The organism is Paraburkholderia phenoliruptrix (genome assembly GCF_019511605.1).
Lineage (GTDB): Bacteria > Pseudomonadota > Gammaproteobacteria > Burkholderiales > Burkholderiaceae > Paraburkholderia > Paraburkholderia phenoliruptrix_A.
The window spans coordinates 57,106-112,342 of record NZ_JAEUAV010000019.1; the positions used below are offsets into that span (position 1 = coordinate 57,106).

General features: G+C 64.2%; 55 protein-coding genes and 1 riboswitch (2 of these 56 running past the window's edge). Of the genes, 33 read left to right on the top strand and 22 right to left on the bottom strand.

The features are described 5' to 3' along the window. The 4 genes from fliS to JNB89_RS21830 all read left to right on the top strand — a co-directional run. On the top strand, window positions 1-427 hold the 3' portion of the coding sequence (gene fliS / locus JNB89_RS21815; RefSeq protein WP_013340818.1) for a flagellar export chaperone FliS. The gene continues 8 nt to the left of window position 1, outside the view; the window shows 427 of its 435 coding nt (coding positions 9-435); its start codon lies beyond the left edge, outside the window; the stop codon is at window positions 425-427. Further along, a complete protein-coding gene (locus tag JNB89_RS21820; protein ID WP_013340817.1) occupies window positions 424-750 on the top strand; it encodes a flagellar protein FliT in 327 nt (108 codons plus the stop codon). The genes fliS and JNB89_RS21820 overlap by 4 nt, the downstream gene beginning before the upstream one ends. A 79-nt stretch (window positions 751-829) precedes the next feature. Further along, window positions 830-2,266, top strand: a complete 1,437-nt coding sequence (locus JNB89_RS21825; protein WP_220363559.1) for a flagellar hook-length control protein FliK — start codon at window positions 830-832, stop codon at window positions 2,264-2,266. After that, entirely contained in the window at window positions 2,266-2,637 is a 372-nt protein-coding gene (locus tag JNB89_RS21830; protein WP_220363560.1) for an EscU/YscU/HrcU family type III secretion system export apparatus switch protein, read from the top strand. The genes JNB89_RS21825 and JNB89_RS21830 overlap by 1 nt, the downstream gene beginning before the upstream one ends. Window positions 2,638-2,689: 52 nt before the next feature. Here JNB89_RS21830 and JNB89_RS21835 read toward each other — a convergent pair whose 3' ends face one another. Beyond that, entirely contained in the window at window positions 2,690-4,108 is a 1,419-nt protein-coding gene (locus tag JNB89_RS21835) for a coniferyl aldehyde dehydrogenase (RefSeq protein WP_220363561.1), read from the bottom strand. A gap of 70 nt (window positions 4,109-4,178) precedes the next feature. Next, entirely contained in the window at window positions 4,179-5,888 is a 1,710-nt protein-coding gene (locus tag JNB89_RS21840) for an isovaleryl-CoA dehydrogenase (RefSeq protein ID WP_220363562.1), read from the bottom strand. Between the two features lie 383 nt (window positions 5,889-6,271). On the opposite strand from JNB89_RS21840, the gene JNB89_RS21845 reads away from it, so the two are divergent. Beyond that, the gene (locus tag JNB89_RS21845) at window positions 6,272-7,897 is read left to right on the top strand and encodes a GMC family oxidoreductase (protein WP_220363563.1); all 1,626 of its coding nucleotides are present in this window, start codon (window positions 6,272-6,274) and stop codon (window positions 7,895-7,897) included. 70 nt (window positions 7,898-7,967) lie between these two features. On the opposite strand, the gene JNB89_RS21850 is transcribed toward JNB89_RS21845, so the two are convergent. After that, complete coding sequence (locus JNB89_RS21850) at window positions 7,968-8,918, bottom strand: LysR family transcriptional regulator (RefSeq protein ID WP_135892641.1); 951 nt, start codon at window positions 8,916-8,918, stop codon at window positions 7,968-7,970. Between the two features lie 183 nt (window positions 8,919-9,101). Between JNB89_RS21850 and JNB89_RS21855 the strand changes: the two genes are divergently transcribed. From JNB89_RS21855 to JNB89_RS21900, 10 genes are all read left to right on the top strand, one after another. Then, the gene (locus tag JNB89_RS21855; RefSeq protein ID WP_220363564.1) at window positions 9,102-9,920 is read left to right on the top strand and encodes a glycosyltransferase family 2 protein; all 819 of its coding nucleotides are present in this window, start codon (window positions 9,102-9,104) and stop codon (window positions 9,918-9,920) included. 86 nt (window positions 9,921-10,006) lie between these two features. Next, window positions 10,007-10,144: riboswitch (S-adenosyl-L-homocysteine riboswitch) on the top strand. A 32-nt stretch (window positions 10,145-10,176) separates the two neighbouring features. Continuing rightward, window positions 10,177-11,598: an adenosylhomocysteinase gene (gene ahcY, locus JNB89_RS21860; protein ID WP_013340809.1), complete on the top strand. Its 1,422-nt coding sequence runs from the start codon at window positions 10,177-10,179 to the stop codon at window positions 11,596-11,598. A 162-nt stretch (window positions 11,599-11,760) separates the two neighbouring features. Next, complete coding sequence (locus JNB89_RS21865) at window positions 11,761-12,114, top strand: phage holin family protein (RefSeq protein WP_013340808.1); 354 nt, start codon at window positions 11,761-11,763, stop codon at window positions 12,112-12,114. 11 nt (window positions 12,115-12,125) lie between these two features. After that, window positions 12,126-12,956: a methylenetetrahydrofolate reductase [NAD(P)H] gene (gene metF, locus JNB89_RS21870; protein ID WP_013340807.1), complete on the top strand. Its 831-nt coding sequence runs from the start codon at window positions 12,126-12,128 to the stop codon at window positions 12,954-12,956. A 309-nt stretch (window positions 12,957-13,265) separates the two neighbouring features. Next, complete coding sequence (locus JNB89_RS21875; protein ID WP_220363565.1) at window positions 13,266-14,894, top strand: ABC transporter substrate-binding protein; 1,629 nt, start codon at window positions 13,266-13,268, stop codon at window positions 14,892-14,894. Between the two features lie 150 nt (window positions 14,895-15,044). Further along, the gene (locus JNB89_RS21880; RefSeq protein WP_135892644.1) at window positions 15,045-16,055 is read left to right on the top strand and encodes an ABC transporter permease subunit; all 1,011 of its coding nucleotides are present in this window, start codon (window positions 15,045-15,047) and stop codon (window positions 16,053-16,055) included. Between the two features lie 8 nt (window positions 16,056-16,063). Then, the gene (locus tag JNB89_RS21885) at window positions 16,064-16,981 is read left to right on the top strand and encodes an ABC transporter permease subunit (RefSeq protein ID WP_013340804.1); all 918 of its coding nucleotides are present in this window, start codon (window positions 16,064-16,066) and stop codon (window positions 16,979-16,981) included. Next, window positions 16,982-17,989 (top strand): ABC transporter ATP-binding protein, encoded by a 1,008-nt coding sequence (locus JNB89_RS21890; protein WP_220363566.1) that lies wholly within the window; start codon window positions 16,982-16,984, stop codon window positions 17,987-17,989. Continuing rightward, on the top strand, window positions 17,986-19,005 hold the full coding sequence (locus JNB89_RS21895) for a peptide ABC transporter ATP-binding protein (protein WP_013340802.1): 1,020 nt from the start codon (window positions 17,986-17,988) through the stop codon (window positions 19,003-19,005). Before JNB89_RS21890 ends, JNB89_RS21895 begins: the two co-directional genes overlap by 4 nt. Next, entirely contained in the window at window positions 18,998-20,161 is a 1,164-nt protein-coding gene (locus tag JNB89_RS21900) for a TraB/GumN family protein (protein ID WP_220363567.1), read from the top strand. Before JNB89_RS21895 ends, JNB89_RS21900 begins: the two co-directional genes overlap by 8 nt. Window positions 20,162-20,272: 111 nt before the next feature. Here the strand turns inward: JNB89_RS21900 and JNB89_RS21905 are convergent, their stop codons facing one another. The 6 genes from JNB89_RS21905 to pxpB form a co-directional block, all read right to left on the bottom strand. Beyond that, window positions 20,273-22,081: a tetratricopeptide repeat protein gene (locus tag JNB89_RS21905; protein WP_220363568.1), complete on the bottom strand. Its 1,809-nt coding sequence runs from the start codon at window positions 22,079-22,081 to the stop codon at window positions 20,273-20,275. 214 nt (window positions 22,082-22,295) lie between these two features. Beyond that, entirely contained in the window at window positions 22,296-23,252 is a 957-nt protein-coding gene (locus JNB89_RS21910; RefSeq protein ID WP_013340799.1) for a DUF979 domain-containing protein, read from the bottom strand. Then, complete coding sequence (locus JNB89_RS21915) at window positions 23,249-23,998, bottom strand: DUF969 domain-containing protein (protein WP_220363569.1); 750 nt, start codon at window positions 23,996-23,998, stop codon at window positions 23,249-23,251. The genes JNB89_RS21910 and JNB89_RS21915 overlap by 4 nt, the downstream gene beginning before the upstream one ends. Before the next feature lie 310 nt (window positions 23,999-24,308). Continuing rightward, window positions 24,309-25,061 carry a 5-oxoprolinase subunit PxpA gene (gene pxpA / locus JNB89_RS21920; RefSeq protein WP_013340797.1) on the bottom strand — a complete coding sequence of 251 codons (753 nt, stop codon included), beginning with the start codon at window positions 25,059-25,061 and terminating at the stop codon, window positions 24,309-24,311. A 27-nt stretch (window positions 25,062-25,088) separates the two neighbouring features. After that, window positions 25,089-26,141 (bottom strand): biotin-dependent carboxyltransferase family protein, encoded by a 1,053-nt coding sequence (locus tag JNB89_RS21925; protein ID WP_220363570.1) that lies wholly within the window; start codon window positions 26,139-26,141, stop codon window positions 25,089-25,091. Next, window positions 26,138-26,791, bottom strand: a complete 654-nt coding sequence (gene pxpB, locus JNB89_RS21930; RefSeq protein ID WP_220363571.1) for a 5-oxoprolinase subunit PxpB — start codon at window positions 26,789-26,791, stop codon at window positions 26,138-26,140. Before pxpB ends, JNB89_RS21925 begins: the two co-directional genes overlap by 4 nt. Window positions 26,792-26,992: 201 nt before the next feature. Between pxpB and JNB89_RS21935 the strand changes: the two genes are divergently transcribed. After that, window positions 26,993-27,505, top strand: a complete 513-nt coding sequence (locus tag JNB89_RS21935; RefSeq protein ID WP_013340794.1) for a winged helix DNA-binding protein — start codon at window positions 26,993-26,995, stop codon at window positions 27,503-27,505. A gap of 131 nt (window positions 27,506-27,636) precedes the next feature. Here the strand turns inward: JNB89_RS21935 and JNB89_RS21940 are convergent, their stop codons facing one another. Then, window positions 27,637-28,179 (bottom strand): 5-formyltetrahydrofolate cyclo-ligase, encoded by a 543-nt coding sequence (locus JNB89_RS21940; RefSeq protein WP_262928133.1) that lies wholly within the window; start codon window positions 28,177-28,179, stop codon window positions 27,637-27,639. Between the two features lie 77 nt (window positions 28,180-28,256). Here JNB89_RS21940 and JNB89_RS21945 point away from each other — a divergent pair, with 77 nt between their 5' ends. The 4 genes from JNB89_RS21945 to JNB89_RS21960 all read left to right on the top strand — a co-directional run bounded on the left by JNB89_RS21945 (window position 28,257) and on the right by JNB89_RS21960 (window position 33,199). After that, on the top strand, window positions 28,257-30,224 hold the full coding sequence (locus JNB89_RS21945; RefSeq protein WP_135892653.1) for a lytic transglycosylase domain-containing protein: 1,968 nt from the start codon (window positions 28,257-28,259) through the stop codon (window positions 30,222-30,224). A gap of 78 nt (window positions 30,225-30,302) precedes the next feature. Next, the gene (locus JNB89_RS21950) at window positions 30,303-31,256 is read left to right on the top strand and encodes a complex I NDUFA9 subunit family protein (RefSeq protein WP_220363572.1); all 954 of its coding nucleotides are present in this window, start codon (window positions 30,303-30,305) and stop codon (window positions 31,254-31,256) included. A gap of 39 nt (window positions 31,257-31,295) precedes the next feature. Beyond that, a complete protein-coding gene (locus JNB89_RS21955; RefSeq protein ID WP_220363573.1) occupies window positions 31,296-31,949 on the top strand; it encodes a glutathione S-transferase family protein in 654 nt (217 codons plus the stop codon). Beyond that, window positions 31,946-33,199, top strand: coding sequence for a multifunctional CCA addition/repair protein (locus JNB89_RS21960; protein WP_220363574.1), 1,254 nt, complete (start codon window positions 31,946-31,948; stop codon window positions 33,197-33,199). The genes JNB89_RS21955 and JNB89_RS21960 overlap by 4 nt, the downstream gene beginning before the upstream one ends. 31 nt (window positions 33,200-33,230) lie before the next feature. Here the strand turns inward: JNB89_RS21960 and JNB89_RS21965 are convergent, their stop codons facing one another. Next, entirely contained in the window at window positions 33,231-33,425 is a 195-nt protein-coding gene (locus tag JNB89_RS21965; protein ID WP_006052570.1) for a DUF2905 domain-containing protein, read from the bottom strand. Between the two features lie 16 nt (window positions 33,426-33,441). Further along, on the bottom strand, window positions 33,442-34,632 hold the full coding sequence (locus JNB89_RS21970; RefSeq protein WP_220363575.1) for a class I SAM-dependent methyltransferase: 1,191 nt from the start codon (window positions 34,630-34,632) through the stop codon (window positions 33,442-33,444). A gap of 13 nt (window positions 34,633-34,645) precedes the next feature. On the opposite strand from JNB89_RS21970, the gene JNB89_RS21975 reads away from it, so the two are divergent. From JNB89_RS21975 to glmS, 5 genes are all read left to right on the top strand, one after another. Continuing rightward, window positions 34,646-35,464 (top strand): SDR family oxidoreductase, encoded by an 819-nt coding sequence (locus JNB89_RS21975; RefSeq protein WP_220363576.1) that lies wholly within the window; start codon window positions 34,646-34,648, stop codon window positions 35,462-35,464. A 53-nt stretch (window positions 35,465-35,517) separates the two neighbouring features. Then, window positions 35,518-35,913, top strand: a complete 396-nt coding sequence (locus JNB89_RS21980; protein WP_013340786.1) for a dihydroneopterin aldolase — start codon at window positions 35,518-35,520, stop codon at window positions 35,911-35,913. Between the two features lie 2 nt (window positions 35,914-35,915). Further along, window positions 35,916-36,890, top strand: coding sequence for a tRNA 2-thiocytidine(32) synthetase TtcA (ttcA, locus tag JNB89_RS21985; protein WP_220363577.1), 975 nt, complete (start codon window positions 35,916-35,918; stop codon window positions 36,888-36,890). A 128-nt stretch (window positions 36,891-37,018) separates the two neighbouring features. Next, entirely contained in the window at window positions 37,019-38,380 is a 1,362-nt protein-coding gene (gene glmU / locus JNB89_RS21990; RefSeq protein WP_135892658.1) for a bifunctional UDP-N-acetylglucosamine diphosphorylase/glucosamine-1-phosphate N-acetyltransferase GlmU, read from the top strand. Window positions 38,381-38,443: 63 nt separating this feature from the next. After that, window positions 38,444-40,261: a glutamine--fructose-6-phosphate transaminase (isomerizing) gene (gene glmS, locus JNB89_RS21995; protein ID WP_013340783.1), complete on the top strand. Its 1,818-nt coding sequence runs from the start codon at window positions 38,444-38,446 to the stop codon at window positions 40,259-40,261. Window positions 40,262-40,519: 258 nt separating this feature from the next. Here glmS and JNB89_RS31440 read toward each other — a convergent pair whose 3' ends face one another. The 4 genes from JNB89_RS31440 to JNB89_RS22015 all read right to left on the bottom strand — a co-directional run bounded on the left by JNB89_RS31440 (window position 40,520) and on the right by JNB89_RS22015 (window position 42,413). Next, window positions 40,520-40,675 (bottom strand): HNH endonuclease, encoded by a 156-nt coding sequence (locus JNB89_RS31440; protein ID WP_431026597.1) that lies wholly within the window; start codon window positions 40,673-40,675, stop codon window positions 40,520-40,522. A gap of 194 nt (window positions 40,676-40,869) precedes the next feature. Beyond that, on the bottom strand, window positions 40,870-41,043 hold the full coding sequence (locus tag JNB89_RS31130) for a hypothetical protein (RefSeq protein WP_223216826.1): 174 nt from the start codon (window positions 41,041-41,043) through the stop codon (window positions 40,870-40,872). Between the two features lie 66 nt (window positions 41,044-41,109). After that, window positions 41,110-41,601, bottom strand: coding sequence for a DUF2846 domain-containing protein (locus JNB89_RS22010; protein WP_220363579.1), 492 nt, complete (start codon window positions 41,599-41,601; stop codon window positions 41,110-41,112). 596 nt (window positions 41,602-42,197) lie between these two features. Beyond that, window positions 42,198-42,413, bottom strand: a complete 216-nt coding sequence (locus JNB89_RS22015) for a DUF6723 family protein (protein WP_220363580.1) — start codon at window positions 42,411-42,413, stop codon at window positions 42,198-42,200. 323 nt (window positions 42,414-42,736) lie between these two features. On the opposite strand from JNB89_RS22015, the gene JNB89_RS22020 reads away from it, so the two are divergent. The 6 genes from JNB89_RS22020 to JNB89_RS22040 all read left to right on the top strand — a co-directional run bounded on the left by JNB89_RS22020 (window position 42,737) and on the right by JNB89_RS22040 (window position 47,121). Further along, window positions 42,737-43,399: a transglycosylase SLT domain-containing protein gene (locus tag JNB89_RS22020; protein WP_220363581.1), complete on the top strand. Its 663-nt coding sequence runs from the start codon at window positions 42,737-42,739 to the stop codon at window positions 43,397-43,399. A 336-nt stretch (window positions 43,400-43,735) separates the two neighbouring features. Beyond that, window positions 43,736-44,524, top strand: coding sequence for a DUF2242 domain-containing protein (locus JNB89_RS22025; protein WP_220363582.1), 789 nt, complete (start codon window positions 43,736-43,738; stop codon window positions 44,522-44,524). 335 nt (window positions 44,525-44,859) lie between these two features. After that, a complete protein-coding gene (locus JNB89_RS22030; RefSeq protein ID WP_220363583.1) occupies window positions 44,860-45,309 on the top strand; it encodes a hypothetical protein in 450 nt (149 codons plus the stop codon). After that, window positions 45,306-45,560: a hypothetical protein gene (locus JNB89_RS31135; protein ID WP_220374478.1), complete on the top strand. Its 255-nt coding sequence runs from the start codon at window positions 45,306-45,308 to the stop codon at window positions 45,558-45,560. Before JNB89_RS22030 ends, JNB89_RS31135 begins: the two co-directional genes overlap by 4 nt. A 375-nt stretch (window positions 45,561-45,935) precedes the next feature. Continuing rightward, window positions 45,936-46,688, top strand: coding sequence for an IclR family transcriptional regulator domain-containing protein (locus JNB89_RS22035; protein ID WP_220363584.1), 753 nt, complete (start codon window positions 45,936-45,938; stop codon window positions 46,686-46,688). Between the two features lie 220 nt (window positions 46,689-46,908). After that, complete coding sequence (locus tag JNB89_RS22040) at window positions 46,909-47,121, top strand: hypothetical protein (RefSeq protein WP_135892664.1); 213 nt, start codon at window positions 46,909-46,911, stop codon at window positions 47,119-47,121. 245 nt (window positions 47,122-47,366) lie between these two features. On the opposite strand, the gene JNB89_RS22045 is transcribed toward JNB89_RS22040, so the two are convergent. Both JNB89_RS22045 and JNB89_RS22050 read right to left on the bottom strand, forming a co-directional pair. Next, window positions 47,367-47,645 carry a hypothetical protein gene (locus JNB89_RS22045; protein WP_135892665.1) on the bottom strand — a complete coding sequence of 93 codons (279 nt, stop codon included), beginning with the start codon at window positions 47,643-47,645 and terminating at the stop codon, window positions 47,367-47,369. A gap of 274 nt (window positions 47,646-47,919) precedes the next feature. Next, the gene (locus tag JNB89_RS22050) at window positions 47,920-48,789 is read right to left on the bottom strand and encodes a Mut7-C RNAse domain-containing protein (RefSeq protein WP_220363585.1); all 870 of its coding nucleotides are present in this window, start codon (window positions 48,787-48,789) and stop codon (window positions 47,920-47,922) included. A 177-nt stretch (window positions 48,790-48,966) separates the two neighbouring features. Here JNB89_RS22050 and JNB89_RS22055 point away from each other — a divergent pair, with 177 nt between their 5' ends. Then, window positions 48,967-49,836: an NAD(P)-dependent oxidoreductase gene (locus tag JNB89_RS22055; RefSeq protein ID WP_013340773.1), complete on the top strand. Its 870-nt coding sequence runs from the start codon at window positions 48,967-48,969 to the stop codon at window positions 49,834-49,836. A 146-nt stretch (window positions 49,837-49,982) separates the two neighbouring features. Continuing rightward, complete coding sequence (locus tag JNB89_RS22060) at window positions 49,983-50,618, top strand: LysE family translocator (RefSeq protein ID WP_135892667.1); 636 nt, start codon at window positions 49,983-49,985, stop codon at window positions 50,616-50,618. Window positions 50,619-50,911: 293 nt separating this feature from the next. Here the strand turns inward: JNB89_RS22060 and JNB89_RS22065 are convergent, their stop codons facing one another. The 4 genes from JNB89_RS22065 to argC all read right to left on the bottom strand — a co-directional run. Next, window positions 50,912-51,736, bottom strand: coding sequence for an OmpW/AlkL family protein (locus JNB89_RS22065; RefSeq protein WP_013340771.1), 825 nt, complete (start codon window positions 51,734-51,736; stop codon window positions 50,912-50,914). A 177-nt stretch (window positions 51,737-51,913) separates the two neighbouring features. Further along, a complete protein-coding gene (locus JNB89_RS22070; protein ID WP_220363586.1) occupies window positions 51,914-53,164 on the bottom strand; it encodes a DUF2957 domain-containing protein in 1,251 nt (416 codons plus the stop codon). A gap of 101 nt (window positions 53,165-53,265) precedes the next feature. Next, a complete protein-coding gene (locus JNB89_RS22075) occupies window positions 53,266-54,687 on the bottom strand; it encodes a DUF2957 domain-containing protein (protein ID WP_220363587.1) in 1,422 nt (473 codons plus the stop codon). A gap of 489 nt (window positions 54,688-55,176) precedes the next feature. Next, window positions 55,177-55,237, bottom strand: partial view of an N-acetyl-gamma-glutamyl-phosphate reductase gene (gene argC / locus JNB89_RS22080; RefSeq protein WP_220363588.1) — the end only. It continues 887 nt past the right edge of the window; 61 of the gene's 948 nt are visible here — the last part of the coding sequence; its start codon lies off the right edge, out of view — the gene reads right to left on this strand; the stop codon is at window positions 55,177-55,179.

A 55,237-nucleotide genomic window follows, 5' to 3' on the forward strand; every position in this document is an offset into this window, starting at 1 on the left:
CCCAGGACACTCTGGAGCCAATGCGTACGCACGCGTGGGCGTCGAGACAGGGGTGATGGGCGCGAGTCCGCATCGTCTGATCGTGATGCTGTATCAGGGGGCCCGGCAAGCCATCGCGCAAGCGCGCATGCACGTGCAGCAGGGCAATGTATCCGGTCGTGGAGAGGCGATCGGCAAGGCAATTCAGATCGTCGAAAGCGGGCTGCAACAGTCGCTCAACCTGGAGGTTGGCGGCGAGATTGCGCAGCGGCTGAACGCGCTATATAGCTATATGTCGCGCCGGCTGCTGGAAGCCAATATAAAAGCGAGTGAGGCAATGCTGGTCGAGGTCGACGGTCTTCTGGCGACGCTTGAAGAAGCATGGATCGGGATTGCCCCGGAGATCGCGCGGATGGCGGCCCAGCCGGCCGCGGAAAGCATGAGATGACATCGAACGCAGAATATTTTGCCCGCTACGAGGCCATCGCAGCGCTGTCGTGCCGCATGCTGACGGCAGCCCGACGTGCGTTGTGGAACGACCTGGTTCACCTGCAGGAAGAATACCGGCAACTGGTGGACGCGCTGAAAGAGGCGGAGACGGGCGTCAAGCTCGACGAGACGGAGCGCCTGCGCAAGTACGCGCTGATCCGGCAGATCCTCGCCGACGACGCCGCGATCCGCGATCTGGCCAATCCGAGCCTTGCCAAGCTGTCGGCCTTGTTCGGCGGGCGGCCGTCGCGAGTGCTCAAGGAGCTGTACGGGGCGCGCTGAGGGTAGCCGCGAGGCAGTCCCACGGCGTCCAACTGAACGAATTTGAGCGCGCTGCCGCCAATGTGACCAAGGAATCGGCATGAACGGAATCGACACGGCTCTCGCATCGCTGCTTGCGACCCGCATCGACAGCCTGCTGAACATTGGCCCTGGCAGCGCCGCTACCACCCAGACCGGCGCGGCGGACGTCGCGGAGGCGCCGATCCCCGGTGCTCCCGTCGCGCCACCCGCACCGCCCCAGCCTTCCGCGCAGACGGCGCTGTCCGCCGTCGCGCTCACGCTGAACGCGATCGTGCGCTCGGGCGGCGAGGCGACGCCCGCGATTGTCGGCCAGACGCCGATCTGGCCTGCCGCGCCCGCGCTCGACGTCGAAGTCGGCGCATCGCCGCTGTTCGGCGCGCCGGCGACTTCCAGCACCACTCCGAACTCCGCCGCTTCGGCTGCCACAGCGAATGTCGCGGCGGCTCAGGTGCCCGTCGCGGCGCTCGCGGCTGCGCTTTCGCAGACGGTCAGCGACAGCGGTCTCTTCTACGAAGCGCATCTTTCGCAATGGCTGAGCGGCCAGCGCGCACCGGAAACGCTCGCCGGCGAGGCGCAGAACAAGCTCGTCGCGGCAGCCGCGCAATTGCCGCTGAACCTGGGCGGCACCGCTGGTGAGGCGTCGTCTGCTTCCGCCGCCGCAAGGCCCGGTATGGGCGCGGCGCAGAACGGTCCGGCCGGCGCTGGTACGGGAAACCCGAATGCCGCCAACGCTGCCAATGCTGCCAACGCGAATGCCGGTATGAGCGCCGCGCGCGCGATGCCGTTCATCGACACCGCGCACGCCGCGCGTTTTGTCGCAGGTGAGGTGCTGGCGAGCTCGCTATCCGACCTGAACGGTCAGCCCACTCACGCGGGTCTGCACAACGCGGCCTCGGCAGCCGCCGACGGCGGCACGGCGCAGACGGCGCAAGCCGCAGCGGTTCATCCGGCCACGGTGCCGCTCGTGCGCCAGCAGCTCGACCTGCTGGCAACGGGGCAGTTTCGCTGGACCGGCGAAGCCTGGCCCGGCGCGAAGCTCGACTGGACGATCGAACAGGAAGGCGACGAGTGGGACCGCGGCGGTGGTGGTGCGGCGAGCGAAGAAGATCAGCCGTGGCGCACGCGGCTCACGCTCTCGTTGCCGACGCTTGGCACCGTCGACGCCGAATTGACCCTGACCGGCATGCGCCTCGTCGCGCGCGTGCAGGCGAGCCCCGAGGGCGCGGCGCGTCTTGCGGTGCAGGGCGAGAGCTTCCGTCAGCGGCTCGCGGCCGCGGGCATCCAGTTGCATGGTTTGACGATTCGCGAAATTGGCGGCGGCGCGCCTGCCACCGGCGCGGCCGCGGGAGCCGCGACGGCTCAGGCGGCGGCGTCGGCGTATGCACGTTCGGCTTCGGCGGGCGCGAGTGCCGCAGCTGCTGCGTCGACGGCTGCCGGTGCGGCCTCGGCAAGGAATGCGCGCGCCCCGCTCGACGATTTCGACTGGGATATGTGATGAGCCGCAAACATCGCCGCAGCGCGGCTGCGCTCGTCTACGACGCCCAAGGCGGCGACGCCGCTCCACGCGTGATCGCCAAGGGTTACGGGATGCTGGCCGAGATGATCGTGCAGCGCGCGAAGGAAGCCGGCCTGTACGTGCATGAAGCGCCGGAAATGGTCTCGCTGCTGATGCAGGTGGACCTCGACGCGCGCATTCCGCCGCAGCTCTACCAGGCGGTCGCGGAATTGCTGGCCTGGCTGCATCGGCTGGAAAGCGGAGCGGAGCACGAGCCGCCGCACGCCGCGCCGGGCGGCGCGAAGGGCCGCGCCGACGATGTCACCGACGTCATCGCGGTCGACGTGGAGGGAGAAGCGGGCGGGCGCTGAGCGGGCGACGCGAGGCACGCCGGCCCCACCTTCCCGCACCGCAGCTCACCGCTCAGAACCGCATCATCAGCTTGAGCAGCGCGTCGACGCGCCTGCCGTACGGCGGCGCAATCCATCCGCGCGCGTTCAGACGCGCCTGCGTGAGCACCGGCTTCATCTTCGAGAACGTCACGAAGCCTTCGTAGCCGTGATACGCACCCATGCCGCTCGCGCCCACTCCGCCGAACGGCAGGCTTTCGCACGCGAGGTGCATCAGCGTTTCGTTGATTGCCATGCCGCCCGCGACGGTTTCATGCGTGGCGCGCTCGATGGTCGCGGCGTCGTCCGCATACAGGTAAAGCGCGAGCGGGCGCGGCCGCGCGTTGATGAACGCAATGGCTTCGTCGAGCGTGTCGTAGGCAACGATGGGCAGCAGCGGGCCGAAGATCTCTTCCTGCATCAGCGCACATTCGCCAGGAGCATGCGTCACGACGACAGGCGGAAAGCGCCGGCTGGCGGCGTCGGGCGCGCAGTCGGTCAACGGGTGCAGTTGCGCGCCCGCGGCTGCGGCTTCGTCTGCGAGACGCTCGAGCCGCTCGAAGTGCCGCGGGGAAATGATCGACGTGTAGTCCGGGTTCTGCGCGAAGCCGGGATACATCTTCGCCATTCGGACCCGCGCCCGGTCGATGAAAGCCTGCTCCTTGCCGCGCGGCACGAGCACATAGTCGGGCGCGACGCAGGTCTGCCCGGCGTTGAGCGTTTTCCCGGCGATGAGGTTGTCCACGGCATTCTCGAAACGCGCGTGCGCGCCGATGATGGCGGGCGATTTGCCGCCAAGTTCGAGGGTTACCGGCGTCAGGTTGGCGGCGGCCGCACGCATCACTTCATGGCCGATTTTCGTCGAGCCCGTAAACAACAGATGATCGAAGGGCTGCGCGCTGAACGCGGCGGCCAGCGCGGCGTCGCCGTTCACCACCGCGACGTGGTCGCGAGCGAAGGTCTCGCTAATCAGCTTCTCGAACAACGCGGAGGTGCGCGGCGTCAGTTCCGACATCTTGATAATGGCGCGGTTGCCGGCAGTGAGCGCGCTGATGAGCGGCCCGGCGGCGAGCAGCACCGGATAGTTCCACGGCACGATAATGCCCACCACGCCGAGCGGCTGCGGCACCACCTTCGCGCGCGCCGGCAGGAGCCACTTGTTGGTGCTGCGGCGCTGCGCTTTCATCCACCGTTTGCCGTGCCGCAGCGCTGCGTCGATTTCCTCCTTCACCAGCAGGAATTCGGCGAGCAGCACTTCCTGCCTCGCACGATTGCCGAAGTCGGCGTTCATCGCGTCGGCGAGGGCGTCGCGACTGTCGAGCAGCACTTTGCGCAGGGCTCTCAGGTGCGCTGCGCGCGTTTCCCACGACGGATACGGCGCGCGCCGATATGCATGGCGCTGCTCGCGAAGCAGCGCTTCGAGCGCGGCGACTTCCGGCAGATCTTTCTTCATTGTTCATCACTCCCTGATGAAAGAGGCGCGCTCCAGCTGCGCGCTTATAGATGTTGTCGGTGTGCGAATCTCAAGCCGGAAAAGCCCTTTCGATAATTGCCGCATGATCGAGGGTGGCGGGCAGCGTGCCGTACACGCGGCCGCTTTCGCCGCAGCCGTCAGCAAGACGCGTGGCGATGAACGCCTCGGCCACGGCGGCCGGCGCGTGCGCGACGAGCAGCGTGGCCTGCGCAATCAGCACGATTTGCTGCGCGATGCGCCGCGCCGAGGCCTCGCGATGTTCGGCTGGCCCGTTCAAGGTCGCGGCGAGCTTGCCGAGCGCGGCGCCCAACGCCGGATGCGCGGCGGCGTCGGCCTGCCATTGGGCGAATAGCGCCTGTGCCGCTTCGGGTTCGCGCTCCATCGCGCGCAGCACGTCGAGGCACATCACGTTGCCCGAGCCTTCCCAGATGGAATTGACCGGCGCCTCGCGGTAAAAGCGCGCCATCGGGCCGGTCTCGACATAGCCGTTGCCGCCCCACACTTCCATCGCCTCGCCGGTGAATTCGAGCGTGCGCTTGCAGACCCAGTATTTCGCGGCCGGCGTCACGATGCGCCGCCACGCGCGTTCAGCGAGCGTGGCCGTGGAACTGGCGGCGGAGCTTGCCGGCGCGGCCTCCGCAGACTGCTCGAACGCACGCGCGAGCCGCATGAACAGCACGGTGGCCGCTTCGGACTCCAGCGCGAGGTCGGCCAGCACGTTGCGCATCAACGGCTGGTCGGCGAGATGGCGGCCGAACGCGCTGCGATGGCGCGCATGATGGATTGCCTGCACGAGCGCTGCACGCATCAGCGCCGCGCTGCCGATCACGCAATCGAGCCGCGTGTAGTTCGCCATTTCGATGATGGTCGGCACACCACGCCCTTCGTCGCCGATCATGATGCCGAACGCGTCGAGGAACTCGACTTCGCTGCTCGCATTCGAGCGGTTGCCGAGCTTGTCTTTCAGACGCTGGATCTGCACCGCGTTCTTGCTGCCGTCCGGCGTGAAGCGCGGCACGAAGAAGCACGACAGGCCGACGTGATCGTGCGTGCGCGCGAGCACCAGATGTGCGTCGCATTGCGGCGCAGAGAAAAACCATTTGTGGCCGATGAGTTCATAAGCGCCGCCGCGCCCGCCGGCGGCAATTGCGCGCGCCTGGGTCTGGTTGCTGCGCACGTCCGAGCCGCCCTGTTTTTCGGTCATGCCCATGCCGATCATCGCGGAATGCTTTTGCGCGAGGGGCAGGTCGCGCGGATCGTGCTCGCGCGCATACAGCTTGTCGCGCAGCGTGTCGAAGAGTTGTGGTTCGCGCTGCAACACCGGGATGCTCGCGAACGTCATGGTCAACGGACACAGCGAGCCCGATTCGATCTGCGCGTGCAGAAAGTAGCCCGCGCAGCGCGCGGCCATTGCGCCGGGTTGCGGGCCGGAGAACGGCAGCGCGTGCAGCCCCTCGCGACGCAGCAGCGCGAGCAGCTCGTGCCACGCGGGGTGAAACTCGAGCGCGTCGATCCTCTCGCCACGCGGGCTATGCGTGACCAGTTCGGGCGTGTGACGATTGGCAAGCTCGGCGAGTGCGAGCGTGTCCGGCGTGGTGAGCGCCGCGCCGTGGCGCAGCAAGGCGTCGCGATGCCATGCGGCGCCGTCGCGCTCCAGCGCATTCGCGAGCGCGACGTCGGTCGAAAAAAGGTTGTAGTCCGCGAGCGGCGGCACCTGATTGGTGACTTCGTGAGTCTGGCCAAAGCTATGGCGTTGCATCTGCTGTCTCCGTTCGCCGCGGCTTGCGGCAGGCTCGTCGGCGCGCGTTTCCTGCGCGGCATGGTGCGCCCTCGATGCGCTTTGCGCGCGCGGCGGCCGGCAGGGTTCGCGCTGCGCTGATTGATCGCTGTTCGATCGTCGCGTCTCTGCTGCGTGCTGCCGGACCGCCGTGCGTGAGCCGCTGTTTGAATGCCGCAAGCAGCCCTCGGGCGGGCGCCTGCGGGTCTTTCATCATAGGGGCGCGGGGGCGCTTGCGTTTAGAGTATTAGCTCTGACGCGAAGCTGCCGCGGCACCGGAAGCCTCCCTACAATGCCGGGGAACACACGTAGACAAGTGTGCACGAGACAGGGCATGCGAACAACGCGGCCCATCAGGAGGAGCGATGGAATACGACTACGTCATCGTCGGCGCCGGGTCGGGCGGCTGTGCGCTCGCGGGCCGTCTCGCGGACAACTGTCCGGACGCGACAATCGCGCTGATCGAAGCGGGCCCGCACACGAAGCGCAATCTCTTCGTGAACATGCCGGTGGGCGTCGCCGCGGTGGTGCCGTACCGGCTCAAAACCAACTATGGCTATCTGACGACGCCGCAGCCGGGTCTGGCGGGCCGCCAGGGTTATCAGCCGCGCGGGCGCGGCGTGGGCGGCTCGAGTGCAATCAACGCGATGATCTACACGCGCGGCCATCCGCTCGATTACGACGAATGGGCCCAACTCGGCTGTGAAGGCTGGTCATGGCAGGAGGTGCTGCCGTACTTTCGCCGCGCCGAGGGCAACGAGCGCGGCGCGAGCGCGTGGCACGGCGACGGCGGCCCGCTCACCGTGTCGGACCTGCGCTACCGCAATCCGTTTTCGAAGCGGTTCGTGCAGGCCGCGCTGGAAGCGGGCTACCAGCCGAACGACGACTTCAACGGCGAACAGCAGGAGGGCATCGGCTTTTATCAGGTCACGCAGCGCGACGGCCGGCGTTGCAGCGTGGCGCGCGCATACATCTACGACCGCGAGCGCGCCAATCTCCACATCATCGCGGACGCCACCGTGCTGCGCGTGGTCTTCAGCGACAAGCGCGCGAGCGGCGTGGAAGTGGTGCGCGGCGGCCGCCGCGAAACGCTGAGCGCGCGCGCCGAGGTGGTGCTGGCGGCCGGTGCGTTCAATTCGCCGCAATTGCTGATGTGCTCGGGCATCGGGCCGGCCGCGCATCTGCAGGCGCATGGCATACAAGTCGTGCACGACGCGCCCGAAGTTGGCCAGAATCTGATCGATCACGTCGATTTCACGATCAACAAGCGGGTCTCGTCAATCGAGCCAACCGGCTTCTCGGTGCGCGGCATTGCGCGCATGGTGCCGCAGTTTGTCACGTTCATGCGCGATGGCCGTGGCATGCTGTCGAGCAATGTTGCGGAGGCGGGCGGCTTTCTGAAGAGCAGACCCACGCTCGATCGGCCCGACCTGCAACTGCACTTCTGCGCGGCTCTGGTTGACGACCATAACCGGCACATGCATTGGGGCCACGGCTATTCGCTGCATGCGTGCGTGCTGCGGCCGTTCAGCCGCGGCACGGTGACGCTCGCGAACGCCGATGCGCGTACGGCACCGGTGATCGACCCGCGGTTTTTCAGCGATTCGCGCGATCTCGATCTGCTGGTGGAAGGCGTGCGGATGGCGCGGCGCATTCTCGACGCGCCGTCGCTCGCGCTGCACGGCGGCCGCGAACTGTACACGCGGCCCGGCCAGACCGACGAGCAATTGCGCCAGACCATCGCCGAGCATGCGGATACGATCTACCACCCGGTCGCCACCTGCCGGATGGGCGGCGACGCGCGTTCGGTGGTCGATCCGCAGTTGCGCGTGCGAGGCGTCGCGGGGCTGCGGATCGTCGATGCATCGGTGATGCCGACGCTGATCGGCGGCAATACGAATGCGCCGACGGTGATGATCGGCGAACGCGCGGCCGAACTGATCACCGCGAGCCGCAAGGAGCCGCGAGCGGTGGACGCAGTGACGCTGTAAGGCGCGGCGGCGCTGCCGACGGCTCCGACAGCCAACGCCGCATGAGCGCCCGGCCGCGCCTTCCGCGCCGTTATTCCGGCCGCACCGCCTGAAGCGGCGCGGCGATGCCTGTCAGGCCCAGCATCAGATCGTCACCGGCGCGGCCGGGCAGCGTTTCGCGGGCGACCTCCAGCCAGGCGCGCGCGGCGTGCGACAGATAGCCGTCGCGACGCCAGCCGATTGCCATTTCCCACGGAATCTCCGGTTCCACGACCGGCCGGCAGGTGAACTGGGCGGCATCGAGGCGGCGGCAATAAGGCGCGGGCAACAGCGCAATGCCGACGCCCGCGAGCACCAGCGCCGCCATGAAATCCCAATGTCCGCTGCGCCCGACGATAGTCGGCGTGAAGCCGGCCGCGCGGCACGCGCCCAGCACCACGTCGTTGAGCGCGAGGCTCTCGCCGTAGAACACGAACGGCTCATTCGCGAGTTGCGCGAGCGGCACTTCGCGCAATTCGTCCCAGCGCGAGCCGGTGCGCGCCACGAGCCACAGCAACTGGCGCGTGATGGGCAGCACCTCGATATTGTCAGGGTCCACTGGCTGCAGCACGCCGCCGAGTTCCAGTTCACCGTTGATGAGCGCGGTCTCGATGGCGCGCGAGCCTTGCTCGAACAGCTTCAGTTCGATTTTCGGATAGCGCTGCCGGAACGCGGCGATGGCCGGCGTGAACAGCGACCCGCCCATCGGCGGAATGCCGATGGTGAGTTCGCCGCGCCCGAGCGTGCCCAGATCGTTGAGTTCGGCCTGCAACTGCGCGTGCGCGGCGAGCACCTCCTGGCCGCGCTGATAGACAATGCGGCCGGCGTCCGTGAGCACCATTTGCCGCCCGTCGCGCAGCAGCAGCGGCGAGCCGATTTCGTCTTCGAGCGACTTCACCATCTTGCTGATGGTGGGTTGGGTGACGAACATCTGCTCGGCGGCGACAGTGAAACTCTGCTGACGAACGACTTCGACGAAATAGCGCAGCGCACGCAGTTCCACGGTCGGCTCCAGATTCCATATTGGAATGAATCCGACGATTGTAAGTCATGCCTTTTATGGCGGCGAGGCCGCAGCGCCGGGTTTTCGACATGACTCAAGCTGACGCGCTTTATCGGGATGAGCGGCGCGCCGCGCGCGCTACCATCGGCGCTTTGCGCTCTCGCCGCCCACCGCATTCCGCCCATGACGCCTGATTCCGGCATCTGCATCGTAATTCCCTGCTACAACGGCGCGGCAACTCTTGCCCGCGCGCTGCAAAGCTGCAGCCGGCAGCCGGAGGCGGCGCAAATCATCGTGGTGGACGACGCTTCGACCGATGCGTCCGCACAGCTCGTCGTGCACTACGCGCGCCTGGACCCGCGCGTTCAGTTGCTGCGCATGCCGGAGAACGGCGGTGCGGCGCGGGCGCGCAATTGGGGCGCGCTGCACGCGTCGCACGATCTGCTCGCCTTTCTGGATGCCGACGACGAATACCTGCCCGGCGCGCTCGGCGCGGCCCGCGCATTTTTCGCGCATGACCCCGCGCAGGTGTCGGTGCGGTTCGACGTCGACTATGCCGGGTTTCCGGCCGAGATCTGCGCGCACCCCGATTTTGCCCAGCACGCGGCCACGCTGAGCAACACGGTGCCAAGCAGCCTGGTCGTGCGACGGGCGGCCTTCGCCGCGCTCGGCGGCTTTCCGATGGATCAGGCATTTCGCCGTCTGGGCGGCGAGGACGGCGCGTTTTCGTGGGCGCTGCGCGAGGTGTTCGGCAATCCGCGTCTGCACGACGCCAAGCGCGTGCGCATGCATTACCACCCGGGCATTCACGCGGAGCGCTATTTCCGGATCGCGTTCGGCTGGCTCACGCCCGATCCCGCGGACGTCGCCGACGCTTTCTGCTTTTCACAGCGCTTTCTCGACCGGGCGCGAGCGGGAATCGGCCAGGTGCGCCGCGCGTGCGTGGCGGCGGAGGCGGCCGCGCAGGCGGCGGGCGGCGCTCCGGCGGCATGCGCGGGGTAGATGAGCGCGGGGTGCCACGAGAATCCGCGCGTCGCATGTGAATCCGCGCGCCCCACCGCCATCCCGATTTGCTACAATCGCCGTTCGTCTTCGAGGAGCGTTGCGACGGGTACCGCGAATTCCGCATATTCGCCGGCTGCCCGCCAGGCTCGAAGGCTTCAATCGGAGGGTCCGGATGCGCTGTCGCGCTGTCCCCCAACCGCATCGAACCGCGCTCACGTCAAATTTCTAGTCACTACTTAGAAAGGAGGGCGTGATGAACGCCGCAGTTATCGATTCCAAAAATTCCCAGGACTACCTCGTTGCCGACATGTCGCTTGCCGACTGGGGCCGCAAGGAACTCACGATTGCCGAGACCGAAATGCCCGGTCTCATGCAAACGCGCGACGAATACAAGGCGCAGCAGCCGCTGAAGGGCGCGCGCATTGCCGGCTCGCTGCACATGACGATCCAGACCGGCGTGCTCATCGAAACGCTGACGGCGCTGGGCGCGGACGTGCGCTGGGCCTCGTGCAACATCTTCTCGACGCAGGACCACGCGGCCGCCGCCATCGCCAAGGCCGGCACGCCGGTGTTCGCGTTCAAGGGCGAGTCGCTCGACGAATACTGGGAGTTCTCGCACCGCATCTTCGAATGGCCGAACGGCGAGTTCGCCAACATGATTCTCGACGACGGCGGCGACGCGACGCTGCTGCTCATTCTCGGCTCGAAAGCGGAGAAAGACCGCTCGGTGATCGCCAAGCCGACCAACGAAGAAGAAGTCGCGCTGTACAAGTCGATCGAGCGTCATCTGGACGCCGATCCGACGTGGTATTCCACGCGTCTTTCGCACATCAAGGGTGTCACCGAAGAGACGACGACCGGCGTGCACCGTCTGTATCAGATGGAAAAGGAAGGGCGCCTGCCGTTCCCGGCCATCAACGTGAACGACTCGGTCACCAAGTCGAAGTTCGACAACCTGTATGGCTGCCGCGAGTCGCTGGTGGACGGCATCAAGCGTGCAACCGACGTGATGATCGCGGGCAAGATCGCGGTCGTGGCAGGTTACGGCGACGTGGGCAAGGGCTGCGCGCAGTCGCTGCGCGGCCTCGGCGCGACCGTGTGGGTCACGGAAATCGACCCGATCTGCGCATTGCAGGCGGCAATGGAAGGCTACCGCGTCGTGACGATGGAATACGCGGCCGACAAGGCCGACATCTTCGTGACGGCGACCGGCAATTACCACGTGATCAACCACGATCACATGAAGGCGATGCGCCACAACGCGATCGTCTGCAACATTGGTCACTTCGATTCGGAAATCGACGTGGCGTCGACGCGCCAGTACCAGTGGGAAAACATCAAGCCGCAGGTCGACCACATCATTTTCCCGGACGGCAAGCGCGTGATCCTGCTGGCCGAAGGCCGCCTCGTGAACCTGGGTTGCGCGACCGGCCACCCGTCGTTCGTGATGTCGAACTCGTTCACCAATCAGACGCTCGCGCAGATCGAACTGTTCACGCAGGGCGACAAGTACGAAAACCGCGTGTACGTGCTGCCGAAGCACCTGGACGAGAAGGTGGCGCGCCTGCATCTGGCGCGCATCGGCGCACAGTTGACCGAACTGTCGGACGCGCAGGCGAGCTACATCGGCGTCGAGAAGAACGGTCCGTTCAAGCCGAACCATTACCGCTACTAAGCACGTGCGCTGCCGTACGCCTGCCGCGCGCGAGCGCGCGGGCGGCCGGAAAGCATGACAGTATGAAGACGGGGCGGCGCGCATGCGCCGCTTTGTTCGCCATGCCTGCTTTCCATCGTTAAACCATCGTTAAGCGGACATTCTGCCTGCAAGGAGCTTTACATGACCGTGCTGCTGACCTGGCTGATCAATGCGCTGGCGCTCCTGATCATTACCTACCTCGTTCCGTCGATCCATATCCGCAGTTTCGGCACCGCGCTGATCGTCGCGGTGGTGCTCGGCCTGATCAATACGATCCTGCGGCCGGTGCTGATCCTGTTGACGCTGCCCGTCACGATTCTCACGCTCGGGCTCTTCATTCTGGTGGTCAACGCGCTGTGCTTCTGGCTGTGCGCGTCGCTGCTGAAGGGGTTCGAGGTATCGGGGTTCTGGTCGGCGTTCTTCGGCTCGATTCTGTACAGCATCGTTTCCTGGCTGCTGTCCGCGCTCATTTTCGGCAACCGCAGTCTCGGTTGACATACTGAATCATGAACCCGATCGAACTTTCATTCGAATTCTTCCCGCCGAAGACGCAGGAAGGCGTCGACAAGCTGCGCGCGACGCGTGCGCAGCTTGCACAGCTCAAGCCCAAGTTCGTGTCCGTCACGTTCGGCGCCGGCGGCTCGACGCAACAGGGCACGCTCGATACCGTCGTCGATATGGCGAAGGAAGGGCTCGAGGCGGCGCCGCATCTGTCGTGCATCGGCTCGTCCAAGGAGAGCTTGCGCGCGATCCTCAACCAGTACCGCGCGCATGGCATCCGCCATATCGTCGCGCTGCGCGGCGACCTGCCGTCGGGCATGGGCGAGGTCGGCGAGCTGCGTTACGCGTCGGAGCTGGTGAGCTTTATCCGTGCGGAGTTTGGCGACTGGTTCTGGATCGAGGTGGCCGGCTATCCGGAATACCACCCGCAGTCGCGCTCGCCGCGTCACGATCTGGAAAACTTCGCCCGCAAGGTGAAGGCCGGCGCCAATTCGGCGATCACGCAGTACTTCTTCAATGCGGACGCGTACTTCCGTTTCGTCGACGACGCCAGAAAGCTCGGCGTCGACGTGCCGATCGTGCCGGGCATCATGCCGATCACGAACTTCTCGCAACTGATGCGCTTCTCGGAGATGTGCGGCGCGGAAGTGCCGCGCTGGATCGCGCGCCGGCTCGAGAGCTTCGGCGACGACCGCGAGTCGATCCGCGCCTTCGGGCTGGACGTGGTGACGGACCTGTGTCAACGGCTGATCGACGCGAAGGCGCCCGGTCTGCACTTCTACACGCTCAACGGCGCGGCGGCGACCAAGGCGATTTGTGAGCGGTTGAAGGGCTGAGCGGCCACCAGGCTCGCGCTTTCCTGATGTTTGTGCTGCCGGAGCGTCGCGCGGATCTATGCGCGGCGGCTCCGGCAGTTGTCTTTGTCCTACGCCCCGTGCGGAAGCCCCCAATCAGAAAAGCGAAGACCGATTCGCCTCGGCGGCTCGCGTGTCCTACCCTGAAAGACATCCGAAAGAGGCATCTCAATATGCGCCGAGGCGCGCTGGCTGCGGCGTCGCGGATAATTTCCTCTGCTTGTGAGGCCGGGGAAAGCTCAGTAATATCGCGCTACGCTGGCGTCAGCCAGCCCCGAACCTGGAGGAAACATGAAGCAAAACAATCTGTTGCGCGCCGCGCGTGTTACGACGCTCGTCGCAGCTGCAGCGGCATCGATGCTGGGCGCGAGCGTCGCGCGGGCTGAGATTCCGAACAAAACCCTGGTCTACTGCTCAGAAGGCAGCCCCGCGGGTTTCGATCCGGCCCAATACACCACGGGCACTGATTTCACGGCCAATACGTTCACCGTTTATAACCGCCTCGTCGAATTCGAACGCGGCGGCACCAAGGTCGAACCGGGCCTCGCAGAAAAGTGGGATGTCTCCGCAGACGGCAAGACGTACACGTTCCATCTGCGTCATGGCGTGAAGTTCCAGACCACGTCGTTCTTCAAGCCCACGCGCGAATTCAACGCCGACGACGTCGTGTTCACGTTCGAGCGCATGCTCGACACGAATCAGGCGTTCCGCAAGGCTTACCCCGTGCAGTTCCCGTACTTCACGGACATGGGCCTCGACAAGCTGATCACCAAGGTCGAGAAGGTCGACCCGTACACGGTCAAGTTCACGCTGAAGGAAGTCAACGCGCCGTTCATCCAGAACATGGCGATGGAATACGCGTCGATTCTCTCCGCCGAATACGGCGACCAGTTGCTGAAGGCCGGCAAGGCCGCCGACATCAACCAGTTCCCGGTCGGCACGGGTCCGTTCATCTTCCGCAGCTATACGAAAGACGCGACCATCCGCTTCGACGGCAATCCCGATTACTGGAAGCCCAATGCGGTCAAGATCTCGAAGCTGATCTTCTCGATCACGCCGGACGCCGGCGTGCGCGTGCAGAAGCTCAAGCGCGACGAATGCCAGGTGATGAGCTATCCGCGTCCGGCCGACATCGCGCCGCTCAAGTCGGAAGCCAACATCGCCATGCCGTCGCAGCCGGGCTTCAACCTCGGCTATCTCGCGTACAACGTGTCGCACAAGCCGGTCGACAAGGTCGAAGTGCGTCAGGCGCTGGACATGGCGATCAACAAGAAGGCGATCATCGACTCGGTGTACCAGGGCGCCGGCCAGGCCGCCACGAATCCGATGCCGCCGACCCAATGGTCGTATGACAAGAACCTGAAGAGCGCATCGTACGATCCGGAAAAGGCCAAGGCGCTGCTCGCGAAGGCTGGTTATCCGAACGGCTTTGACATCACGCTGTGGGCGATGCCGGTGCAACGCGCTTACAACCCGAACGCCCGCCTGATGGCGGAAATGATCCAGGCCGACTGGGCCAAGGTCGGCGTCAAGGCAAAAATCGTCACATACGAGTGGGGTGAGTACATCAAGCGCGCCCACGCCGGTGAAGACGACACGATGCTGATCGGCTGGACGGGCGACAATGGCGACCCGGACAACTGGCTCGGCACGCTGCTCGGCTGCGAAGCGGTGAACGGCAACAACTTCTCGAAGTGGTGCTACAAGCCGTTCGACGACCTGATCCAGAAGGGCCGCTCGACGTCCGATCAGGGCGCGCGCACCACGGCATACACGCAGGCGCAGCAGATTTTCGCGCAGCAACTGCCGTTCTCGCCGATCGCTCACTCGACGGTCTATCAGCCTGTCAGCAAGAAGGTGGTCGACATGCGCATCGAGCCGCTCGGCTATGCCCGCTTCGACGGCGTGAGCGTCAAGTAAGGCACCCGGCCAGATGTCGGGCAAGTCGTAAAATTCGCGCAGTACGCTTTTCGCACGGTTAGAAAACTGGTCGAAATGGTCCGGCGACCGGGGTCACGAGCCCTCGTCGCCGGTTGCGTTTTTTCTTCATCAAGACCATAGGGACGAACCATGTTCCGCTTTGTTTTGCGCCGCATAGGCATGGTGATACCGACGTTCATCGGCATCACGATCCTTGCATTCGCGCTGATTCACCTGATACCGGGCGATCCCATCGAAGTGATGATGGGCGAGCGCGGCGTCGATCCGGCCATGCACGCCGCGGCGATGCACCGGCTGGGGCTCGACGAACCGCTGCCGCTGCAATATGTGCATTACATCGGCCGCGCGCTGCACGGCGACCTCGGCACCTCCATCATCACCAACACCAGCGTCATGGGCGAATTCCTCGCCCGCTTTCCCGCCACCGTCGAACTGTCGATCTGCGCGATGCTGTTCGCGATGGTCGTCGGCCTGCCCGCAGGCGTATTCGCGGCGCTCAGGCGCGGCACCGCAGTGGATCACGGCGTGATGGGCACGGCGCTCACCGGTTATTCGATGCCGATCTTCTGGTGGGGCTTGATCCTCATCATGGTGTTCTCGGTAAAGCTCGGCTGGACGCCGGTGTCGGGCCGCATTGCGGTCGAATACGACATACCGCACGTAACCGGCTTCATGCTGATCGACGCGATGATGTCCACCGACGAAGGCGCGTTCAAATCGGCACTGAGCCATCTGATCCTGCCGGCAATCGTGCTCGGCACGATTCCGCTCGCGGTGGTCGCACGCATGACGCGCTCCTCGATGCTCGAAGTGCTGCGCGAGGACTACATCCGCACGGCTCGCGCGAAGGGTTTGTCGCCGGCCCGGGTGATCGTCGTGCACGCGTTGCGCAATGCGTTGATTCCGGTCGTGACCGTGATCGGCCTGCAGGTCGGCACGCTGCTCGCGGGCGCGGTGCTGACCGAGACGCTGTTCTCGTGGCCCGGCATCGGCAAGTGGCTGATCGACGCAATTGGCCGTCGCGACTATCCGGTCGTGCAGGGCGGCATCCTGATGATCGCCACGCTGGTGATTGTCGTGAATCTCGTCGTCGATCTGCTGTACGGCGTGCTCAACCCGCGCATCCGCCATACGAGGTAATCACGACCATGGCAGACATACAAAACACAGTCCCCACCGCAGTCACGCCGCCGAGTGGCCGCGCTATTGCCGCCCGCGAATTCTGGGCCAATTTCTCGCGCAATCGCGGCGCGGTCGGCGCCGGCATCGTCGTCCTGCTGTTGATCGTCGTGGCGATTTTCGCGCCGCTCATCGCGCCGCACAGCCCGATCGAACAGTACCGCGACTTCGTGAAGATTCCGCCCGCATGGCTCGAAGGCGGCAACTGGAAGTTCATTCTCGGCACCGACGAAGCGGGCCGCGACATCCTCTCGCGTCTGATGTACGGCGCGCGGCTGTCGTTCTGGATCGGCTTCGTTTCGGTGGTGCTCGCGCTGATTCCGGGCATCGTGCTCGGTCTGATCGCGGCGTTCTTCGAGAAATGGGCCGACACGCCGATCATGCGGATCATGGACGTGCTGCTCGCGTTGCCTTCGCTGTTGCTCGCAGTGGCGGTCGTGGCGATCATCGGTCCGGGCCTCGTCAATACGATGCTGGCGATTGCGATCGTCGCGCTGCCGGGCTATGTGCGCCTGACGCGCGCGTCGGCGCAAGGCGAGTTGCAGAAGGAATACGTGACGGCTTCGCGCGTGGCGGGCGCCGGCACCTTGCGACTGATGTTCTCGCAAGTGCTGCCCAACTGCACGGCGCCGCTGATCGTGCAGGCCACGCTCGGTTTTTCGTCGGCAATTCTCGATGCCGCCGCGCTCGGCTTTCTCGGCCTCGGCGTGCAGCCGCCTTCGGCCGAGTGGGGCGCGATGCTGGCTTCGGCTCGCGACTACATCGACAGTGCATGGTGGATCGTCACGATGCCTGGTTTGTCCATCCTGATCTCGGTGCTCGCAATCAACCTGCTCGGCGACGGGCTGCGCGACGCACTCGATCCGAAACTCAAACGGATGGCATAAATGAGCAACAACCTACTAACCATCCGCAACCTCGCGGTGAACTTCAACGGCTTGCCCGCTGTCGACCGTATCAATCTGGACGTTGCGCCCGGCGAAGTGCTGGGCGTCGTCGGCGAATCCGGCTCGGGCAAGAGCGTGACGATGATGGCGCTGATGGGCCTGATCGACGCGCCAGGCAAGGTCACCGCCGACGAGATTACGTTCAACGGCCGCGACCTGCTCAAGGCATCGGCGAAGGAGCGCCGCAAGATCATCGGCAAAGACATCGCGATGGTGTTCCAGGACGCCCTTACGAGTCTGAACCCGAGCTACACGGTGGGCTATCAGATCAAGGAAGTGCTCAAGCTGCACGAAGGTCTGCGCGGCGCCGCGCTCGACAGGCGCGCGCTCGAACTGCTCGACCAGGTCGGCATTCCGGACGCGAAGAACCGCATTGGCGCGTTTCCGCATCAAATGTCGGGTGGCATGAACCAGCGCGTGATGATCGCCATGGCGATTGCCTGCAATCCCAAGCTGCTGATCGCCGACGAGCCGACCACGGCGCTCGACGTGACGATCCAGGCGCAGATCATGGAACTGCTAATGCGCTTGCAGAAGGAGCGCGGCATGGCGCTCGTGCTGATCTCGCACGACCTCGCGGTGGTGTCCGAGGTCGCGCAGCGCGTCGCGGTCATGTACGCTGGCGAAGTGATCGAAACCAACAAGGTGCCGGACATTTTCGCCGCGCCTCATCATCCGTACACGGAAGCGCTGCTGGCGGCGATTCCCGAGCACAACGTGGGCGCCGTACGGCTCGCCGCGCTGCCGGGCATGGTGCCGGGGCGTGACGACCGTCCCCGGGGCTGTCTGTTTGCGCCGCGCTGCAAGTACATGGTCGATGACTGCAACAAGGGACGCCCCGCGCTCGCCCCCGTGCCGGGCCATGCCGAAGTGGCGCGCGTGCGCTGCATCAAACCCCTGAACGTCGCCGGCGACGCGAACGTTCACACCCATGGAGGCGCACGATGAACGCAGTACCCGAAACGCGGCGCCAGTCGGACCATGCGGGCGACCACGTGCTGGTCGCCGACAAGCTCGCGCGCTACTACACGGTCAAACGCGGCATGTTTGCCACTGGCACGGTCAAGGCGCTGAACGGCGTGTCGTTTGCGCTGGAACGCGGCAAGACGCTTGCTGTGGTCGGCGAGTCCGGCTGCGGCAAATCGACGCTCGCGCGTCAGCTCACCATGATCGAATCGCCCAGTGCTGGCCGTCTGTTGATCGACGGTGAAGACGTGGCCGGCGCCGATCACGCGAAGATAGCCGCGCTGCGGCGGCGCGTGCAGATGGTGTTTCAGAACCCGTTTGCGTCGCTCAATCCGCGCAAGACCGTCGAACAGACGCTCGGCGAACCGCTCGCCATCAACACGCAATTGAGCGCCACGGAACGCGCCGAACGCATCGCGCAGATGATGCGCACAGTGGGTCTGCGTCCGGAACACGCGAAGCGCTATCCGCATATGTTCTCGGGCGGCCAGCGTCAGCGTGTGGCGATTGCGCGCGCGATGATTCTGGATCCGCAGATTGTCGTTGCGGACGAGCCCGTGTCGGCGCTCGACGTGTCGATCCAGGCGCAGATTCTGAATCTGTTCATGGATCTGCAGCAGCAGTTCAAAACGAGCTACGTGTTCATCTCGCACAATCTGTCAGTAGTCGAGCATATTGCTGACGACGTGATGGTGATGTACTTCGGCGGCGTGGCGGAACTCGGCGACAAGAAGCGGATTTTCTCCAAGCCGCGGCATCCGTACACGCGTGCGCTGATGTCGGCGACGCCGTCCATCTTCGAAGCGGATCGCACCATCAAGATCAAGCTGCAAGGTGAAATGCCCTCACCGCTGAATCCGCCGTCGGGTTGCACGTTCCATCAGCGCTGCCCGTATGTGATCGACCGCTGCCGCAGCGAGGAGCCGAAGCTGCGCGAAGTGGATGGCCGTCAGGTGTCGTGTCACCGCGCCGAGGAGGTGGGGGACGTGGATGCCTGATGCGCTGGCGGCGCGTCGTCCTGCGCGCCGCTCGCGTGAAGGCGGCCACCGCGCTGCCTTCATGCGACGCTTGCGGGCGCGTGCACTGAACGGTGCCGCGCTCGTGGGCGTTCTTTGTTGCTGTGCCGTGCTGCCCGACACCGCCGCTGCGGCCGGCGCGTCGGCCAATACCGCCGCGGCATCCACCGACGCGAACGCCAAAGGCGCGCGCCCGACGGTGCCGTTGCCGCATTCGCCGCCACAGCCGCGCGCCGCGCTGCCCGGCTTCAATCCGCCACCCGCCACGCCGGGCACGACCGCGAGCGGTCCGGTGCGCCTGCAACCGGCGCGCATGCCGTTTTATGTCGCAACGCGCGGCAATACCACCGTTTACGTGCTCGGCACGCTGCATGTGGGCGATCCTGCCGACTATCCGGTGGCCCAGCCGTTTCGTCCGCCGATCATGGGCGCGCTGGCCGCCTCGCCCACGCTTGCGCTGGAACTCTCGCCCGACGAACTGCTGGTCTCGCAAGACGACGTCTCGAAGTACGGCGTATGCCGGCGCGACTGTCTTCCTGGCTTGTTGCCCGAGCCGCTGTGGCGCAAGCTCGCGTTGCGTCTGCGCGGCAACCCCGCGGCGCTGGATGAAATCAAGAAAATGCGGCCGTGGCTCGCCTCGCTGCTGGTGGAAACCTACGATTCGCTAAGCGCGGGTTTGCAGACCGAATACGGCACGGAAGCACAATTGCAGAATGTCTATCTGCGCACGCGAGGCAAGATTGTCGGCCTGGAAACGTTGCCGCAGCAGATGCGCGCGTTCACCGGCCTCACGCTCGCGCAGCAACGCGAAATGCTCGCGCAGGACCTCGTGCAGACGCCGGCGCAGAATGTCGAAGACGTACGCACGTTGCACCGCCTGTGGCGCGTGGGCGATGCGGATGCCATCGCCGCGTGGGAAGCCGCAAAAGGAGAAAAGCTGGCGCGCGACAAGCGGGTTTCAAATTCGATCGACGAAAGAATCATTTATGCGCGCAACCGGCGCTTCGTCTCGCGAATGCTGCAGATCGCCGCGCCCAACAAGCCCGTGTTCGTGGCGATTGGCGCGTTGCATCTTGGCGGACGCAAGGGCGTGCTGCAGTTGCTGCGCCAGCACGGCTTCGTGGTCGAGGCGGGATGACAGGAGGCGAGGGCAGCGGCACTGGCGCGAAGAAACAGAATCAGAATCGAATCAGACTGCAGCGGCGAATACTGGCTGGCCCAGCTCATCCTACTGCGCCAGCGCGCTTGCTCAAACTTGCTCCAGACCTCCCAACGCTTGTACTACCTCGCTCACCAGCCCTGACCACTCCCCCAACACCTGTTGCCTGAAGAGGCGCATTCCCGGGTACCACGGCGAGTCGCTGCGTGCTTGCAGCCAGCGCCAGTCGGAATTGGCCGGCAGCAGCAGCCACACCGGTTTGCCGAGCGCACCGGCCAGATGGGCGACGGCGGTATCGACGGCAATCACCAGGTCCAGGTTCATGACGAGCGCTGCGGTGTCATCGAAGTCGTGCAGTTCGCCGCTGAAGTCATGCTCGCGCAACGCCTGCGGCGCGTCGGCCAGTTGCGCATGTGCCGGGCCTTTTTGCAACGCATACCAACTGACGTTCGCAGCACCGGCAAGCGGATGCAGGTCGGCAAGCGCCATCGACCGGTAGCGGTCGTTGCCGAACGTGGGGCTGCCCGCCCACACGAGGCCGACCCTGCGCCTCGCGTTGCCGCCTGTGTGCAGCTTCTTTCGCCAGGCTTCGACCTTCGCGGTGTCCGCAAACAGATACGGCAGTTCCGCCGGAATGGTGGCGAGTTCCGTACCGACGCATGACGGCACGCTCATCATCGGCACCCAGAAGTCGTATTGCGCGGCCGGCTTGCCGGCGAACGCGCGGCGCACGCCGGGCACGCGCTGCGCAAGACGCAGCAACGGCTCGCGCACGCACACGTCCACGGTCGCGCCGCGTTCGTGCAGCACGCGTGCGTAGCGCAGAAACTGAAAGTGGTCGCCGAAGCCCTGTTCGCCGACTATCAGCAAGCGGCGGCCTTCGAGCGGCTCGCCATGCCATTCGGCTACGCCGGGCACCGCGAGCGCCTCGTAATCGCTCTTGCGCCAGCGCCGCGCAAACTCCGCCCAGCCCTGGCGGTAATCGCCCTGCTTGAGGAGCAGCCATGCCAGGTTCTGATGCGCGTCGGCGTAGTTCGGATCTTGCGCCAGTGCCTCGCGATAGAACCTCTCTTCTTCGGCTAGCCGTCCCTGTGCGCCGAGCGCGCCGCCCATGCACACCAGGTTGGTCGGATTCGGCTTGAGTTCAACCGCGCGCCGGTAGTGCGCCTCGGCGCCCGCATAGTCGCCGCGCTTGCCGATCGCGCTGCCGAGGTTGACGTGCGCCTCGGCATAGTCGGGCCGCAGCGCTAGCGCGCGCTCGAAGCTGGCGACCGCAGCCTCATGTTCGCCGCGAGCGTTATGCGCATTGCCCGCGTTGAAGTGCGCTTCGGCCGAAGCCGGGTCGAGTTGCAGCGCGTTGCGATAACAGGCGAGCGCTTCGGCGAAACGGCCGAGCTTGCCGAGCGCGGTGCCGAGGTTCAGATGCGCGTCGACGAGTGCGGGGTTCGACGCGATCGCGAGCCGATACTGCTCGACCGCTTCATTGAACGCGCCTTGCGCCTGCAAGGCCACGCCGAAATTGTTGCGCGCATCGGCGAAATTGGGCTGTAGCTGCAACGCCTGGTCGTAACAGATGGTGGCTTCGTCCAGACGCCCGAGCGCGGCCGCGGCAAGGCCGCGATTGCTCCAGCACGCCGCGTCCTGACGGTCGTGCTTGAGCGCCTGGCTCATGAGGATGGCGGCCGCTTCGTGCTGTCCGCGCTGATAATGCAGTACGCCGAAGTAATGCAAGGCGCGGGTGTTGGCGGGGTCCAGCGCGAGGATTTCACGGTAGATGGAGTCGGCCGTGTCGAAGCGGCCGGCCTCATGCGCGTGGAGCGCGGCCTCGACGAGCGACGCGACGTTGGGCGACGGTGGCGGCGCGGTGCGCCCGCCGGGACGCTGTGATTGACGTTCCATGGAGTCCTGCAGGAAGAATCACGGCGGCGCGCGTTGCACGCGCCCGCGCGTGTGAATGGGAGATCGTCCAGCATCTTATGGTCGGTCTCATGGGCCGACGTTCGGATGCATCCCATTTCCGTTGCAGGCTTTTCCGGTTCGAGGGACTTCGACGATGTGCCGCGGAAACGTCGCGCGGCACATCGGAAACTACTGATTTTCCTCGCGCGACGTCTTACCTGAACATCAGGAAATTGAGCAGGAAGATGTTCACCACCAGCAGCGTCAGCGCGGTCGGAATCTGCGCCTTGATCACCGCGTTCTTGTCGGGCAGTTCGAGCAGCGCCGCCGGCACCATGTTGAAGTTGGCGGCCATGGGCGTCATCAGTGTGCCGCAGTAGCCGGAAAACATGCCGATCGCCACCATCACCGCCGGGTTGCCGTGGAACACGCCGACCAGAATCGGTACGCCGACGCCGCCCGTCATCACCGGAAAGGCGGCGAAGCCGTTGCCCATTACCATCGTGAAGAGCGCCATGCCGATGCAGTACACGGCCACCGCGATGAAGCGGTAGTCGAGGCTGATGTACGCGGTCGTCACGTGCGCGACGGCCTTGCCGACGCCAGCGTCCGAAAAGACGAGGCCGAGCATGCCGAGCATCTGCGGCAGCACCGCGGCCCACGAGAGCGCGTCGACGAGGCGGCGCGCTTCTTTCATCGACTGGCCGACCGTGTCGCGAGTCATCACGCAGGCAATGCCAAGCGCGATCACACAGCCGATGCCGAAGCCGATCAGCGTGACGTTGGCTTTTTCGATCAGCGGCATGCCGCCAAACACGAGGTGGCTGGCCGACAACGTGACGATCACCGTGATCACCGGAATGGTCAGCGCGGGCACGAAGAGCTTGTTGCGAAGGCGCGCGGCGCTCGCCTTGCGTGCTTCGAGCGACAGCACTCTCGGCTTGCCCGCGGTGACGCCGCCAAAGCCGGCGATCAGCGCCATCACGATCACCGCGGCGCCGACCACGGCGGGCGGCAGCTTGTCGCCGATCAGGAAGATCAGCGCGTACAGAATCCAGAAACCGCCTGCCGTCAGGCGGCGCGGATGCTCCCTGTCGGTGACGATCATGCCGCCGATAATCAGCAGCACCACGCCCAGCAGCCAGAACAGATAGGTAATCGTGAGCGTCATGCTTTGTCTCCTGCGGCCGATTGTGCCGGCGATACGGCGGCGTTACCCGCGCTGGCGTTGCCGCGCAATTCGCGGTCGAGTTTGCGGTCGAGCAGATACAGACGGAAGCCGTGAATCAGGAACGCGCAGATCGCGGTCGGAATGCCCCACACCGCCACATGAATCGGCTCGACGATAATGCCGGCCTCCTTCAGGAAGGTGGTCATCAGCACAATCGCGCCGAACGCGACGAAAATGTCCTCGCCGAAGAACAGGCCCACGTTGTCCGTGGCGGCCGAGAAGGCGCGCAGCTTGAAGCGCACCGCGTCGCTGATCTTGCCGAAGCGCGTTTCGGTCGCGCCTTCGGCCATCGGGGCGATGAGCGGACGGACCATCTGCGGGTGTCCGCCGAGACCCGTCAGCCCGACCGCCGCAGTCAGCTCGCGCACGAGCAGATAAACGATCAGAAGACGCCCGGCCGTGGCGGCCTTGATGCCGCTGATCCACGTCTGCGCGCGCTCGCGCAGGCCGTGCCGTTCGAGCAGGCCGATCACCGCGAGCGGCAGGAGAATGATCAACGGAATGTTGCGCGTCTTGATGAAGCCGGTGCCGATCTCGGCGAGAATCTTTTCGGGCGGGAAGTGCGCGGCGAGACCGGTGCCGACGGCGGCAACCGCCACGATCAGCATCGGATTGAACCGCAATAAAAAGCCAACGATGATGATGGCCACGCCGATGAGCGGCCATAAACTGACTGTTGTCTGCATCTGGATCTCCAAACGGGTTTCATACCTCGCCGCTTGTGGCGGCTAACATGGGCCGGCGCGTGGCGATCCGCGCGCCGTCTTGTTTCCCGCGGCTCTTGGCGGCCGCGTTGCTACGCACTGCAACTTCACCTACTGGTTCATCTGCAACTGCTACGACTGCGACTGCTTTAAAGCGACTGCGTGAATGCGACTGCGTTGATGCGACCGCACGGACGGAAGGCACGCAAAGCCTCCCGCACCTGGCGAACGCCCCGCGTGGAGCGGGGCGTCGGGGCGTTTGAAGGCATGAGGGAGAAGACGCTCGCTCGCGTCAGACGCTCGCGGCGCCGGCCGCGTGCACGTCGATACCGGCTTGTTCGAGCGCGCTGCGAATGCGCCGCGCGAACGCAAGCGCGTGCGGGCCGTCGCCGTGCAGACAGATGGTCTGCGCGTGCAGCGGCACCCATTGACCGTCCACGGCGCGCACGCGCTGCTCTCGCACCATCGCGAGGGTGCGCTCCAGCACCTCGTCTTCATCCTCGAGCAGCGCGCCCGGTTCCTTGCGCGGCACGAGCGAGCCGTCGGCGCGATAGCCGCGATCGGCGAACACTTCTTCGATGGCGGTCAGGCCCGCCTCGCGCGCGGCCGTCACGAGCCCGCTGTTGGCCAGCGCGAACACCGCGACCGACGGATCGAAGTCATGCACGGCCGAAACGATCGCGTCCGCGATCTTCGGGTCGCGCGCGGCCTGGTTGTAGAGCGCGCCGTGCGGCTTGACGTGCGCGATGCGGCCGCCCTCGGCCTGCGCGATCGCCGACAGCGCGCCGAGCTGGTACAGCACGCCCGCGTAGATTTCGCTCGCGGGCAGATCCATCTCCTTGCGGCCGAAGTTCTCCGGGTCGTTAAAGCTCGGATGCGCACCGATCGACACGCCTTTCTGCACCGCCCAGCGCACGCAGTCGCGCATGGCCTTCGCGCCACCCGCATGCCAGCCGCAGGCAATATTCGCGGAGCTGACGAGGTCGAGCAGCGCCTCGTCGGAGCCGCAGCCTTCGCCGAGATCGGCGTTCAAATCGATTTCCATGATGTTCCTCTACTCGGTTCTTGCCAGTCACAACGTCGCAACGGCCATCTGGCGTGCGCAACGTTCTTCATGCATGGCGATGGCGGCGTCGATCTGCCGCAAATAGGTGCGCTCTTCGAGCAACGCCTGGCGCGCCTCGTAAGTGGTGGTCGGGATAAAGCGCACTGCCGCGTTCAGCCGCACCTGTGCGAGCTTCCACAGGTCGGCCTGAATGACCGCGCCGATCTTCGGATAACCGCCGGTGGTCTGCGCGTCGCTCATCAGCACGATCGGCTGGCCGTTCGGCGGCACCTGGATCGTGCCCGGCAGCACTGCGTGCGACAGCAGGTCGGCCTTCTGTTTGCGTTTCAGTTCGCTGCCGGCAAGCCGGTAGCCCATGCGGTTGCTGTTCGGCGTGACGAGCCACTCGTCGGACCAGAACGACTCGTGCGCTTCTTCGGTGAAGCTGTCGTATTCCGGGCCGCGCAGCACGCGAATCGGCACCGCCCAGGGCACGCCGCTCGGATGACGGCCGCGCCGCAGCGGCTCGTCGACGAGCACGAACTTGCACCACGCGGGCGCCTTCACGCCGAATTCCGGCGCCTCGGGCGAAAAGCCGACCTGACCGCGCTGCGGCGGCGCGCCGAGCGGCACACGGTCTCCGTCGCGCAGCGCCCGGCCGCCGAGGCCGCCGAAGCGGCCGGCGAGGTCGGTGCTGCGCGAGCCCAGCATCGGCAACACGTCGATGCCGCCCGCGATGCACACGTAGCCGCGCATGCCGCGCCTGGCCGCATTCAGCACCAGTTCCTGGCCGGCCTTCACCGGCAGGCTCCACCACGAATAGACCGGCTTGCCGTCGAGCGTCGCGCCGAATTCGGTTCCGGTGATGGCGACCCGCGTCGCGCGCAGAAACCGCAGCACGGTCGGGCCGAAGGTGATTTCGAGCCCCGCCGCGTCAGGACGGTTGCCGACGAGCCGGTTGCCGATTTCCAGCGACAGCCGGTCCAGCGCCCCGCCCATCGCGACGCCGAGATGCCGGTAGCCGTGGCGGCCGAGGTCCTGGATGGTGGTCAGAAGACCTGCGCGAATCACGTCGATCATGCGTGTATCCCCGCGATGGTGAAGCGCACCCGGTCGCCGGGCTGCAACAGGGTGGGCGGGCGGCGCGCGGGATCGAAAAGCGGCAGCTCCGTGCGGCCGATCAACTGCCAGCCGCCGGGCGAAGTGGCCGGATAGATGCCGGTCTGCTCGCCGCCAATGCCGACCGAACCGGCCGGCACTTCGAGCCGCGGCGACGCGCGGCGCGGCGTATGCAGCGTCTCGTCGAGCCCGCCCAGGTAGGCGAAGCCCGGCTGGAAGCCGAGAAAAAACACCACGTACTGACCTGCCGAATGCCGCTCGACCACTTCGCGCACGCTCAAGCCCGTGTGGTTCGCCACCGCGGTAAGGTCGGGGCCGAACTCGCCGCCATACTGAACCGGAATCTCGACCTCGCGGCCCGCCGCCGGCGCCGCGGCCGCCGCGTCCCACGCGTGCTGCAGGCGGCTCGACAGCGCGTCGCGGTCGGCTTCGAGCGGGTCGAACACGAGCGTCAGATTGTTCATGCCCGGCACCACTTCCAGCACGTGCGGCCAGTCACGCGCGAGTTCAGCGGCCGCCCACACGCGGCGCTGGCAATCGAGCGTTGCGGGTGGCGGCGCCTCGCAGACCAGCGCGGCGTCGCCGAGCGGAAAGATTTTGGGTTGGCTCATGGCTTGAAGGCCCGAAGAAGTCGAAGAGTTCGGCACTGCAACCGTCGGCAAAAGCATGGGAAGACCGTCGGGCACTGTCTGGAGCATACATTGTCAATAAAATATCAACAATTTCTCAATAAGAGTTTTCGCCAGGCTCGCGGCCCGAGGCCGCTCGTCGTACACTCCGGACACTCTCCATCCTGTTTCCTGAGAATTCACATGTCGCGGCATCCCACCAAGATCGTCTCGTCGGAACACCTCGTGTCCGATACGAGCGCGGAACTGTCCGAGCTCGAATACGCGCTCATCATGGCCGGCAACGCATTCAACCGCTGGATGGTGCGCTGCATGTCGGCGGCTGGAGAGAAGGACATGACCGCCATCGAGGTCTCGCTGCTGCATCACGTGAGTCATCGCGAACGCCGCAAGAAGCTGGCCGACATCTGCTTCGTGCTCAACATCGAAGACACGCACGTCGCGACCTATGCGCTGAAGAAGCTTGTAGCTAGAGGGTATGTAAAAAGCGAAAAGACCGGCAAGGAAGTGTTCTTTTCCGCGACCGAGGCCGGCCGCGCGCTGTGCCTGAAGTACCGCGAGGTCCGCGAGAGCTGCCTGATTTCGACGCTCAAGGAAAGCGGCCTCACCAACGAACAGATCGGCGAGGCCGCGCAGCTCATGCGCAATGCGTCGGGCATGTACGACACGGCCGCGCGCGCGGCGGCGTCGCTATAACGAGGGGATCAGGCGGCGGCGCCCGGCCGTGCGTTGTGGTGCGTTGTGGTGCAATGTGACGCGTTGTGGCGGGCATCGGGTGCCTTGCGCGACTCGGGAGAATGCGATCGCGCGGTGTGGTTCACCTGCGCTTAGCCAGCCGCCCGCGCGTGCAGCCCCGCCTCGGTGACGATCATGTCGAGCGGAATGTCATGCGCCTCACGCTCGAGCGCCGGCGTGCGGCACGCCTCATACGCGACCCCCACGGTGATCGGCCGCGCCGCGCCCGGCCAGCCGGCGAGCGTGCGGTCGTAGTACCCGCCGCCGTAGCCGAGCCGGTAACCGTCGGCGTCGAAACCCACGCAGGGCACGAGCAGCAGTTCGGGAATCACCAGACGTTCGGTTGCGGGCTCCGCAATCTTGTGATGGCCGATCTTCATCGGCGTATCCGGCGACCATGCGTGAAACTCGAGCGGCAAGCCGCGTTCCCTGATGATCGGCAGACTGGCTTCGCGCCGCGAGCCGCCCGCGAGCCACACAGAGATCGCTGTGCGCGCATCGAACTCGCCTGCGAGCGGCCAGTAGAACCCCACGCTCGTCACGTTGAAATGCTTCAACGCGTCGAGCACGCGACGCCCGAGCGCGGCGTTGTTCGCCGGCTCGGAAGCCGCTTGTAGCCTTGCTTCCAATAGCATTCTACGCAGCGCCTTTTTCGATTCCGTCGCAGGGTTGCATGCTATGCTTGGGTTCAATTCGCGCTCCAGAAACAACGATGTCAAAAAGTCTTTACCGAGTATATCGCGCGGCCGGTATGGCGCTTGCCGCAGCCGCGCTCGTTGCATGCAGCACCGCGTCAGCCGTCAAGCCACTTCCCATTTCGCAGCTCACCAACGACGATCAGATTTTCGTCCAGTTGCGCGAAGCCGCCCGCAATAACGACGCAGCACGTGCGGCGCAGCTTGCAAGCATGATTCCGGGCTACCCGGCGCCCTCGTATCTGGAGTACTTCCAGATCAAGCCACAGCTATTCGATTCGTCCGGCCACGCGCGCGTCGACGCGCCCGACGCGCCGGTGCTCGCGTTCCTGCAGAAATACGACGGTCAGGCCATTGCCGACCGCATGCGCAACGACTACCTCACCGTGCTCGGCGCGCGCCACGACTGGCGCAACTTCGATCAGCAATACGCGCGTTTCGTGCTGAACGACGACACGCAGGTGAAATGCTACGCGCTGGAATCGCGTGCGTCGCGCGGCGAAAACGTGGCGGATGCAGCGCGCGCGCTGCTCGTGGATCCGAAGTGGTACGGCGACGGCTGCGTCGATCTGATTACTGTGCTCGGCGTGAACAGGCAGTTCAGCAGCGACGACATCTGGCAGCAGATCCGTCTCGCTTACGAACAGAACTATACGAACACCGGCAGCAAGCTTGTCGATGCGCTCGGCAATCAGGCGCCTGATCCTGTGCTGTTCAGCCAGGCCGCGAATACGCCGCCGCTGCTGCTCGCGCGCGGTGTCGGCGCCGACCCGCAAGCGCATCAACTGGCGTTGCTCGCGATCACGCGCATGGCGCGCAACGACCCCGCGATGGCCGCGGCCACGTTCGCGTCGGTCGCGCCTTCGCTGAATTCGCCGGAGCGCGCCATCGGCTGGGGCACGATTGCCTATCAGGCGGCTGCGAAGCAAATGCCGAGTGCAGTGGACTGGTACAGACTGTCGGCGAACGCGCCGCTTTCCAACCCCGCCTACGAATGGCGCACGCGCACGGCGCTTCTTGCCGGCGACTGGAACATGGTGCGCTGGTCGATCGAGCAGATGCCGGCTGCGCTGCGTAGCCAGCCGTCGTGGGTGTACTGGCATGCCCGCGCGCTCAAGCAGGCGGGCGACACGACCACCGCCAACCAGGAGTTCGAGTCGATCTCGCAGGGCTTTAACTTCTACGGCCAACTCGCCGCAGAAGAATTGGGCCAGAAGATTGCGGTGCCGCCTAAAACCACGGTCACCGACTCCGAAATCCAGCAGGCCGGCGAGACGCCGGGCTTCGACCTCGCGCGGCGCTTCTATGCGCTGAATCTGCGGCTCGAAGGCAATCGCGAATGGAACTGGCCGCTGCGCAGCATGAGCGACCGTCAGTTGCTCGCGGCAGCCGAATACGCACGCCGTATCCAGCTGTACGACCGCACCGTCAACACGGCGGACCGCACGAAAACCGAACACGACTTTTCGCTGCGTTATCTGTCGCCGTTCCGCGACATCGTGGAGCGCGATGCGCAGTCCACCGGACTCGACGTGGAGTGGGCGTACGGACTGATTCGTCAGGAGTCGCGCTTCATCATCAACGCGCGCTCCGAAGTCGGCGCGGGCGGATTGATGCAACTGATGCCGGGCACCGCGCAACTGGTCGCGAAGAAGATCGGTCTCGGCCCGATTTCGCGCGAGCAGATGAACGACATCAACACCAACATCCTGCTCGGCACGAACTACCTGTCGATGATCTACAATCAGTTCGATGGTTCGGCCGTGCTCGCCACGGCGGGCTACAACGCCGGTCCGGGCCGGCCGCGTAACTGGCGGCAGTCGTTGCAGCGGCCGGTTGAAGGTGCGATCTTCGCCGAGTCGATTCCTTTCCAGGAAACGCGCGACTACGTTAAGAATGTGTTGTCCAACACGGTCTACTACGCGGCATTGTTCGAAGGCCGTCCGCAATCGCTGAAGGCGCGTCTGGGTTATATCGCACCGTAAGCGCCGTGCCGCCGCTGCCAGCCCTGGCAGCGGCGCTCCACGCCAGCCGTTGCCGCGGCTTCCACCAGGGAGTCGAAAATGCGACATAAAGCCATTGCGATCATTGGCGGTTCCGGGTTTATCGGAAGCCACCTCGTCAACGCCCTCGTCGAAATGGGCAAAGAGGTGCGCATCGCCACACGGCGGCGCTACAACGCGCGCCATCTCACGCTCCTGCCCATCGACGTGATCGAAACCGATGTGTTCGATCCGGTGCAGATCGCGCGCTTTGTCGAAGGTGCGGACTGCGTCATCAACCTGGTCGGCACGTTGCATGGCAAACGCCGCACGCCCTACGGTCCCGAATTTGCGCGTGCGCACGTCGAGCTGCCTACGCGTATTGTCGCGGCTTGCGAAGGCAAGGGGGTGCATCGGCTGATTCATCTGAGCGCGCTCGGCGCGGACTCTAATGGTCCCAGCATGTATTCGCGTTCGAAGGGCGATGGCGAAAAGGCGGTTCACGCGGCCAATCTTGCGTGGACGGTGTTCCGGCCTTCCGTGGTGTTCGGTCCCGAGGACCAGTTCCTCAACAAGTTCGCGTTTTTGCAGCGCATCTTTCCGGTCATTCCGCTCGCCATGCCGGACGCCAGGTTCCAACCCGTTTATGTCGGCGACGTGGCCAAGGCGATCGTCAACGTCCTCGATCTCGACGCGGCCAGTGGCAAGACGTATGAACTCGGCGGCCCGAGCGTCTATACGCTGGAAGAGCTGGTCAAATATTGCGGCGACGTGATCGGTAGGCACGCGAGCATCATCCGCCTGCCCCTCGCGCTCGCGCGCATGCAGGCCATGACCTTCGAAATGGCGCCGGGCGAACCGGTCATCACGCGCGACAATCTCGATTCAATGAAACACGACAACGTGCTGAGCCACCCGCTCGCGCCCGAGCTTGGGCTCGAGCCGGCCAGCATCGAAACGATCGCGCCTGTGTATCTGACAGGCGCTTCATCGCGCTCGCGCTTCGATGCGTTTCGCGCGAGCGCGGGCCGCTGACTTTCTGCCCACCCAACTCCACTCTTCAGACGAACCGGCATGAAGCTGCTTATTGGCGACAAGAACTACTCATCATGGTCGATGCGGCCCTGGGTGCTGCTCAAGCATTTCGGTATTGCATTCGACGAAGTGCTGATCCATCTGAACCAGCCCGGCACCAATGCGGCGGTGCTCGCACATGCGCCGGACAGTCCGGGCAAAATCCCGTGCCTGGTCGACGACGCGGGCTTCGCCGTGTGGGACTCGCTTGCCATCGCCGAAACGCTTGCCGAGCGCTTTCCCGAACACGCGTTCTGGCCGCGCGACGCGGCGGCGCGCGCGCGTGCGCGCAGCGTCAGCGCCGAGATGCATTCGGGATTCGGCGAATTGCGCTCGAACATGTGGATGAACATTCGCGCGTCGTTCCCCGGCAAGAATGCGACGCCAGGCGTGCTGGCCGATATCGCGCGTATCGAGACGATCTGGCGCGACTGCCTCGACAGTTCGGGCGGCCCTTTCCTGTTCGGCGAATTCGGCATTGCGGACGCGATGTATGCGCCGGTGGCCATGCGCTTCAACACCTGGCAGCCGGCGCTGTCGGACACGTCGCGCGCCTATGTGGAGCGGCTCACGGCGCAGCCGGCGGTAAAAGCGTGGATTGACGACGCGCTGCGCGAGACCCACGCCGTTGCGTATCTAGACGAATGCCCATGAATATCTATGCAGTAGGCGGAGCGATTCGCGACGAGTTGCTGGGCGTGCCGGTGCAGGACCGCGATTACGTGGTGGTCGGCGCGACGCCCGAGCAGATGGTCGCGCAGGGTTATCGTCCGGTGGGCAAAGACTTTCCAGTGTTCCTGCATCCGCAGACGCACGAGGAGTACGCGCTCGCGCGCACCGAACGCAAGACCGCGGCCGGCTACCACGGCTTCCAGTTTTTCTATGCGCCCGATGTGACGCTTGAAGAGGACCTCGCGCGCCGCGATCTCACCATCAACGCGATGGCGCGCGAAGTGCGTCCCGACGGCGAACTGACCGGGCCGGTGATCGACCCGTTCGGCGGTCAGCGCGACTTGCAGGCGAAGCTGTTCCGTCATGTCAGCGACGCGTTTCTTGAAGACCCGGTCCGCATCTTGCGGATCGCGCGTTTCGCGGCGCGCTTTGCCGATTTCGCGGTCGCGCCGGAAACGCTCGCGCTGATGCGCAAGATGGTCGCCGACGGCGAGGTGGATGCACTCGTCGCCGAACGCGTGTGGCAGGAGGTGTCGCGCGGTCTGATGGAAAAGAAGCCGTCGCGCATGTTCGCGGTACTGCGCGAATGCGGCGCGTTGGCGCGAATTCTGCCGGAGATCGACGCACTGTTCGGCGTGCCGCAGCGCGCCGACTATCACCCCGAGGTCGACACCGGCGTACACGTGATGATGGTCGTCGACCACGCCGCGCAGCAGGGCTACGCGCTGCCGGTGCGTTTTGCCGCACTCACGCACGATCTCGGCAAGGCGAGCACGCCGAAAGACGTGCTGCCGCGCCATATCGGTCACGAAGGCCGCAGCGTGGATCTGCTCAAGCCCTTGTGCGAGCGCCTGCGCGTGCCGAATGAGTGCCGCGATCTGGCTTTGCTGGTGGCGCGCGAGCACGGCAATATCCATCGCGTGATGGAAATGGGGGCGGCCGCGCTCGTGCGCCTGCTCGAGCGCGGCGACGCGATTCGCAAGCCTTCGCGCTTTGCCGAAGCGTTGCAGGCTTGCGAGGCGGACGCACGGGGTCGGCTAGGTTTCGAGGCGCGCGAGTACCCGCAGGCCGAACGCCTGAGAGTTGCGCTCGTCGCCGCGCGGGGCGTGGACGCCGGCGCGGTCGCAAAGCGCTTCGCCGATGCGCCGGCCGGTATCAAGGACGCTGTGCACAAGGAGCGTGTGCGGGCGGTGGCCGCGGCGCTGGAAGGTGCCGTGGGCGGTAACGCGTGAGTGGCGCCGCTCGCGAGCGACAAACTCCGCTTTACAGAAGCCGCGCGATGAACGACAGCAGCATCGACAGCAACAGTGTCGACATGAACGGGAAATGATATTCGCGCCCAAAGAGGCGCACGGTCACGTCGCCGGGCATGCGCCCAATGCCCAGTTTGCGAAGCCACGGCCAGCAAGCCGACAGCACGGCGAGCGCGACGAAGGTGGTGAGCAGCCAGCGGATCATCGCGCAAGTCCTCGCATTACAACGTATGCGACCGGTCGCCGCTGGAAAAGGCCTGCAGCGTGTCGTCAAGGCCGCGCGAGAACGCGATCACCTTGAAGAGCTCGCCCATTTCGGCCTCCGACAGCAGCTTTTGCACCGCATTTGCCGCGGGCAGAAAGCGGGCGGTGTCGGCGGGGTCTATTTCGGAGAGCGCATCCGTAATGCCCGCGTTCAGCAGAAAGCGCGCTTGCGACGTGAAGCCGAGCAGGTCCGCGCAGGTTTCTACACCCGCTTCGGCGATGCCGGTGAATTCCACATGCGCGGTGATGTCCTGCAAGCCCGGATAGAGAAACGGATCGCCGTGCGCGCGGTGCCGGTAGTGGCACATCAGCGTGCCCTCGGCGCGCTGCGCATGGTAGTACTCGTGACGCGGAAAGCCGTAGTCGATCAAAAACGCCGCGCCGCGTGCAAGCATCGTGCAGATGGTGCGCGTGAAGGCACACGCGGCGTCGTGCATTTCGGCGATGTAGTCGGCGCCGGCCGTGTCGATTTCAGAGAGCCGCGCCAGGTCGGCGGGCGCAGTCACCGGGCGGTCTTCGAATGCTAACCAGCCGTCGCGCCAGACCACACCGCGCTCGTGCCACGCGCCGTTGGCCGAAGCGAAAAGCCGCACCGGCATGGCGTCCAGTACTTCGTTGCCGATCACCACGCCTTCGAAGCGCTCGGGCAGCGCGTCGAGCCAGCGCACTTTAGCCGCGAGCTCAGGCGTGGCGGCTTCGATAGTCTCGCGCTGGCGCTCGCGCAACTCGCCTGACAGATCGACAATCGAGTAGCTGTCGAACTCCACGCCCAGCGCGGCCAGCGCCTTCAGCACGCCCGCGGCGAGCTTGCCGGTGCCGGCGCCGAACTCCATCACCTCGCGCGTGCCGCTTGCCTGCAACGCTTCGGCCACGGGACGCGCTAGCGTCGCTGCAAAAAGCGGCGACAGCTCGGGCGCGGTGACGAAGTCGCTGCCGTCGTCGCCGCGCAGGCCGAATTTGCGGGCGCCGCCGCTGTAGTAGCCGAGTCCCGGTGCATACAGCGCGCGCTCCATGTAGCGGTCAAACGGCATCCAGCCGCCGGCCTCTTGCAGTTCGGCGCGAATCCGCGCAACGAGTGCTTCGGACTGCGCCAGCGCGCTCGGGCCGGGAGCAGGTAAACTATCGGGTTGGTGAGCTTTCGGATTCATTCCCGCATTGTAAATGACCGCTTCTACGGACACCGCCGCCGCCCGCGCGCCTGAAACGCCGCGTGTCGTGCTGATTACCGGCGCCGCGCGCCGCATCGGACGCGCGCTCGCGCTCGGTTTTGCCGCGCGAGGCTGGGACGTGGCCGTGCATTACGGCGCCTCGCGGCGCGAAGCTGAAGAGGTGGTCGAGGAAATCGTCGCGCTGGGCCGCAAGGCCGTCGCCCTGCAAGCGGAGTTGAGCGACGAAGCGCAAGTCGCGGGTCTGTTGCCGGCCTGTAGCGCGGCGCTCGGCCGGCCGGTGTGCATCGTCAACAATGCGTCGCGCTTCGAGGAAGACACGGCCCGCAACGTCGGCTACGAGTTGCTGCTGAAGCTGACCGCGATGAACCTGGGCGCGCCGCTCGTGCTCGCGCGCATGTTGTACGACGCGACGCCGCAGGCCGCGCTCGCCGACGAAAGCCTGCGCAGCGTGGTGATCAACGTGCTGGACCAGAAGCTGTACAACATGAACCCCGACTACCTGTCGTACACGTTGTCGAAGGCGGCCTTGCAGACCGCGACGGTTGCGCTCGCACAGGCGTTGGCGCCGAAGGTGCGGGTGGTTGGGCTCGCACCCGGTCTCACCATGCAGTCCGGCGACCAGACGGCGGAGAGTTTCGCCGCCGCTCACCGCGTCACGCCCTTGGGCCGCGCGTCGCGGCCCGAGGATATTGTGGCCGCCGCGCTGTATCTCGCGGATGCAAGCGGCGTGACTGGAACGACGCTGGTGGTCGACGGCGGGCAGCACCTCGTGCCGCTGCCGCGCGACGTAATGTTTTTGACGGGCGCCTGAAACACCTGCGCCCCTTTGCGTGCCACGCACGCTTTTTTTCGACTGGAACGAACATGTTTGCCGCTCTTTCGCATCCCCGGCTCGCCGATTGCCGCCGGCTCTTTCTGCGCAATTACGAAGTGCACATCAACATCGGCGTGCACGATTTCGAAAAGCGCGGCGAACAGCGCGTCGTGATCAACGTCGAACTGTACGTGCCGCTCGCGCTTTCCACGCCGGTAGCGGACAAGCTCGAAGAGGTGGTCGACTACGACTTTATGCGTTCGACCATTTCGCGCCGCGTCGAGCAAGGCCACATTCACTTGCAGGAAACGCTCTGCGACGACCTCGTTAAGACCATGCTCGAGCATCCGCAAGTGCGGGCTGCGCGCGTTTCGACCGAAAAGCCCGATGTTTATCCCGACTGCGACGCGGTGGGCGTCGAAGTTTTCCGCATCAAGGAGGACTGAGCATGAACGCTCCCGAAATCATGGACGACGCCACGTCCGCCGCACGCCAGAAGTCGCCGCTCACGCGCCGTGAACAGAAGGAGGCGTACGAGAACAACAAGCTCTTCAAGCGGCTTGCGCGCCAGGTCGGCCAGGCGATTGGCGACTTCAACATGATCGAGAACGGCGACAAGGTGATGGTGTGCCTGTCGGGCGGCAAAGACAGCTACGCGATGCTCGACATTCTGATGCGGCTGCGCGAGCGCGCGCCGATCGACTTCGATATCGTCGCGGTGAACCTCGACCAGAAGCAGCCGGGCTTTCCCGAGCACGTGCTGCCCGAGTATCTGAAGCAGCTCGACATTCCGTTTCACATCGAGAATCAGGACACGTACAGCATCGTCAAGCGGCTGGTGCCCGAGGGTAAAACCACCTGCTCGCTGTGCTCGCGACTGCGCCGCGGCATTCTGTACCGTGTGGCGGGCGAACTCGGCGCGACGAAGATCGCACTCGGTCATCATCGAGACGACATTCTGCAAACGCTGCTGCTCAACCTGTTCTACGGCGGCAAGCTGAAGGGCATGCCGCCCAAGCTGCAATCGGACGACGGCAAGAACATCGTGATCCGCCCGCTCGCCTACGTGAAGGAAACGGATCTGGAAAAGTACGCGGAGTTGCGCGAATTCCCGATCATTCCGTGCAATCTGTGCGGCAGTCAGCCGAATTTGAAACGCGCGGAAATGAAGGCGCTGATCCGCGACTGGGAAAAGCGCTTTCCTGGCCGCATCGAGAACATGTTCAATGCGTTGTCCAACGTGGTGCCTTCGCATTTGATGGATCACAAGCTGTTTCCGTTTGCGGGCCTGCGCGCGACCGGCGAGGCCGATCCGCAAGGCGACATCGCATTCGACGAAGAACCGTGTTCCAGCGATGCGAACGAGGGCGCTTCCCTTGGCGCGGCGAGGCCGATCTCGATCGTGCAGTTCGACAATATTTGACCGGAAAACCCGCAAAAAGGGCGTTTCGGCACTTGCTTGCGCTCGCAATATGGCCGCTTTCGCGGCCATTTCCACAAGAGGGTGCGTGATAGAATCGTCGGCTCCAAACTCGTCTATTTGCCGACGCCATGAACATCGTGATTTTGGCGGCAGGCACCGGTAAGCGCATGCGTTCGGCGCTGCCCAAGGTGCTCCATCCTCTCGCTGGCCGGCCGCTCCTCGCTCATGTCATCGACACTGCCCGCACGCTGAAGCCCACGCGCCTCGTCGTGGTAATCGGGCATGGTGCCGAAGCGGTCCGCGAGGCGGTGAGCGCGCCCGACCTGCAATTCGCCGTGCAGGAGCAACAACTCGGCACCGGGCACGCGGTACAGCAGGCGCTGCCGCTTCTCGATCCCTCCGTGCCCACGCTCGTGCTATACGGCGACGTGCCGCTCACGCGCGCGAGCACGTTGCAGGCGCTCGTCGAGCGCGCGGGTGAGCGCGCCTATGGCGTGCTGACAGTCACGCTCGCGGACCCCACAGGCTACGGCCGCATCGTGCGCGATCCGCAGGGCAATGTCTCGCGCATCGTCGAACAGAAAGATGCGAGCGCCGACCAGCTCCTCATCGACGAGATCAATACCGGGATTGTGGTTGCGCCGACCGAGCGGCTCGCGGGCTGGCTCGCTGCGCTGAAGAACGACAACGCGCAAGGCGAGTTCTATCTGACCGACGCTGTGGAAATGGCAATCGAAGCAGGGCTCGAAGTCGTTACCACACAGCCGCAAGACGAGTGGGAAACGCTCGGTGTGAACAGCAAGCAGCAGCTCGCCGAACTCGAGCGGATTCATCAGCGCAATGTGGCCGATGCGCTGCTGGTGGCCGGCGTCACGCTTGCCGACCCGGCCCGCGTGGACGTGCGCGGCACGCTCGAGTGCGGACGGGACGTGTCGATCGACGTGAACTGCGTGTTCGAAGGCCGCGTTACGCTCGCCGATAACGTGAGCATCGGGCCGAACTGCGTGATTCGCAATGCGAGCATAGGTGCCGGCACGCGGGTCGATGCGTTCACGCATATCGAAGGCGCGGAAGTGGGCGCGAACGTCGTGCTCGGACCTTATGCGCGGCTGCGGCCTGGCGCGTCGTTGAAAGACGAATCGCACGTCGGCAATTTCGTCGAGGTGAAGAACGCGGTGCTGGGGCACGGCTCGAAGGCGAATCACCTCACCTATATCGGCGACTCCGATATCGGCGCACGTGTGAATATCGGCGCGGGCACCATCACCTGCAACTACGACGGCGCGAACAAGTTCCGCACGATCATTGAAGACGACGTGTTCGTCGGTTCCGACACCCAGCTGGTCGCCCCTGTGCGCGTGAAGCGCGGCGCGACGATCGCAGCGGGCACGACGATCTGGAAGGATGTCGAAGCCGACGCGCTCGTGCTGAACGACAAGACGCAAACCAGCAAGACGGGTTACGTGCGCCCCACCAAAAAGAAGAGTTGATGAAGAGGCGAGGGCGGCGCGACGCGTGCCCCGCGAGATTCCAGCACTGAATAGGAATAGACCATGTGCGGCATTGTTGGCGCGGCAGCGCAACGAAATATTGTCCCTGTCCTGATTGAAGGACTGCGGCGCCTCGAATATCGCGGCTACGACTCGTGCGGCGTTGCCGTGCTCGGCGACAGCGGTCCGGCGCGTGCGCGCAGCGTGGCGCGCGTTGCCGACCTCGACGAACAGGTGCGCGACAGCCACCTGGGCGGCATTACCGGAATCGCGCATACGCGCTGGGCCACGCACGGCGCGCCGGTGACCGACAACGCGCATCCTATCTTTTCGAAAGATGCGCTTGCGTTGGTACACAACGGCATCATCGAAAACTACGAGGTGCTGCGCGAAACGCTGCGTGGCAAGGGTTACACGTTTGTCTCGCAGACCGACACAGAGGTTATCGCGCATCTGATTCACAGCCTGTATCGCGGTGATCTATTCGCCGCTGTGCGCGAGGCCGTGGCCCAGCTGCACGGCGCTTACGCGATTGCCGTGCTGCATAAGGATCAGCCGCATACCGTGGTCGGCGCGCGGCAGGGCTCGCCGCTAGTGGTGGGACTCGGCGAGGGCGAGAACTTCCTTGCTTCGGACGCGCTCGCGCTCGCGGGCAGCACAGAGCGCTTCATCTTCCTCGAAGAAGGGGACGTGTGCGAGTTGACGCTCGACGGTGTGCGCATTGCCGACCGCGAGGGCAACGAAGTGCGACGCGAAGTGCGCCAGGTCGCGGCCTACGGCGGCGCGGTCGAGCTCGGCCCGTATCGTCACTTCATGCAGAAAGAAATTTTCGAGCAGCCGCGCGCGATCTCCGACACGATTCCGCAATCGGATTCGTTCGATGCATCGTTGTTCGGCGAAGGCGCCGACAAGGTGTTCGCGGACATCGACAATCTGCTGATTCTTGCTTGCGGCACGAGCTACTACTCGGGGCTCACCGCGAAGTACTGGCTCGAATCGATTGCGAAGATTCCTACGCAGGTGGAAATTGCCAGCGAGTATCGCTACCGCGAGTCGGTGCCCAATCCGAAGTCGCTGGTCGTGGTGATCTCGCAGTCTGGCGAAACCGCGGACACGCTCGCTGCACTCAAGCACGCGCAGGAGCTCGGGCATCGGCACACGCTTGCGGTGTGCAACGTCAGCACGAGCGCGATGGTGCGCCAGACCGAGCTGGCGTTTCTCACGCACGCGGGCCGCGAGATCGGGGTTGCATCCACGAAGGCGTTCACCACTCAACTGGTCGCGCTGTTCGTGCTGGCTGTCACGCTCGCGAAGCTGCGCGGGCGCGTGAGCCCTGAGCAGGAAGCCGAATACCTGCGGCAGCTGCGACATCTGCCGGCTGCGCTGAACAGCGTACTGGCGCTGGAGCCGCAGATCATCGCGTGGTCGGAGGAATTTTCGCGCAAGGAACATGCGCTTTTCCTCGGACGCGGCATGCACTATCCGATTGCACTTGAAGGCGCGTTGAAGCTGAAGGAGATCTCCTACATTCACGCGGAAGCTTATCCGGCAGGCGAGTTGAAGCACGGGCCGCTCGCGCTCGTGACGGAGGCGATGCCCGTTGTGACGGTGGCGCCGAACGATGCGCTGCTCGAGAAGCTCAAGTCGAACATTCAGGAAGTGCGCGCCCGTGGTGGACAACTGTATGTGTTCGCGGATGCGGATACCAGGATCGTCAACGACGACGGCATTCATGTGATTCGTATGCCGGAGCACTATGGGCTGCTTTCGCCGATTCTGCATGTGGTGCCGCTGCAGTTGCTGGCGTATCACACGGCTTGCGCGCGGGGAACGGATGTGGATAAGCCGCGGAATCTGGCGAAGTCGGTGACGGTGGAGTGAGGGGATGTGCCTGGCAATATGGATTTTGCAGCCTAAACACTCCTAATCCAGCGACACCAAATCGCCCGCTTCGAAGGGGAAGTCCCGAAAAAGTGTTTGGGAATGAATCCTTCGAGCGGGCGGACCAAGGCTTCAGCCTTGGTCCCTCCCTCCCACTTCCTCTCTCGTTTCCGCGTGTTCCGCCGCCGCACCTCTCCTGCCACAGCGCCTCAGTGGGCAGCCGTGCGCACTCGCTTGATGACGTCACTGGCATGGTTGTTACCGTAGCTGCTCGTGATGACAATTCGGACACGAGGCAATCGCGTTCTCTCCGGTATCTTCGCCTCTGTCTGCCAAATCCGTGCGATGGTGCACGTCAAGATCGGCGCCCCGTCTGCGCGCTGGAACGGCGTCGACTGCCCGCATCCTTCGCATCTTCCCTCAGCTTGCTGCAGAACATCCACAATGACGTTCGGACTTCGCCTGAATGCGCGGGTAAGCACGACGACTTACTCTGGTTGCCTTCGAACGTTACCAGTCAACCTGATGAGAACCTGAAGTAGGTAGCCCGACCTCGTAGCACTGGGCGCAGTATCCAGCTAGCTGGTTTTGACCCGAGCAACAGAATATCAATCAGTCGCCTCGCGCTTTGCTGCCAGTCGAGAGAACGAAGCGACATTCGACACGCCGACCAGTGCGCTCAGTAAATGGAGCCGTTCCAGCTCTGCCCGAATGTCTCCACTGTCGATCGCGCGTAACACAAGCGACTTGATTGCCGCCTTGATGTGCTTGCGGATACTCAAACAGCTCCTGCCGACACCATCATCGACGATGGAGTTACAGCAGACCCGAAACGGTTGGACGTTAGCTCATTCGGTCGTGCCGACTGTGTTTCTGCCGCCTTTCTTCACTGCTGCAGTAGTCGGGTTAGCGACATAATGCAGATCTTCCAGATTCTTCGCAGCTTCGTCAGCCGACTCCAGCGACGGGATGATGCGACCCACGAGCAGCCCAAACCCAACGCTTGTCTTCACGTATTTGGTTTCGCCGGCATCCAGCTTGAATGACACCGTTTTCTCGGTCTCCGTGGCTGTCGATACGACATATTGCCCGGCGGGCTCATCGACATAGAAAAAACCTCCCGCTTGTGATTTTCCGACCGGTGTTCCGTTCAGGTTGATGGTCGGCTGCAAAGCAGCGCCAAACATTGAGTTAGAACGATAGAAATAGATTCGGCCTTGGGCCTCTTTCAACGTCGGGATAGAGGACGCGACTTCCTTGTATTGAGGACCGCTCGCGCAGCCGGACGCGACGAGCGCCACGAAAGCGCTGCCTACTAATGCCTTGAGCAACTTAGTCATTGATTCTCTCGATTGTTATGGATTGTGCAGGGGCAAGAGGTGAAAAATTGGACTCGCCGGGTAGGAAGAACCCCACTACGGTGTTTTCCTTTGTCACCAGGTACGCCTCGTGAACCTGACGGCCTTCGATGGTGAACACTTCGCCCATCGGTCGGAGCACAACGCCCTGCGCTATTGTCCCGACGGGCTGCCACACGGAGCCGCCATGCACCTCTCGCGAATAGCCAGACGAGAGCTTGACGGTAATGGAGTTGGCGACCCGAAAGCGCTGCTGCGTCGCAGTGACCGGTAAGAGTTCTGTGTTCTGTACCGGTAGCGACGGTGCGCATGCAGATAGCATCAGCACTGCACACGCTGATGTGAGGACAGCTTTAATGACCACGCTGAACGTTTCCCTGTAGTGTCCGGCAATTCTTTGTCGGCAAAACTGGGAAAAACTTAAGCGAGGTTGTGCGTTGCGATCGCGCGAAGACCTTAGCGACTGTGGGCCGGCTCGCGAGGCCTAGGACTTGGCCGTCTTTTCGACGCCCCACGCCACCCGAAGCGTCGACTCACAACTCCGGCCGAGCGAGGTCACTGGCGACGATATGCTCGCCCTACACCTGCGCGGCAGCGATCGCTTCCATCTTGGTCGGATACGGCCCAAGCTCCGGCGCGCCGTCGAACGGGAACAGCACGCGGCCGTCCGTCGTGCGAACCACCTTCAATACGCCGAAAAAGCGCCGATAGCCGGCGAGCTTCGACATCGCGGAAATTTCGAAGTCGTCCTCGGACGCTGCGGGGACACTGGGGATGAATACTGTCTTGCTCATACAGGGGACGTCTCGTTCGATAAAGCTGCTTTTGTCGCGAACGGCTGTTCGTCGACCGTGCGACCGCCATTGTCTCAAATCCGCAGAAGCCACATTTTCGCCCCGCGCCTAGTGACAAGTACGACGAATACAATCAAGTTCGCAACTAACTGACGCAGAGTGCCGCTCAAAAAAGCCCTGCTCGCAATCTGCGTCCGGGCCCAAAGCGCGCGCCAGGCGGCCCCGCGAGCCGATCCCTCGGTCTGAATCCGCATTCAACCCAGGACGTGCCTATTTTTGAGGCAGCGTTATAATGCCGGGACTTTTTCCTCAGACCTTTCGCCATGAGCCGGTTACTCTGCCTGATTCTGCTTTCGCTCGGCCTCGCCCAATCCGCGGTGGCCGAGGAAAGTGGCGACCGCGTGTCCGCGTATCTCACGCAGAAATTCGGCATCGCGAAGGAAAAGGCGGAAAAGATCTCGGATGCCGTGCAATCCGCGGCATCGAAATATTCGTTGCCGCCTGCGTTGTTGCTGGCGATTATTTCGATCGAGTCGCGCTTCAAGGAGAAGGCCAAGGGCGCAAACGGCGCAACCGGGCTGATGCAGGTGGTGCCGAGCGCCCATCGCGGGCTTTTGAGGAACGTGAAAGATCTGACCGAGCCGACGGCCAACATCGAGGTCGGGTCCGCGATCCTGTACGGCTACATGCGCTCGGCCAACGGCGACATGAACGCCGCGCTCAAGAGCTACGGCGGGTCTCAAGCGTACGCGCAGAAAGTCAGCTTGCGTGCCGGCGACTTCGCGAACGTTGCGCCCCATCCCGGTCTGGCGAAACAGTCTAACGCGCAGGCGGATACTTGCGACGCCCGCGTGTCCGCCCGTTGCGCGGACACGTTCGGCAACCGGACCAGTGCACTCGCCGCTCCGTCCGCTCGCGAGACGGGCAGCAATGAAGCTGCGCCCGGCGCGCAGACGTCGGCCGCGCTTGCTGCGCCGTCGAACTAAACATCGGCGATCTGTTTTACCGGCGGGCGCCTGCCGACCCGCCATTCGAACAGCGGCAGTTCTTCAAATAGGCAGATTGAGCACACGCGCCCGTCGCGTGCCGGACCGCATTGCACACGGCGCTTTGCACACGGCAGCAGCCACGCCTACGACGCCGATTTCGCCCGCTCGCTTCGCACCAAGAGTTGCCATCTCGCCGCGCACCACACGCTGAAAGACGGCAAGACGCGCACCGTCAGCTTCGCTGCACGCTTTTTACGCACGCACGGCAACCGCTCTACAATGCATTTCCTGCGCGGTTCCTCGCGCACTTAAGCAGCGTTTTTTCGATTGACCATGTCTACCTCGCTTTTCAAGACCACCGTCGCTTCCTTCTGCGGCCTGATGCTGCTCGCCGCTTGCAGCAGCACGCCCACCCCCAAGTTCCAGCAGGAACTGTTTGAAACCGGTGCGAGCCCCTACGCACGCAATTTCAATTCGAGCGTGACCGACACCTGCGAAGCCGCGCGCCGCGCGTTGCTGAGTCAGGGCTATCTGACGACGATGACGCGCAACGATACCGTCGACGGCACGAAGAATTTCCAGCCGTCCGGCGATACACACGTGGTGGTGGAATTTCATGTGGTGTGCACGCCGGGTGAGGAGGCGAGCAGTACGAGCATCGTCTATGTGAACGCGGTGCAGAACGGCTTCGCGCTCAAGAAGAGCGATACGTCGGCGAGCGTGGGGCTGAGCGTGCTCGGTTCTCTGTCGTTGCCCATCCGCTCCAACAGCGACGCGATGGTGAAAATCTCCAGCGAGACGATTCCTTCGGGCAAGTTCTACGACCGTTTCTTCGGACTCGTCGATCATTATCTGCAGACGGTCGTACGGACACAGCCTGTTGTCAGCGACCGCGTCGAGACGCGTCTGTTGCCGATGCCAATCGAGGTGGCCACACCGCCGGCAGCGGCAGCGGCACCGGCACCGGCGTCCGTGCCGGTCACAGCTACGGTGTCTACGCCTATGGCCGCGTCTCCTTCCACGCCCACGCCCAGCTCATTGTCTAACGCGACAGAAACACCGGACCTGATCGGCGAAGCCGTCGCTGTCCATCCAGCCAGCGAAGCAGGCGCGGTTCGCTAACCTAGCGCGTCGATGGGTAGCGCCACGACGCAGCAGCGCGCTCCGCTTGCAAAAGCAGCGCGCAGCGACAGTTCTCCTATGTCGTTTACTTTCTTCATATATATACGTAGTAGTAGTTAACAAGGGAAAGCCCGCCCTGTGGATAACCGCGGATTCTTCCGTTACATCAAGGTAATGCGAAGCCAATAACCGTGCGGGACGGTTCTGTAGAAAAACTACCAGCACGGGATAAGTTTCGCCGATACCGGCGCCGGACCGGTTTTATCAAGAATCGGCGCACAGGCTGTTCGCCGCTCTATCCCAACGTTATGCAAAGGCCAGTGTGGATAAGTGACATGCAGCGCCCGTTTCCGGCGAGCATCGCTTTTGTCTGTCTTTTGCTCGTGAGCGAACAGACGGCTTCGCACGTCGAGCGCAAGGTGAGAGGCGGCGGTACAAAGATTGCGTCGTTCTTTTTGCAAGCGCAGCTGTTGCTATTTAGTCAAAACAGCTTTGGTAATGCCCGACCTGGGCATAGAGTTAAAGTGTTTTCTGAAGTGATTGGTGCAGTGCGGGGGTGTGGAATGAAGCGCAGAACAGCAAGACAGTTGGTCCGTCTTCTTTCGGATATCCGGCATGCAGCTCATTGCAGCACGCTGCGGGCAGCAGCCACTAACCGGGAGATGGCGCTTGCGTCGGCCGAGCGGCAGGAAAGAGAAAGTGCGACCGACAGTCACGAACGTGACGACACCCCGGACGCGACGCACGAAGCACCCGCAAACAAGCCGACGAGGAGCGGGTCATGAGAGGCGCGAGCGAACAGTCGTTGCGATTCCTCGTCGAGAAGTGGCTCGCGCCTGCGCCTTCCGCGGTCGTGCATGTGACAGAATTCAGCCGCACTCGGGTGGGCGGCCGGCGCTACGTTCGAGTCGAAACCTCTGCTGGCAACGGCTCACGCGGACTTTTCTTCTTCCGTCATGACGACGGTTGCTGGTGCGTATTTCCGCCGACTGGCGACACCCAGCACCACCTGTACACTCATCCCCGGGCCGCCTGAGCGCAGCCAGTGCGGCAGAGGCGGCGGGTGCCCAGTCCGCCCGCCTCGCGGGCCTCGTTCGTAAGAAGCGCGCCCGTTTCCATCACGGTGAGCCCGACCGTCACTCACCTTGCGCTTTCGCGCGCTATAACCGCGCAACGGCGGTCCGGCTTCGGGCACAATTGCGCGCAATGACCGGCGCCTTGCGCATTGGCTGCCTTTGCCGCACCGCTAGACGGAGGCAACGAACCTGACGACGCAACCGTGCGTGCGTGCGTGCGACAAATGCGCCGGCACGCCGAGCGCGTCGACTGCACCGACCGCGCTGGCTGCGCCGAGCGCGTCGATTGCGCGAGCGGCAAACATCTCATCAGCCGGCCACATCTCAGGCAACCGATGGACGACAAAGACTGGATCGCCGGCGCCGCGAAGGCTCTGGCGATCATCGAGGCATTCGACGAAGAACACGCGCGCATGACGCCCACTGCGGTGGCCGGCCGCGCGGGTCTGTCGCGCACGGCGGCGCGCCGCTATCTGCTGACGCTGCGCGAACTCGGCTACGTCGACACCGACGGCAAGCTGTTCTGGCTCGCGCCGCGGGTGCTGCGCCTCGGCCAGTCGTATCTGGACTCGGCGCGTTTGCCGCGCACCGTGCAGCCCTTCCTGCAGCGCATTACGGCCACGCTTCAGGAGACGGCGCTCGTGGCGATTCTCGACGAACACGACGTGGTGTACGTGGCCCGCAACGGCGTCAATCGCGCGATGGCGGTCGGCTTCGTGCTCGGCTCACGCGTGCCGGCGCCTTTGTCGTCGGCGGGGCTGGTGCTGCTCGCGTTCCAGGCGCCGGAGAACATCGAACAATGGCTGGCGTCGTATCCGATCAAGGTGTTCACCCCGCACACTTATGCCACCGTCGAACGGCTGCGCGAAGTGCTCGGCGAAATCCGCCGCAATGGCTATGTGGTCACCGACCAGCAACTCGAACTCGGCGTGCGCGGCGTCGCGGTGCCGTTGCGTGACCGGCACGGCACGGTGGTCGCCGCGATCAGCGTGAGCATGCCGATTGGCGAAGAGTCGGCAAACGCCGCGCTGCACCGCGTTCTGCCGACGCTGCTCGACACTGCCAGCTTGCTGCGCAATCTCGTTTGACGTCGGTTAGGTGATTTCCCGTATACGGGTTTTCTGAGTGAAAGCGTGTCGAAAGCAAGCTGTCTCCCGGAAAATACATATCCGGTTTTGCGCATGACAAACCGCCTACGCCAGGTAATACTCTCCCGCGGGGAGCGGTAAGGCTCCTGAGCCCTACCTGCTTCACCGTGCAGCTATTTCATTCACACTGACTCAGTCGTTGAGGTTTGGGGAACAACACATGAAAAAAGTTATCGTCTCGCTCGCAGCTGCATCTATCGCGCTGGTTTCGGTTCAGGCTTTCGCGCAGGCATCGGACGCAGCGGCTCCGGCTGCTGCAGCTAGCGCAGTGAAGAAGCACCACGTCAAGAAGCTGAAGACGCACGGCAAGCGCGCTCCAGTCGCGGCAGCTGCATCGGCAGCGGGCACGAACGACAAGGGCACGCAGAACTAAGCAGGCGCGACCTGCCGCGAGCACTGCTTGGCCGCTTGCGCGCGCCGCTCGTGCGGTGCGTGTCAGCCAGGTCGAATGCAGTTGCTGCAAGCAAAAAGGCCAGAGCTCGTGCTCTGGCCTTTTCGTTTTATGGTTCCGTTCGCCGCCGCAGTTGGCGGTAGTTGGCGGCAGGGCGGCAACATCTCGCCCAAGGCATGCCACCGCAAGCGCGCATACTGCGGGCTTGCAGCATCAGCCAACGACGCTCACTGCGCGAGACCGCGCGTGATCACTTCGTTCAGCAGCCCGGTCATGCCGTCCGGATGCTTGGCGGCGCGCTCTTTGAGTTGCGCCACCAGATCGCCGTTCAGCTTGCACGCAAACGGGACGAGACCCTGCGCCTGATCGAGCTTGCGCTGTTCGCGACGATCGATTTTCGGCGCCGCGGCCGCGGCTTTGCCGAAGCGCTCGGCGGTGCTTTGCTTCATTGCATTGTTGAGCTTGAGTGCCTTGTTCTTTTCAAGGTCGGTCTTTTTCATCGCCATACGTCAGGCCTCTGTCAGATAGGTAATCCCGCATTGTACGCAGGGTGCGTTGCGACGGGCGAGCGCGGCGGGAGCTGGGGCGGGGCGCACAGGAAGGGTGAGCCGTCGCCGGCGTTAGCGGTGGGTATCGGCGTGGGCAGAGCGATCGGTGACGTCAACGGCGTCATCGCCACCAGACGACGCCACCAGCCGTCAACCGTCAGCGTCAACCATCAGCCATCAGCCATCAGCCATCAGCCATCAGCCATCAGCGTCAACCATCAGCCATCAACCATCAGCCATCAACGCCTTTACGCCCAGCAGCCCTTTCAGCCGCTGCATCCTCTTCGGCGACACCAGCCCCATTGGCTCTATCTGCCCCATCTGCTCCACCAGCGCCTTCCCCGCACGCATCCGTAACCGCCGGTCTTGCCGCGACGCTGTCGATCAACGCGCGCATCCGTTGCCAATGCGTGCCTTCCCAGAATACGCGGCGGCACACGTCGCAGGTGACGAACTGCTTGTGCCGCTGCAGGACGCCGTCGGGCGCGCGGTCGCCGACTTCGTCGCGCCCAATGCGTCTGAGCGGCGCATTGCACATCAGACAAAGCCGGAACGGCTGGGCGCTGCCCGCCAGATCGAGCCGTTCGAACACTTCGCGCAACTGCTCGCGCGGCCTCAGCGCGCGCACGTAGCATCCATGGGTGATCGCGCGGCGTTTCAGCAGTTCGCGGTCGCGAGTGAGCACAATGCGATCTTGCGTGGCGGCGAGCGCCTCGATGTGCGCGTCGGGAAAGTGATTGTCGTAGAGCGTGTCGAAGCCCGCGAGCCGCAGCAGTGGGGCAAGCCCGCCAAGATGTGCGTCGGCGATGAAGCGCACGACGCGCAGCGGCCGTTCACGCACGCGCAGCAGCGGACGGATATCCAGCGCTTCAAATTTCGGATACACGGCGACGCGGTCGCCGTCCGCCACGGGGTGATTGAAACCGACCGACTCCCCGTTCACGAGGATCAACTCGACTTCGGTATGCGGTACGCCGAGCGCTTCGATCGCGTGCTTGGTGGTCGCGTCGCGCGCGCACGCGTAGGCGAACGCGCGCCGGCGTAGCGGCCGGGCGAGAAAATCGTTCAGCTCCTCGTAGAAGCGGAAAGTCGCGGTGACCATCGTCGCAGTATCGCACCGCTCGGCGTTGCTTGGGGGGCGAGGGGGAGGCGGGCCGCCGGCCATGCAGCCCGCACGCTGATCCGGAAGTCACCGTCACGCACCCCGCGGTTGCGTCGTTCTCTGCGCCTGTCGCATGACTGTGCTTTACTTCCACATCTTCAGATGACGGAGTCACAGATGGACATTGGTTTTATCGGCCTCGGCGAGATGGGCGCCGCGATGGTTGCAAACATCCTGAAAGCGGGGCACCAGGTGCGCGTGTGGAACCGCTCGCCGGAACGCGCTCAGGCGCTCGCCGCGAGCGGCGCGCGGATCGTCGCCACACCGGCCGAAGCATTTGCCGGCGACGCCGTCTTTTCCATGCTCGCCGACGATGCCGCGCTGCGTGAGGTCGTCACAGCGTCGCTGCTCGAGCACGCGCCGCGCGGGCTGATCCACGTGAACATGGCGACGATTTCTGTCGCGCTTGCCGAGGAACTGGCGACCGCCCATGCGTCGCGCGGTGTCGATTACGTCGCAGCGCCCGTGCTCGGCCGGCCGGACGTGGCCGCGGCAGGCAAGCTGACGATCGTCGCGGGCGGGCCGGCCGAGGCGATCGACCGCGTGCAGCCGGTTTTTGACGCAATCGGCCAGAAGACCTGGCGCATCGGTTCCCTGCCGCAACAGGCGAATGTAATCAAGGTTGCGGCGAATTTCATGCTCGGCGCGGCCGTCGAGACGCTCGGCGAAGCCGCTGCTCTGGTGTCCGGGCATGGCCTCGCAATCCAGGATTTTCTCGACGTCATCACGAGCGGCATTTTCCCAGGCCCGGTCTACGCGGGCTACGGCAAGATGATCGCCGACAACCGCTACGAGCCGGCGCTCTTCAAGGCGCGTCTGGGACTGAAGGACTTGCGTCTTGCGCTGGCCGCAGCAGACGCGGTTACGACGCCGTTGCCGATTGCGAGCGTCGTGCGTGACAGCCTGATCGACGCTATCGCGCACGGCGACGGTGAGAAAGACTTTGCCGTGCTGGGCCAGGTGGCGGCGCGCCGCGCTGGCCGCTGACGGTTTCTGCATCAGCGCTAGGCGGGCTTGGCAATCGGTCTGCCGCAAGCGCAGCTCGCCGACAACCGCCCGAATCCCTGCAAGCCGCGCGCGCCCGGCGCCACAACAATGGATAATGGCGGTCCCATTTTCTACACGGTGATGCCATGAGTCTGCATACCTGGTGGCTGTTCGTCGCCACCGTTTTTGTCGTGTGCGCCATTCCCGGCCCGAACATGCTGCTCGTCATGACGCACGGCGCGCGGCACGGCCTGCGGCGCACGAGTGCAACCATGGCGGGTTGTCTGTCGGCGTTGGTGCTGATGCTGGCAGTGTCGGCGGCCGGACTCGGCGTTTTTCTGGAAGCGTGGCCGGCCCTGTTCAATGCGCTTCGCCTGATCGGCGCGGCTTACCTGGTCTACTTGGGCATCAAGGCGTGGCGTGCTCCGGCTGACGAGGTCGCCGCGTCCGAGGTCGAGGAACTGGCCGCGAGGCCGGTCCATTCGCGCCTTGCGTTGTTTCGCAACGGTTTTCTGGTTGCGAGCAGCAATCCAAAGGCGATTCTGTTTGCCGCGGCGCTGCTGCCGCAATTCATTGACGCCGCGCTGCCCAAGCTGCCTCAGTTCGGCATTCTGGTGGCTACGTTCGCCGTTATCGAGGTGAGCTGGTATCTCGTCTACGCGGGCTTCGGCACGCGTATCGGCAGCCGTCTTAAGAGCCGCAGCGTCGCACGCATGTTCAACCGTTTGACCGGCGGCGTGTTCGTTGGCTTTGGCGCGATGATGGCGCTGGTCCGACATTAAGGTCGCGACGCGAGAGGGCGCACAACCAAGCATATGTGGCGAATTCGCAACAAGACGGGAGAACCCTGATTTTCATGTTGCGTCGCACCAAACCATTTGCTATAGTTCGATCTGTCTCCTCCATGTCTCCTCTGATATGGATTCAGCCCGCCACCTTAGGCGGGCTTTTTTTTGCCCTCAACCCCCAAGTCTTGCCAAATACGGTTTAGCGATTGACGCCCGCAAACGGCCGCCGGCTCGGCCGCGGTCGGCCCCGGTCGGTCTTCTGATGCAGCGTGCCGGCCGCATTGCCGTCAGAATTTGTATGAAACGGCGAGGAAGGAGATGATCGGGTCCGCCTTCAACTCAGCCTTCGAGACGCCCAGTTCCGTGCCGTCCGCAGCCTTGATGATCACAGACGACGTCGTCTTCAGCGGAATGTAGGTCACCGAGGCCACCAGACCCCAATGGTCCGTGATGTTGTATGCGAGACCCGCATTGAACACCGGCGCCCACGACGACGAAGCCTTCGCCGACACCTGCGTCGTTCCCGGCTTGCCCGCGCCGGCAGCGAGAATGGCGCCCAGATTTTCCTGCGTCGAGTGGACGAAGTTCTGGCTCAGTTGAATGTCGGAAAACCAGTTGTACGACACGCCGACGCCGACAAACGGCCTGAACCTGGCAGTCGGCGTGTTGAAGTAGTACTGAAAGAGCAGCGCCGGACTCCACTGCCGCACGCTTTTGACGATCGGATTGGATTGCGGGTCGCCAATATCCTGTTGCCCGAGCGCACCGGCCGGCCCAGGCGGCTTGATCGTGCCATGCCCGTAGATCTTGAAGACGGGCGGCACGCCTGCCACGGTCGTCACCGCAATGTGATCGGTCAGGTAATGGCTGAAGACGAGGCCGACGGTATTGGCGTTGTTCGTCGACAGACTCGTGCCGGCCGAGGTGAACGAACTCGGCAAACGCAGCGGCGTATTGATGGGCGTGGGCGCCACGTTGGTCGTCAGCGGCGTGCTCGAGTCCTTGGGCATGACGTGGAACCAGCCAAGCACGGCGACGTTGTCGCCCGCATGTTGCGCATGAGCGCTGACCGACAGGCACGCGGCCAGCATCAATAGACAGATTTTTTTCATGTTATTGCTCCTCCTTGAGCGCTCGCCGGACGCAAGGCGCGCGGCGAGCGTTGGCGGCCAGGCCGGCCGCGAGGCCGACACGCGGAACGCGTGCCGTGCCGGCCGCCGCATGGCGAGTGCGGGCAGCAGCGGCGGCGCGAACGCCTCGTTGCTTGCCAATGACGCGGGATGCGCCCGTTACTGAACGAAGGCGCCGATCGTGAAGTACGGCGAGGCCGCGTTGGTCAGATCGAGATAGCCGAACACGCCGCCCGTGAAAATCATCTTTCCTGTCGGCGTGTTGCCCGTGGATGCGCCTACTCGTGTAGTCGTGACCACGCCCGGCACGCCTTGCGTGAAGTCGAGGTTTAGCGCGGTCGCGAGCGAAGCCTGCGACGGGTTGAACGGGTCGAGCAGCGTCGCCTGGGTGCCTGCAAGCGCCGTGGTGCGATAGTCGAACTGGCTATCCACGCCGATGTACTCGCCGTTCTGCGAGTTGAGTGCAATCGGGCTTTGCGGCGCGAGAATCGAGATGCCCGATTCGTCGTCGGCGTAAGGTCCGAGCGCGCCGTTTTGCGGCACGGTCACCGACGAGTTGGCGGCGCCGGTGCGCACCAGAATCGGCACCAACTGGTTGCGCAGCTTGCCGACGATCATGTAGCCGCGCGCTTCCGGTGTAGTAGCAAGCGTGGGCTTCGCCTGTCCCTGGAAGTTGTTGGTCTGGAACGCGCCGCTGCCGTCCGACGCCTGCGTGAAGTTGCTGCCTGGCTGCTGACATTTGCCCGCGTTCACGCCCGAGTTGTCACACTCGCTCCACGTGCCGTCCGCATTGATGGTGATCTTCGAATCCACGGCGACCGGCGCGAAATTCTGCGACGGCACCTGGTGATAGCCGAGCTGGTTGTAAGTGCCGGCCACCTTCGCGAGATCCGTTTCGATCGACGAGAAACCGATGAACGGGTAATACGGGAACTTGGTGTCCGGCACGGCGCCCACGCCGAGAATGCCGCCGAACGAAATTTCGGCGCCGGGAATGGTGCCGCCCGCCACGCCTTCGCCGACAAAGATTCGCGCTGGACGGTTCGGATCGAGACTCGCGCCGTTCAGCCGGAAAGCGCACTGATTGAGCTTCTTGGTCGGCAGCAGGGTTTCCTGGGTCAGCGTGCCGCTTGCGGTCTGGCCGGCGCGGGTCGGCACGACAGTGCCGGTGGTCGCGGGAATCGGTGATTCGACATAGGTGACCTGCCAGGTCATCTTCGTCGTGTCGAGCTGCAGTTTGACGAGCTCGCCGTCACCACCGCCGCCCGTGTAGACCGTGGTGTAGTCCAACGTCGCGGGACACAGCCGAACTTCCGTCACCGGGCCGTCGCCATTGCCGCCGCCTCCACCGCCGCATGCCGCCAGCAACGGTGCCGCACAGGCAAGCACCGACAGAAATCTCCATTTCATACCGCCTCCAGAATTTTTTCGTTGTAGATGGCCGGCTCCCAGTCCAGCCATCGCCTCGTTTTTTTTTATGTCTCTTGCTGCGAACTGCCGTGTTGCGTCGACTACTTGCTGATCTGCGCGCCGATACCGAAATACGGCGTGCTCGACGTGTCGGAGTTGGCCGACGTCGGCGCGACGCCGCCGTTCTCGGTGCCCTGAAGCGCGATGGCATACAGGCCGCCGGACGCGATTGCGAAGCCGCTCTTGCCGTTCTTGTCCTGCACGCCGACGAGCCCCGGGCTCGCGAGCCCATAGTCGAGACCAAAACCGCTTTCGGCCGCCGAGGTGGTCGGATTGATGAACGTGCCGACGCCGCCCTGGATGAGCGTTGCGGTGTACCTGAAGTTGGAGTCCGCGCCGACATAGCCGCCGTCGAACCCGCCGGATGCGAGCGGCGTCGCGGCGGCGAGCATCGCGATGCCGGATTCGTCGTCGACCTTGGCGTCCAGATGAAGCGGCGCCGTGCCCAGGTTGATGTAGCCGGTGCGCACGATGAGCGGCACCGTGGCGCCGTTGATCTGGCCGAGCACCATGTGCGCGGTGCCCGACTTGCCGGTCGCGCCGATCAGTGGCAACTGGAACTGCTGCACGATCTGCGGAGCCTGCTGGCTGTCGAAGTAGCCGTTGCTGTTGAGCGTCCAGGGGTTGCCGGTCGACAGGCAGCCGCCGGCATTCGGCGAGTAGTTGGGGTTTGCGGCGTTGCTGCTCGTGCAGGTACCGCTCGCGTCGAAGGTTTCCACGGTGTTCGTCGCGACTGTCGAGTAATTGCCGGACGGCGCGAGGTGATACAGCAAGCCGTTGTATGTGCCCGGCAGCCGGGTGATGTCGGTGGTCGTGCTGGCGAAGCCGAGGAACGGGTAAAAGTCGAAGTGGCGGTTCGGGACCGCTCCAATGCCCGAGCCGATCAGCGGAATGGACAGCCCGTCGAACTGGATCGTCGCGCCCGGAATTCCGCCGCCTGCCACGCCCTGGCCGACCAGGATCATCGGCGGATTGGGGTTGTTGGCGAAGTCCGGCGTCGTGTAAGGCTGGCCGTCGCCGGCCGCCGTGCCGCTGCCTGCGCCCAGAATGAAAGCGCAGCGCGTTTGTTCGGCAGTCGGCAGCGTGCCGGTTGGCGGGTGAATTACCGCGCCTGTGATTTGTGTGCCGGCGCGTGTCGGGGTGACGCTGCCGGTGCGCAGGGGAATTGGCGACTCGAGCCACTTCAGCGTGTAGGTCATCGCGGTGGCGTCGATGTTCAACTGGACCACCTCGCCACTGCCGGCGCCACCGAGAAAAGTGCTTTTGACGATGTCGGCGGTCGCGGGGCACAACGCAGCGGACGTGCTGCTCGAAGCGGGCGGACCCTGCACACCGCAACTCGAACCTGAGCATTGCGGCGCATTGATTGGGCCGGGATTGTCCGATTTGCCGCCGCCACAGGCAATAAGAAAAGGAGTCGTGACAATAGCCATTGCCAGACCTCGAATAATGGCGTCCGCCATGTTGCTGTCTCCCTCATGTATTTGTGCGAGCTAATTTCGCCGCGTGATTAATGCCTGTCAATTGAATGAGCCGTCTAAAAAGGCCGATTCAAACAGCAGTATTTTGGCGACACGCGCAGTGCATGGGCGTTTGCGGCCCTTTTAAACAAAAACGCTGATCGGGCTCGCGAGGGGCGTGCCGTTGTTTCTCCGCACGCCCTTGCCTGGCATGCCTCGGAGCAAAATGGCTCAATCATCTTCGAACGACCGTTCGACAAAAAATCCGGAGTTTCCCCAGGCGGAAAACTATGCCGGATGAGTCGCGCCAGGGAAGAGTTACCTGAAAAATTCCGCTGTGGCCCGCCTTCGATTTTCTAAGTAATTCGGGCTTGTACTGATTATCTGGAGAGAAAGCGGGCAGCCTGCCGGTTTAAAACAAAAAAGCCGGTCTTTAAGACCGGCTTTCGTAATGCTGACAAACGGTGAATTGCCGCGCTATTTATACTTTCGTTAGCGCTTCAAACCGCTTTCCTCCGGGGCACCAATGGCGAGATTCATACACTGAATCGCC

What these genes read in the sequence shown, in the direction of transcription:
- JNB89_RS22020 (WP_220363581.1), top strand. Translation starts at nt 42,737, where the DNA reads ATGAGCCGGTTACTCTGCCTGATTCTGCTTTCGCTCGGCCTCGCCCAA.
- JNB89_RS31135 (WP_220374478.1), top strand. Translation starts at nt 45,306, where the DNA reads ATGAGAGGCGCGAGCGAACAGTCGTTGCGATTCCTCGTCGAGAAGTGG.
- JNB89_RS21945 (WP_135892653.1), top strand. Translation starts at nt 28,257, where the DNA reads ATGTCAAAAAGTCTTTACCGAGTATATCGCGCGGCCGGTATGGCGCTT.
- JNB89_RS21865 (WP_013340808.1), top strand. Translation starts at nt 11,761, where the DNA reads ATGACCGTGCTGCTGACCTGGCTGATCAATGCGCTGGCGCTCCTGATC.
- JNB89_RS21895 (WP_013340802.1), top strand. Translation starts at nt 17,986, where the DNA reads ATGAACGCAGTACCCGAAACGCGGCGCCAGTCGGACCATGCGGGCGAC.
- JNB89_RS22070 (WP_220363586.1), bottom strand. Translation starts at nt 53,164, where the DNA reads ATGAAATGGAGATTTCTGTCGGTGCTTGCCTGTGCGGCACCGTTGCTG.
- JNB89_RS21915 (WP_220363569.1), bottom strand. Translation starts at nt 23,998, where the DNA reads ATGCAGACAACAGTCAGTTTATGGCCGCTCATCGGCGTGGCCATCATC.
- JNB89_RS21835 (WP_220363561.1), bottom strand. Translation starts at nt 4,108, where the DNA reads ATGAAGAAAGATCTGCCGGAAGTCGCCGCGCTCGAAGCGCTGCTTCGC.
- glmS (WP_013340783.1), top strand. Translation starts at nt 38,444, where the DNA reads ATGTGCGGCATTGTTGGCGCGGCAGCGCAACGAAATATTGTCCCTGTC.
- JNB89_RS22035 (WP_220363584.1), top strand. Translation starts at nt 45,936, where the DNA reads ATGGACGACAAAGACTGGATCGCCGGCGCCGCGAAGGCTCTGGCGATC.
- JNB89_RS22060 (WP_135892667.1), top strand. Translation starts at nt 49,983, where the DNA reads ATGAGTCTGCATACCTGGTGGCTGTTCGTCGCCACCGTTTTTGTCGTG.
- JNB89_RS21875 (WP_220363565.1), top strand. Translation starts at nt 13,266, where the DNA reads ATGAAGCAAAACAATCTGTTGCGCGCCGCGCGTGTTACGACGCTCGTC.
- JNB89_RS21840 (WP_220363562.1), bottom strand. Translation starts at nt 5,888, where the DNA reads ATGCAACGCCATAGCTTTGGCCAGACTCACGAAGTCACCAATCAGGTG.
- JNB89_RS22055 (WP_013340773.1), top strand. Translation starts at nt 48,967, where the DNA reads ATGGACATTGGTTTTATCGGCCTCGGCGAGATGGGCGCCGCGATGGTT.
- JNB89_RS21980 (WP_013340786.1), top strand. Translation starts at nt 35,518, where the DNA reads ATGTTTGCCGCTCTTTCGCATCCCCGGCTCGCCGATTGCCGCCGGCTC.
- pxpA (WP_013340797.1), bottom strand. Translation starts at nt 25,061, where the DNA reads ATGGAAATCGATTTGAACGCCGATCTCGGCGAAGGCTGCGGCTCCGAC.
- JNB89_RS21900 (WP_220363567.1), top strand. Translation starts at nt 18,998, where the DNA reads ATGCCTGATGCGCTGGCGGCGCGTCGTCCTGCGCGCCGCTCGCGTGAA.
- JNB89_RS22025 (WP_220363582.1), top strand. Translation starts at nt 43,736, where the DNA reads ATGTCTACCTCGCTTTTCAAGACCACCGTCGCTTCCTTCTGCGGCCTG.
- metF (WP_013340807.1), top strand. Translation starts at nt 12,126, where the DNA reads ATGAACCCGATCGAACTTTCATTCGAATTCTTCCCGCCGAAGACGCAG.
- pxpB (WP_220363571.1), bottom strand. Translation starts at nt 26,791, where the DNA reads ATGAGCCAACCCAAAATCTTTCCGCTCGGCGACGCCGCGCTGGTCTGC.
- JNB89_RS21845 (WP_220363563.1), top strand. Translation starts at nt 6,272, where the DNA reads ATGGAATACGACTACGTCATCGTCGGCGCCGGGTCGGGCGGCTGTGCG.
- JNB89_RS21820 (WP_013340817.1), top strand. Translation starts at nt 424, where the DNA reads ATGACATCGAACGCAGAATATTTTGCCCGCTACGAGGCCATCGCAGCG.
- JNB89_RS21885 (WP_013340804.1), top strand. Translation starts at nt 16,064, where the DNA reads ATGGCAGACATACAAAACACAGTCCCCACCGCAGTCACGCCGCCGAGT.
- ttcA (WP_220363577.1), top strand. Translation starts at nt 35,916, where the DNA reads ATGAACGCTCCCGAAATCATGGACGACGCCACGTCCGCCGCACGCCAG.
- JNB89_RS21830 (WP_220363560.1), top strand. Translation starts at nt 2,266, where the DNA reads ATGAGCCGCAAACATCGCCGCAGCGCGGCTGCGCTCGTCTACGACGCC.
- JNB89_RS31440 (WP_431026597.1), bottom strand. Translation starts at nt 40,675, where the DNA reads ATGCGAAGGATGCGGGCAGTCGACGCCGTTCCAGCGCGCAGACGGGGC.
- JNB89_RS22075 (WP_220363587.1), bottom strand. Translation starts at nt 54,687, where the DNA reads ATGGCGGACGCCATTATTCGAGGTCTGGCAATGGCTATTGTCACGACT.
- JNB89_RS22045 (WP_135892665.1), bottom strand. Translation starts at nt 47,645, where the DNA reads ATGGCGATGAAAAAGACCGACCTTGAAAAGAACAAGGCACTCAAGCTC.
- JNB89_RS21970 (WP_220363575.1), bottom strand. Translation starts at nt 34,632, where the DNA reads ATGAATCCGAAAGCTCACCAACCCGATAGTTTACCTGCTCCCGGCCCG.
- JNB89_RS22010 (WP_220363579.1), bottom strand. Translation starts at nt 41,601, where the DNA reads ATGACTAAGTTGCTCAAGGCATTAGTAGGCAGCGCTTTCGTGGCGCTC.
- JNB89_RS21955 (WP_220363573.1), top strand. Translation starts at nt 31,296, where the DNA reads ATGAAGCTGCTTATTGGCGACAAGAACTACTCATCATGGTCGATGCGG.
- JNB89_RS22040 (WP_135892664.1), top strand. Translation starts at nt 46,909, where the DNA reads ATGAAAAAAGTTATCGTCTCGCTCGCAGCTGCATCTATCGCGCTGGTT.
- JNB89_RS21890 (WP_220363566.1), top strand. Translation starts at nt 16,982, where the DNA reads ATGAGCAACAACCTACTAACCATCCGCAACCTCGCGGTGAACTTCAAC.
- JNB89_RS21940 (WP_262928133.1), bottom strand. Translation starts at nt 28,179, where the DNA reads ATGCTATTGGAAGCAAGGCTACAAGCGGCTTCCGAGCCGGCGAACAAC.
- JNB89_RS21905 (WP_220363568.1), bottom strand. Translation starts at nt 22,081, where the DNA reads ATGGAACGTCAATCACAGCGTCCCGGCGGGCGCACCGCGCCGCCACCG.
- JNB89_RS22050 (WP_220363585.1), bottom strand. Translation starts at nt 48,789, where the DNA reads ATGGTCACCGCGACTTTCCGCTTCTACGAGGAGCTGAACGATTTTCTC.
- JNB89_RS21925 (WP_220363570.1), bottom strand. Translation starts at nt 26,141, where the DNA reads ATGATCGACGTGATTCGCGCAGGTCTTCTGACCACCATCCAGGACCTC.
- JNB89_RS22030 (WP_220363583.1), top strand. Translation starts at nt 44,860, where the DNA reads ATGCAGCGCCCGTTTCCGGCGAGCATCGCTTTTGTCTGTCTTTTGCTC.
- JNB89_RS21965 (WP_006052570.1), bottom strand. Translation starts at nt 33,425, where the DNA reads ATGATCCGCTGGCTGCTCACCACCTTCGTCGCGCTCGCCGTGCTGTCG.
- ahcY (WP_013340809.1), top strand. Translation starts at nt 10,177, where the DNA reads ATGAACGCCGCAGTTATCGATTCCAAAAATTCCCAGGACTACCTCGTT.
- JNB89_RS21975 (WP_220363576.1), top strand. Translation starts at nt 34,646, where the DNA reads ATGACCGCTTCTACGGACACCGCCGCCGCCCGCGCGCCTGAAACGCCG.
- JNB89_RS22015 (WP_220363580.1), bottom strand. Translation starts at nt 42,413, where the DNA reads ATGAGCAAGACAGTATTCATCCCCAGTGTCCCCGCAGCGTCCGAGGAC.
- glmU (WP_135892658.1), top strand. Translation starts at nt 37,019, where the DNA reads ATGAACATCGTGATTTTGGCGGCAGGCACCGGTAAGCGCATGCGTTCG.
- JNB89_RS21935 (WP_013340794.1), top strand. Translation starts at nt 26,993, where the DNA reads ATGTCGCGGCATCCCACCAAGATCGTCTCGTCGGAACACCTCGTGTCC.
- JNB89_RS21960 (WP_220363574.1), top strand. Translation starts at nt 31,946, where the DNA reads ATGAATATCTATGCAGTAGGCGGAGCGATTCGCGACGAGTTGCTGGGC.
- JNB89_RS21855 (WP_220363564.1), top strand. Translation starts at nt 9,102, where the DNA reads ATGACGCCTGATTCCGGCATCTGCATCGTAATTCCCTGCTACAACGGC.
- JNB89_RS21950 (WP_220363572.1), top strand. Translation starts at nt 30,303, where the DNA reads ATGCGACATAAAGCCATTGCGATCATTGGCGGTTCCGGGTTTATCGGA.
- JNB89_RS21880 (WP_135892644.1), top strand. Translation starts at nt 15,045, where the DNA reads ATGTTCCGCTTTGTTTTGCGCCGCATAGGCATGGTGATACCGACGTTC.
- JNB89_RS21825 (WP_220363559.1), top strand. Translation starts at nt 830, where the DNA reads ATGAACGGAATCGACACGGCTCTCGCATCGCTGCTTGCGACCCGCATC.
- JNB89_RS21910 (WP_013340799.1), bottom strand. Translation starts at nt 23,252, where the DNA reads ATGACGCTCACGATTACCTATCTGTTCTGGCTGCTGGGCGTGGTGCTG.
- JNB89_RS22065 (WP_013340771.1), bottom strand. Translation starts at nt 51,736, where the DNA reads ATGAAAAAAATCTGTCTATTGATGCTGGCCGCGTGCCTGTCGGTCAGC.